A 54307-nucleotide genomic window follows, 5' to 3' on the forward strand; every position below is an offset into this window, starting at 1 on the left:
CCCGGGCTGCATTCCTTTACTGCGCGTGGGAACGATCAACACAGGTTTTGCGACTGCTGCGCAGTCGAGCGGGGATAAATCCCCTCGCCACAGGGGCTCAAACACATGCAATCAGAACTGCCAGTTCAGACTCAGGCCAACGCCATGCAGCTTCTCGCGGCTGGCGTTGCCTTGATCGTTCCCACGCTCTGCGTGGGAATGCCTCTAGGGACGCTCCGCGTTCCAATGGGACGCAGAGCGTCCCGGGCTGCATTCCTTTGCTGCGCGTGGGAACGATCAACACAGGTTTTGCGACTGCTGCGCAGTCGAGCGGGGATAAATCCCCTCGGCACAGTGGCCAAACCCATGCAATCAGAACTGCCAGTTCAGGCTCAGCCCTACGCCATGCAGCTTCTCGCGGCTGGCCAGTTGGCCGTTGTAATCGAGGTTGACCCGCACGTCCTTGCTCAAGGCCAGACTGGCCTGCACGCCGACCAGTGCGGCATCACGCACCAGCGCCGAGCTCTCCACGGAATACGGCGAGCCGCCGCTGGCAAAACGCAAATGCTGCTCTGATTCGATATCGCTGAGGCTGTGCTGCCAGCCGAGCCGCGCGCTGACGTCCAGCGCTTGCTGGCTGGAAAGGTTGAAGGTTTTGCTCGCCCGTACGCCCAAGGTGCTCAACACCGCATCGCGCTGATCGCCCGAGCTTTTCAGCGCAGCGGCATCGCCCTTCTCGGTAAAGCCTTCGGTGTCGAGATGCAGGTAGGTCAGGTTGGCGAACGGTTCCAGCGCCAACGCTTGCAACTGCAAGCGATACGCCGCCTCGGCGAAGACTTGGGTGGTGGTCGCGTCGAGTTTGGCTTTCTGCTTGGCGCTGACGCCGTCGTATTGCAGATCGCGCTTTACGTCGCCGCGATGCCAGCTGTACGCCGCACCGCTGCTCAAGCGCCACGCGCCGAGGTCGTGCCCGGCGTAAGCGCCAAGGTGGTAGCTGTCGACTTTCGCCGAGGAATGCGTGCCCGACCCCATGCTCAAGGAGCTGTCGCTGTAGCCAGTGACCAGACCGATGCGGGTCTGCTCATCGAGCACGCCGTCGACACCGGCCAGCAGGCCGCCGATCGAGGTGTTGTAGCCGGCCGTGTCGTGGCCCGAATCGGTGCTGCCCCAGGCGCCGAGGGCCTTGATCCAGCCGTTGCTGCGGGTCGCCGATTCATCGTGCAGCCGCTCGCCGAGCGCATCACGCAACTGGCGGCTGTCGTTGATCAGCATCGTCCCCAGTGCCGGATAAATCTCGCCGCTCAGTTGCTGGAAGGCTTGCTGCGCCGAGGCTTGAGTCGGTGCACGAAGCACACTTTCGTAAACCGAATTGCCAGCGCCCAGCCCTTCGACTGCCGCCGCCACCGAACGCTGGTTCGGCGTTTGCCCGACGCTGGCGAAGCTTGTGGCATTGCGCTGGATATTCAGCTGAATGCCGCTTGCGGCGTAGTCGAGGGCGCCGCCGATGAACAGGTAGTTCGGCACCACCGCAGCGAACTGCCCCTGCACGCCGCCGGCCGCTTGCAGGATGGTGTACTGGCGGCCGAGCAGGCTTTGCGCTTCGGCGCTGCTGAGCAAGGTCGGGCTGTTTTCCAGCGCCAGGCTGACGCTGGCGCCGCTGACGGTTGCCGTGCCGCCGGCGACGATGCGGTCACTGCTGGTGGGCGATAGCTCGACGGCGTAAGTCGAGCCTGGGGCGAGTGTCACATCACCGCCGACGTTCAAGGTGCCGATGGAATTGCCCGGTGCGACCCGGCCGCCGCTGTTGGCGGTCAATGCGCCGATGCGTCCGGAGCCGCCGAGGGTGCCGCTGTCGTTGACGGTGACCGCTGAAGTCAGCGAACCATTGACGGTCAGCAGACCGCCGTTGACGGTGGTCGGGCCGCGATAGGTGTTGTCGCCGCTGAGCAGCAACTGACCGGCGCCGGACTTGATCAGGCTGCCCTGATACACCCGGTTCGCCGCTGCCGCATCACGGAGCATGCCGACCGCGTAATCGGTCTGCTCCTGCTGACTGGCGCCGGCCGCAACGCCGTTCTGCCAGCCTTTGTCCTGCAGGGTTTGCTGCCAGGCGCTGTGCTCGGCGAGGTCTTCGTTTTGACGCTGGAGCAGTGCCTTGTCGGAGATGTCATTGCTCCAGACATCGCGCTGCCCTGCCCCCAGATTGGCATCGAACGCACCGAGCAATTGCCCCGGCCCGCGCATCGCCCGGTTGAGATTCGCGACACCCCAGCCGACGCGCTCGTTCGGTGCGTCAGTGACCGAGCCGTCGAGCTGGGTGGCGGTGGTCAGCAGCACCTCGAGCGCTTGCTGGTTGTTCATGTACGGATAGCGTTCCATCACCAGCGCTAGGGCGCCGGTTGCGTGCGGCGCCGCCATCGAGGTGCCGGACTTGATGCCGTAGCCGCCGCCGGGAATGGTGCTGTCGATCTTCGCCCCCGGCGTGGTGATGCACCAGTATTTGGCGATGCCGCACTGGTTGTACTTCTGTTGATTGCCCTGATCGAGCCCGGACACCGCCAGCCAGTGCCCTTCCAGATCCGGCTGAAAGTACGGCAGCGCTGAGCGCACGCTGGCGTTCGGGTAGCCGCTGTTGCCAGCGCTGAAGACGTTGATCACACCACGCCGGGAAACGTCGGCAGCGGCGTCGAGCCAGGTGCCTTTGTTCCAGTGTTGCGCGTAAGCGGCGTGCAGGTCGGCCAAAGTGCGATAGCTGACATCCGGCGGCTGACTGCCCCAGCTGTTATTGATCGCCCGCACGCCGGCGTCGGCGAGGCTGTCGTAGACCGCTTTGAAATAACGCGGATCAGGGCCGGGGCCGAAAAGGAAACTGTCGTTCTTGTTGGTGTTGCCGACGTAGATCTGCGCGTTGTACGCCACGCCGTGCATGCCGCTGCCATCACGGGCAGCGCCCATGGTCCCGACGACGTGGGTGCCGTGGGAATCATTGTTCGGGTTGAGCGTGCCGTCGACGTTGAACGCTGAGCCATCGACGTAGCTGCCGCTGGCCGTTACCGGGTGATAACGGTCGGCGGAGAATTCCGGGTGGGCGGCATCGAAACCGGAATCGAGCGCGCCGATCTTCACGCCCTTGCCGGTGATGCCGGCTGCGTAGGCCTGATCGGCCTGCATGCGTTGCAGACCCCAGTCACGCAAGAACTCGGCGCTGCGCCAACTGGATGGATCGCCGGGCTGGCCTGATTCCAGGTATTGGGCCTGCGTTGCCGAAGTCACCAGCAACAGCGTGCCGAGCGAAATCGGCTTTATGCGTACGTCCATGGTCATCACTCTCGTTTTTGTTGTTTTGTTCAGGGCTGAATTGCGGTGTCGCCTGTTCCCCTCACCCCAGCCCTCTCCCCGAGGAGAGGGAGCCGATTTGTGTTGATGTCAAAACCTGCGTCCAGCTCGGTGGTTCAGGTCGATGCAGCTATCGCAGGCCACTCGGTCAGTCCCCTGTCCCTGTGGGAGAGGGAGCCGATTTTTGTTGATGTCAAAACCTGCGTCCGGCTCGGTGGTTCAGGTCAATGCAGCTATCGCAGGCCACTCGGTCAGTCCCCTCTCCCTCTGGGAGAGGGTTAGGGTGAGGGCTGTTGCGCGACCACAAATGCTTCGTCCACCCGCGCCAGATCCTGCTCATTCAGCGTCCCGGCGTAGTAATGCAATTTGGTCCAGGCCATCAGGTAGTCGTAGCGTGCCTGGGCCAGGTCGCGGCGGGTGGTGAACAGTTGCTGCTCGGCGTTCAACGCGTCGAGGTTGGTGCGTTCGCCGCCCAGAATGCTTTGTCTGGTCGAGACCACCAGCGCTTCGGCCGACTTCAAGGCTTTCTGATAAGCGCGCAATTTGTTCACCCCGGACAGGCAGGCGCTGAACTGGCGGCGCAGTTCGATCAAGGTTTCGCGGGTTTTGCCATCCAGTTCGTATTCGGCCTGTTCCATGGTGCGGCTGGCCTGCCGTGTGGAGGCCGATACCCCGCCGCCGGCGTACAGCGGCACGCTGACTTCAAGGCCGATGGTGTTGGTTTCGTAGCGCTGGTTATAGGTGTTGCCGCTTTCGGACTCGTTGTCGCGCATAGAGGCATAAGCACTGACTTTCGGCAGATGCCCGGCGCGGTTGCGCTCGACTTCGTAGCGCGCCACTTCCACGGCCTGACGCTGCGAAGCGAGGTTCGGGTTGTTGCTGATCGCCAGTTCATGCCAGGTGTCGAAGTTGGCCGGTTGCAGGGTGAAGGTCTGAAATTGCTGACCAAGCGGCGCCAGATCGCCGATGTCCACCGCCGGCACGCCCACCAGCGCGCCCAGCTCGCGCAAGGCGGCATCCTGCTCGTTGCGCGCTTCGATCTCCTCGGCAGTCGCCAGCTCATAGCGCGACTCGGCTTCGAGAATATCGGTGCGCGTGCCCTCGCCCTGCTTGAACATGTGTTCGTTCTGCTGGAACTGCTGTTCGTAGGCCTTCTTCTTCGCCTGGGCGATGTCGATCTGGTCCTGGGCGAACAAGGCTTTGGTGTAGTTATCCAGCACGCGCACCAACAGTTCCTGACTCTTGCCGCGAAACGCTTCGTCGGCGAACAACGACTGCGCCACGCCTTTGCGATACACCGCGTAAGCCTCGTAATCGAGCAGCGGTTGCTGCACCGTGAGCGCCGAGCCGTAACTGTTGTAGTTGCGCTCATCAGTTCGATTGCGCGCACGATCATCCAGAGACGTCGCCTTGGACGAGTTGCGGCCCTTGTTGTAGGTGTAACCGATCCGTGGCAGCAGCCCGGCGCGACCAATCACGCGGTTTTCCAGGCCGGCATCGCGCTCCTTGATCGCCCCCAGGAACACCGGATCATTGCGCAATGCCTGTTCGTAAATCTCGAATGGCCCCATGGCCGCGACTGCCGAGTGACTCGCGAGCAGCGTCATTGCGGCCCCCAGCATGCAAAGCTTTTTCATACAGCCGAACATCCTTATTCCTCGGTCAACGCAGAACCGGCGCGATCCAGAAGCGGTTTGAACAGGTAGTTGAGGAGTGAACGCTCACCGGTGCGCACGAACATTTCCGCCGGCATGCCGGGCTTGATCACCAGACCGTTGAGCTTCTCCATCGCCTGATCGCTGACGCTGCTGCGCAACACGTAATACGGCACGCCGGTTTTCTCATCGACCATCTGGTCGGCGGAGATCAGGCTGACTTCGCCGGGCACGCGCGGGGTTTTGCTCTGGTTGAACGCGGTAAACAGAATGTCCACCGGCAAATGCGTGCCGACCTTGTCGATCAGGTTGATCGGCAAGTGCCCTTCGACTTCCAGGGTGGTGCCTTGCGGAACGATCTCCAGCAGGGTTTCGCCTTGGCGCACCACGGCGCCTTCGGTGTGCACACCGAGGTTGACCGCCACGCCATCGGCGGTGGCGAGGATCTCGCTGTGTTGCAGATCGAAACCGGCGGAGGTCAGCTGTTCGGACAGTGTCACGCTTTTCAACTGCGCATCGGCCAGTTGCGTACGCACTTCCTTCTGGTATTCCTCGCCGTGCTGCTGCAACTTCAGGCGCGATTCAAGGATGCCCTGCTCCACGCGCCCGCTTTCACCGGTGTTTTCCGCCAGCTGCTGCTGCACCTGCGACAGTTGCCGCTGGTAGTCCATCAAGCGGTTGCGCGGGATGTAGCCGTTGTCGGCCAGCGGTTGCAGGTTGCTCAATTGTTGCTGCAAGGAACTGGCCTGGGCATTGAGGTCGCTGCGGGCGCGGCGCATGCCGGCCAGTTGTGCGGTGGCGCCTTCGATGTTGGCGCGCAGTGCCGCTTGCTCCCGGGAGAAGGCTTCGCGGCGGCTGCTGAACAGTTGCCGCTGGCCTTCCAGCACCAGCGCCAGGCGCGGGTCCGGGTCGTTGCTCAGTTCGGCCGGAAAGGTCACTTGTTTGAGGTTGTCGCGCTCGGCCTGCCAGCGCGCAAGGCTGGCCCAGGCCATGCGGTACTGCGCCTGCAGCGATTGCACGTCGGCAGCCACTTGCGTCTGATCAAGGCGGAACAACGGCTGGCCCTGCTTCACGATCTCGCCTTCGCGCACCAGAATCCGGCTGACCACGCCACTGCTCATCGACTGCACAGCCTTGCGCTTGCCCGAGACCACCACCGTGCCCTGCACCGGAATGCCCTGATCCAGCGGCGCCAGTGCCGCCCAAGTGAAGAAACTGCCAGCGCCGACGATGGCCAGGATCCAGCCCATGCGCGCGAAGAATTTCGCATCGCGCTCCGGGCGCTCGGTGAGGTAGGCGTGTTCCATGTTCGCTTCGTTTTCAGTGTTCATGCTGGCGCTGCTCATACACCCGAATTCCTTGTCGAGGGCTGATACTGCCGGCTCATGCTGAGCCCGCCCGGTGTTTGTGCGGCTTTTTCGCGTTGCTGTTCGTGCTGGCCGGAAAGTGCCTTGAGCACATCCTGACTCGGGCCGAACGCCTGCAAGCGGCCATCGTTGAGCACGAGCAATTTGTCAGCCTGAGCCAGCACCGAAGAACGGTGCGTCACCAGAATCACCGTGGTGCCTTGCGCCTTGAGTTGCGCGATGGCGCTGGCCAGTGCGGCTTCGCCGACGGTATCGAGGTTGGAATTGGGTTCATCGAGCACCACCAGACTCGGCGTGCCGTACAGCGCGCGGGCCAGGGCCACGCGTTGCTTCTGGCCGCCGGACAAGCCGCTGCCGTCCTCGCCCAGTTGCGTGTCGTAACCTTGCGGCAAGCGCAGGATCATTTCGTGAACGCCGGCCTGTTGCGCGGCGGCTACGACTTTTTGCGGATCGGCTTCGCTGAAGCGCGCAATGTTCTCGGCGATGCTGCCGCTGAACAATTCGATGTCTTGCGGCAGGTAACCGATGTAAGGACCAAGCTGATCGCGGTTCCAGCGATGAATATCAGCGCCGTCGAGGCGCACGGTGCCGCCCAGCACCGGCCACACGCCGACCAGCACTCGAGCCAGCGTCGATTTGCCGGAACCGGAAGCGCCGAGCACACCCAGCACTTCACCAGCACTCAGATTGAAATTGACCATGTGCAAAGTGGCTGCACGCTGCCCGGGCGGGCCGGCGCTGACTTGTTCGAAGGTGATCTGGCCTTTCGGTGCCGGCAGTGCCATCGCCTCGTCGCTGGGCGGAAACGCCTGCAACAGCGCATCGAGACGGCGGTAAGCCAGCTTCGCCCCGCTCCACTGTTTCCAAACGGCGATCAGCTGATCAATCGGGCTCAGCACGCGGCCCATCAGGATCGAACCGGCGATCATCATCCCCGCCGTCATGTCGCCCTTGATCACCAGCAACGCGCCCAGGCCCAGCACCAGGGATTGCAGGCACAGGCGCAGGGTCTTGCTCAGTGAACTGATCACCGCGCCGGTGTCGCTGGCCTGGTTCTGCAAGCCGAGGAAGCGCGAATGCACCCCGAACCAGCGCTTGCGCAGCGGGCCGAGCATGCCCATCGCCTGAATGGTTTCGGCGTTGTGCAAGTGGCTGGTGGCCAACTGGCTGGACTGCTGGGAAAAACCGGCGGCCTCGCCGAGGGGCTTTTTGGTCATGTATTCGTTGAGGCAGGCCAGTGCGATCAGCAGCAACGCGCCCACCGTCGCCAACACGCCGAGCCAGACGTTGAACAGGTAGATGACAAACAGATAAACCGGGAACCACGGCGCATCGAAGAAGGCGAACAGCGCCGGGCCGGTGACGAACTGGCGAATGTGGGTCAGGTCGCCAAGCGACTGCCCGGCGTTACCCTCGCCCTTGAACAGGTTGCGCTCGAACGCGGCCTGATAGACGCGCAGATTGAAGCGACGCTCCAGCTGGCTGCCGATGCGGATGACGATAAAGCTGCGGATCACTTCCAGCAGGCCGATGAAGGCGAAGAAACCGACCACCATCAACGACAGCATTGCCAGGGTGGTTTCGTTCTGCGACGACAATACTCGATCGTAAACTTGCAGCATGTAGATCGACGGCACCAGCATCAGCACGTTGATCAGCGCGGTGAAACAACCGACGCTGATCAGAATGCTTTTATAGTCGCCCAATGCCTTGATTAACGGAGCGGTGGCAGGAGACTTCGCCATCTTCATTGATTCTTCCTGAATTCATGCCTCGTCATTACCGGACGAGCATTCCATTGATATTCCGCCTGCCTGCCAAAGATGACTTGCAAGTAGCGCTTACAATTTCATAACAACTTGACCCGATGTCGCGCTTATAACGCACGATCACTGGCTTATATCAACTTTCCTTCACCCGCCAACCATTGCCTACTGCGCTGCGCGCTCTAACGTAATAACCAGTTCGGCGCTCAAGGCCTTTGTATAAATGCCATCACGCTGGCGGCTGAAGAAGGCGATCCTCGAACCTTCCTTGCCGGTGATGGAAATGCCATCGGGCTCTGGAAACCAGCCGATTGGCGCTTCGCCCAACCACGCGGCCAGACATTCAGTGCCCTCGCCCAAGGTCTTGTTTGGCGCAAGATCGACAACGCATGTGTTCGACGGCTTGTCTTGCAGCAATCGCGTATCAGGCGTGTCGCTGTGACCGGTCAAAGTGGCCTGCCAGCGCCCGGCGAATGCCGAGGGTTCTTCGAGTCTGAGGCTGCTCGCCATGCTTGTCGCTCCGGTCATCATCAGCGTGACTGCCATCAGCCATGCCATCGTCGTGTCAGTTAAAACGTATCGAGTCATAGGAAACTTCACTTCCGCTCGTAGCCTTGCTCGGCGATCAGGCCGATGCAAGCGAAGAAAGCGACGCACAAGGCGCCGCTTTCCTTTCACATCACGCCACGATGTCGCTGGTCGCAGCCTGGCCCACGGTGCTGACGATAAAGTCAGCCACGCCATGCCCGGAGAAATCCACCGACAACAGGCTGTTGCCGCCCGACGAGGTCAGCACCGCATCGCCGGCCGAACCGGTGAAGCTGTTGACGAAGTGCAGGCCCGCGCCGTTGGTGATGCCGGTCAGGTCGATTTTGTCCAGACCGCTGACGAAATCGAGAATCTGATCGATCGCCCCCGGCTTGGAGTCCGAGCTGGCGGCGAACACGAAAGTGTCCGAACCAGAACCGCCCCACAGTTTGTCAGCACCACCAGCGCCGTAGAGGATGTCGTTGCCGGCACCGCCCTTCAATTCGTTGGCAACGCCGTTGCCGATCAACAGATCGCTGCCCGAACCACCAATCGCGTTCTCGATGACCGCGCCCTTGGCAATCGACACGTTGCCGACCATGCCGCCAACGTCGGAGAACGAAGCGCTACTGAGGTTGATCTTCTGGTTCTGGGTGAAACCGGAGAAATCCAGGGTATCCTTGCCACCGGCATCCCAGACCGAGAACACCACTTTGTCGCTCGACGACGAAGCGCTGAGGAAGTCGCGACCGGTATTGGAGTTGAAGCCGTAGGTGGTGTCGCCGGTGCGGGTCGTGGTGTTGGCGCCGTAAAGCTTCTGGATCGCGGCGATGTCATCCATCAGCGGGCCGGACGAATAGGCTTCGACGCCGCCCTTGCTGAAGTTCTGGTTGGTGTTGCTCTCGCTCCAGTAACTCATGACGCTGTAGCCACGGGTGTCCTGGCCATAAGTCGCATCGTTGTAGGTCGGGTTGCCATTGCCGGCGTTGTAGTCGCCGGGGTGCGCAAGGCCAAGGGTATGGCCGATTTCGTGGGTCAGGGTCTGACGACCGTAGTTGTTCAGATCCGGGTTCTTGTTCTGCGTGTAACCGCTGTTGATCAAGTACCACGAGGTGCCGTCATAACCAGCGCCGGTCCCCGGCAGATAGGCAAACGCCGCAGCGCCATCCTGGCCACCGCTGTAGTTACCGAAGGTCATGTGCCCGTCGCCGCCCGAGACTCTCTCGGTGAAGGTGACATTGGCCACGTCGGCCCAGGACTGCATGGCGAGCTTGGCCTGAGCCTGTTGCTGCGCGCTGAACTGACTGAATCCGCTGATCCCGTGCTTGTTCATCGTGCTGTTCGAGGCCGAGGTCAGGAACGTGTAGGTCAGTTCGATCTTGCCGCTGCCGTCCTTGTCCTGGTAGGCAGCGCCGTCACGCAGCAATTGCGTAGCCGCCTGGTCGACGGAGTACGAGGGTTTGCCATTGACCGTGAGGTTGCCGCCACGGTCGTACTGATGGCTGAAGCTATTGATCTGGTTGTACGCCGAGCTGAACGCGGCCAGCTGGAAAGCCTGTTCGGCGGAATCAACAGCATTGGTTTTAACTTTCGACATAAACACACTTCCTTGTTTAGCAATGGAACAGTTTTTGTCCGACAGGACGATCTTTGGCGAGATCGTCCTATCACTCGCCCAATGAAGGCGTAACGAACCTGACACAATTGGAAATCTGTCGTAAAGAGTTTTTTTGCGATCCAATTTGGTGATATCAGGAAACTGCCGTAAACAAAGCGTGCGGGGAGAAAAGATTGTTTTTAGTTGCGGCGAGGGTGGAAATTGTCTGACGATTTTCTATTTAAATATTAAATATCGCTAAGTTTGGATTTGTTGGGCAAGTCACACTTTCAGTCAGCGGTGCCAGTGCTTTGATATCAACTATCCTGATTCATTGAAACGAATGTGGGAGCGAGTCTGCTCGCGAAGACGCCAAGCCAGTCAACATAAGTGTCGAATGACAAACCGCTTCGCGAGCTGGCTCGCTCCCACAGGGGTCTTGTATGTTGGCCTGAAAAAACTCAGCTACCGGTACGAATCTTGTTCCAAACCCGCGTCCGGATCCGGTCGATATTCAGCGGCATCGCTTCCAGCGCAAACAGCTTGCCCATCATTTCCGCGCTCGGGTAAACCTTGGTGTCGTTCTTGATCGCCGGGTCGATCAGTTTGTCGGCTTGTTCGTTGCCATTGGCGTAATGCACGTAATTGGTGATGCCGGCCATGACGTCCGGGCGCAGCAGGTAATTCATGAAGGCATAGCCGGCCTTTTCGTCTGGTGCATCGGCGGGCATGGCGACCATGTCGAACCAGATCGCCGCGCCTTCCTTGGGAATCGCATAACCGATCTCGACGCCGTTCTTGGCTTCCTTGGCGCGGTTCTCCGCTTGCAGGATGTCGCCGGAAAAGCCCACCGCTACGCAGATGTCGCCGTTGGCCAGGTCACTGGTGTACTTCGAAGAATGGAAGTAGCTGACATAGGGCCGCACTTTCATCAGCAAAGCTTCGGCTTTTTTGTAGTCTTCGGGATTCTTGCTGTGGTGCGGCAGGCCCAGGTAGTTAAGTGCCGCCGGGAGCAGTTCCGGGCCGTTGTCGAGGATCGCCACGCCGCACTTCTGCAGTTTTTCCATGTATTCGGGTTTGAAGATCAGATCCCAGGAATCCACCGGCGCGTTGTCGCCCAGCACCGCTTTGACCTTGGCAATGTTGTAGCCGATACCAGTGCTGCCCCACAGATAAGGGAAACCGTGCTCGTTGTTCGGGTCGTTGGTCTGCAGGGCCTTAAGCAGCGCTGGATTGAGGTTCTTCCAGTTGGGCAACTGACTCTTGTCGAGTTTCTTCAGCGCCCCACCCTGAATCTGCCGCGCCATGAAGTGGTTCGACGGAAAAACCACGTCGTAACCGGATTTGCCGGTCATCAACTTGCCGTCGAGGGTTTCGTTGCTGTCGTAGACGTCATAAGTGACGCCGATGCCCATGTCTTTCTGGAAATTCTTTGTAGTGTCCGGGGCAATGTAGTCGGACCAGTTGTAGACCTTGACCGTCTCGGCTGCATGACTGACGGAAGCGGCCAGCAGCAGCGGCGCCAATGCGAGGGTTTTCTGGATCATGGGGCGATTCCTGTATGGGCTTTTTTTGTTGGCAGGCAATCAAAGGATCAAACAATCAGAAAATCAGCACGTAGCTCTTGCGCACGGTTTCCTGGATATCCCAGATCCCGAGCGTGTTGGCTGGCAACATCAGTGCGTCGCCGCCTTGTATGTGCAGGGTTTCGCCGCCACCGTCGGGGGTGAAGGTGCAGCGCCCGGAAATGAAATGGCAGAACTCCTGCGCGGTGATCTGCCGCCGCCAGCGGCCCGGGGTGCATTCCCAGACGCCGGTTTCGACACCGTCGTCGCGCTCGACACTGGTGGTCGAGGCAATTGCGACGGGTTCGCCGAGGGGCACGGCGACCGGGTTGGATTCTTCGAGCTCAAGCGTGGCGGTGTTCTTGAATTGGGTGATGCTCATGGCGTGACCTGTTTATTGAGGGAAACGGCGTTCAGTGCATGAAACCTTCCATGAACCCGGCGACCCGACTGGCGAGCTTGCGCCGCCAGGGCGCGGTCGCGGGATTGGCCAGGGTCTGGTCTTCGTGCACGAAACTTTTGATGATCGCGTTGTAGCCGAGCCAGCGGCATGGCTCTGGCTCCCAGGCACGCAGCGCATGAATGCCACCGTCGGGCAGGACCCACGGTTGTTGGGTCAGCTCGCTGTCGCGCTCAAGAATCAGATCGGCCAGCGTCCGGCCGCCGAGATTGCTGGCACCGACGCCCTCGCCGCCATAACCGCCAGACAACGCGATGCCGTTGGCGCGGTCGCAGAGCATGTGCGGCTTGAAATGCCGCGACATGCCAAGGTTGCCGCCCCAGGCGTGGGTGATCTGCACTTTTTTCAGCTGCGGGAACAGTTCGCCGAACAGATAGCGGCGCAACTCGACTTCATCGCGGGTGAGGTTGAAGTCATGGCGCAGCTTGCCGGCGAACTGATACCCGCCACGGGCGCCGAAGATCAGACGATTGTCGGCACTGCGCTGGCCGTAGGTGACCTGGCGGCTGAATTCACTGAAGGCCTGGCCGCGATTGAGGCCGATTTCGTCCCAGGTCGCAGCGGACAGCGGTTCCGTGGCGACAATCAGGCTTTGCACCGGCAATTGATAACGGCCAAGTGGCGGCAAGGTCACCGAATAACCTTCCACCGCCGGGACGATCCAACGGCTGCGCACGCTGGCCTTGGCGGTACGCAGACTGCCGGGTTGCCAGTGGGTGACCGGGCTGTTTTCGTAGATTTTCACGCCCATGTTCTGCACGGTCCGCGCCAGACCACGGACCAGTTTCGCGGGGTGAATGGTCGCGACATGGGGGGCGAAGATGCCGCCGTAGGGCTTGGCCACGCGGATCTGCTGGGCCAGCTGCTCGGGACTGAGCCAGCGGTAGTCGTTATCGGTAAGGCCTTGGGTGTGCAGCTTGCTCAGGTAATCGCGCAGAACGGTTTCCTGCTCTGGGTAGCGCGCCGCACAATAAAGCACCCCGCCCTTACGGTAATCGCAGTCGATGCCTTCGCGTTCGAGGACGATCTCCACTTCATCGGGGATGCTGTGCAGCAGATCAAACGAAGCCCTGCGCTGCTGCGGCGACAAGGCTGCAAGCAAGCGATCCTCACCCAGCAAGTTACCCATCAGCCAGCCGCCATTGCGTCCGGACGCACCGAACCCGGCGGTTTGCGCCTCGACGATGGCGATATCCAGGCCGGGCGCCTGTTTTTTCAGGTAGTACGCCGTCCACAGTCCGGTGTAACCGGCGCCGATGATCGCCACGTCGACGTCCAGGTCACGCTCCAACGCGGGCCGCGCCAATAGCGGCTCATCGAGCTGATCCATCCACAAACTGATCGTGCGCCACGCCGACATGCAAGACTCCGCCACTGAAAACCTTCGATGGCGTCGATCCTAGTGGCTGCCTTCAGTGGATGTCTTGCGCGCGTGCCCGCAGAGAAATTTGTTTGGCGTAGGCCTTGGGCGACTGGCCGGTGTGTTCGCGAAAGCATTTGTAGAACGCTGACAGCGAATTGAAGCCGGCGGCAAACGCCAGCTCGTCGACACGCAACGGCGGCGTGGCGCTGTCCAGCGCACGCAGCAAATGCTGCAGGCGCGCCTGATTGACGTAGCGATAGAAGCTTTGCCCGAGCACCTGATTGAGCAGATAGGAGATCTGATTACGGCTGTACCCGCACTCCTTCGCCACCCGTTGCAGGTCAAGCTCAGGGTCCAGATAGGGCTGCTGCTTTTCGAAATACTGCTGCAGGTCTTCGGCCATGAAACTCAGCTGCCGCGGTGACAGACCCAGCCGACTGACCGCCGGACGCTGACTCTGTGCCGAACTGCCGTCGGCTTGAGTACGCACCAGCGAGGCGTACTCGTTGACCCGCCAGATCAAGCCGTCCTTGACTGTGATCGCTTCGCTGGAGCGAAACGACACCAGGCCATCGCCGCCACGCAAAGTCACCTCGTACTGAATGAACGCGGTGTTGCCATCCACCCGGATTCGGTCGCAATGTTCGAGCAGTTCGTCGGATTCTCGAGGCATGCTCACGCGCACATATTCGCGCAACTCATCCAGACCGAGCACCCGGTTCTGAAAGAAATCGTTGTACTGGATCTCGGCGTGATAAAGCGCCATGACGCTGTCCAGATCCCGGTGTTTCCAGCTCAGGTGATAGCGCATGACCGTGGCGGCCGTGGTCTGGGTCTGTTCTGGGCCGTCGTCATCGGCGTGCATAAGAGGCTCGGCGAAAAAGAACCGAGCTTGCCCAACTTCCTCTGCCGCTTCAATGAAAAATCCATGGTGGCGTTTTGGCGATAATCGCAGAGCCAGTGACTTACATCAAAAAATGCGAATCAATCGCTAAACGGACTGAAAAAACTCACAGTTTTTTCACACACGGATGCTACTTTTAAAGCTCAAGCACTGGTTGAGCCAATGAAGGCTCTTCCCACCTAACATGAGCAAAAGGAAGCGCTCGATGAAGCAGGCGGGCAACACCATGAATAAAGGGTTCAGCAAAGTCACCTTTCCAAACGCTTGCCAGCTGATGCGCTGGCATTTTCATCCCATGGGTTTCGAGGCGACGATGGACGCGCCGGGCAGCATGATCGCCCGTCTTTTCGATCGGGCCAGCGGCGAAACCATGATCGCCATCGCCGGCATTCCCTGCGCAACGGTGATGAACGCGGCGGACGTCGAGCGCATGATCGAAGCCATCGAGGATGAGCTGGAAGCCTTCACTCCTCCGGAATCTCTCAAGAACTACGCATAAACACCTGATTTAAAACAAAAAGCCCGCAGCGATGCGGGCTTTTTATGGGTCAGGCGCTGGTCTTTTCCTTTTCGCGTCGATGGTCGACGAAGAAGGGTTTGCCCTTGGCGACTCGATCCGACGCCCTCGGCATGTTTACCGCCTGGCTGTCTTGCGGTTCGACGTACCAATAGCAATGGCTGACGGCGCGCGTGATACCGACGTAGGCAAGGCGCAGGATTTCGTCCTTTTGCGCAGTGTCATAAGGCTCGCTGTCGCCGCTTTTGCCCAATCCCGCCATGCGATAGACCTGATTCTTGTACGGAGAACTGGTCAGATGCTGGCAATCGCCAAGCAGAAATACCGCATCAGCCTGCAAGCCTTTGGCGCTGTGATAGGTCAGTTGCTTCAGCCGCCGCGCGTTGTAGGGCAAGCTCGAATCTACATTAAGTACAGGCTGAATATGCTGCTCTATCAATAAGTTATCGCTGCTTTTTCGATAAAGCATCAAGATTGAATCGCCGCGCCGATAATGCTCGGCCAGGCGCTGACCCAATGCTTCATCGTCCCGCTCAAGCACGTTGACCGGGTGAAGCGGCTTAGGCTCACCACTGGCCTTGGCCTTCTTGCCTGCGATTGCCGGCGCTGCACGGACAATGTGTTCGGCGGCGTCGATGATGTGCTGATGGCTGCGATAGTTGTCACTGAGCATTACTCTTGTGGTGCTCGGTGAAGGAAATTCCTTGTTGAACTCCATGAAGTAGCTCGGTGAGCTGCCGCGCCAACCGTAAATCGACTGCCAGTCATCGCCAACACACAACAGCGACGAACGCTGCGCCCCTCGCCCAACGTGCATGGCCGGGCCACGGCTGCGGATTTCATTGAGGCTGGCGCGAATCCACGAAACGATCTGCGGCGATACGTCCTGGAACTCATCGATCATCAAATGCGCCATAGGCCGCAGCAACTCATCGCTGAGCAGCTTGAGGTTTTCCGGCGAGTACTCGCTGAACAGCGCGAACATGCGGTTGTAGGTCATCACTGGCGGCTTCTGATCCAGCAAGTGATCTTCAAATGCGCGCCAGAACAGGCTCAGGGCTTCAAAGAAAAAGCGATCGGGATCGTCCTTGGCGAAGCTCATCCGACTGACCGCGTCTGGTACATCCAGGCCGAGGTTTTCGATAAAGCCTGCTGCGGCGACAAAACAATCCAGCAATGGCGCCGATGCCAGCTCGCCTTTGACCTTGTAATCAAAGCCGGGACCGGCGCTGGCATCTCCGGCCAACGTCGCAAGAACGCGCCTGGATGACTCGTAACTATCCAGCCATATCAATGGTTTACGGCAGAAAGCTTGAAACAGGGTGCGCTTGACCGCCCACTCTGCACGGACACTCAGCTTGGCGTTGGGTCGGGTCAGCTGGGCGTTTTCCCTGGGATCAAAGCCGAGCACCACCCAGGCATCGAGGCTGGGAATATAGCCGTGAGCGTGGAACTTCGAACCATTGATTTCGAAGGCCTGCCGATTCGGTTCGATGCCTTTGATCGGCCACGCCCCTGCGCGAAACCACAGATCCTCAATCACATCGCAGAGCTCTTCATCGCGCTTGGCCGCCAATTCGGTGACCGCCATGCGTTTCTGCACATCGGGGTGATCGCGTTCCAGTTCCTTTAATTGCAAACCCGCGCGGGATAGCGGCTGGATCAACTGGCGGAAACGCTCATCGTCGTTGAATAGGCGGTGATAACAAGCATTAAGTTGCTGGCGCTGCGCGTCATTGATACGCAGGTCAAACGGATTGCTGTCAACCTCCTCTGCGCCGCTTTGCGGGCGATCGCTGAGATTCTCGAAGGCCTGCAAACGCTCGAAACCCGGCAGGCTGCGCACCATCGGCAGGATGCGCGAGTGGAAGGTTCTGACCAGCTCGCGGGCCTGCTTCAAGTTCAGCGGCTGCCCCCACAGCGTGAAGATTTCGATCAGTTTGTTGATGAAGTCCTTGCGCGATTCACGGGTGAAGGTCACTACGGTCATCGAATCCAGCTCAAAACCCAGATAATGGGTGAGCAACAGAATGCGCAGCACCAGCGTGGTCGATTTGCCGGCGCCGGCACCGGCCACCACCGAGGTGGACGGCGTATCGCTGAAGATCATCTTCCACTGCGCAGCGCTGGGCTGGGCGTGGGCCGGAAGCAAACGGGCGACGTCAGCCTTGATGCGCTTCTTCAGTTCCGCCGTCAGCGGCAGGCGCCAGTCATCGAACAGGTGGTTATCGACGCTGGGCGGCCGATGCTCGGTGTTGCGGCTGTCGCGAATCAGCAGCACCTGGCGGCCTTCCTCCAAACCCTCAAGCTTGCCCTCCTTGAAACCGTATTCGACGCCAGCGGTGTGGCCACTGCGAAATCCGTCGGCTTGCCCGTGCAGCCACGACGCCCGGTGCTGGGCGCGCAGCTTGGTCAACCCGTGACCAAAGAATCGCGCGGCCAGACGTTTGAACCAGGGCATCTCGGCCAGTGGCCGAAGTTCAGGGGGAAGATCGGGGGTGTGTTGCGCCACGCTGACGGACTCCAGGGTGTGAGGCTGTGGCGGCTATGGTGTCTGGATTTGCTGATGAGTTCTAGCGAAATGCTTACAGGTCATTGGTTTAGGCGACGAATTGAAAGTCGGATGAGACGATTTCGAGGCGCATTCCCATCAAATAACCTGATCATGATGCGGCAGTTTTTGCGCTTTTTTTCGATGATTGCCTGATAGATGATCGTCGTCATCAACCACGGGGCCCGCCCCCCTGACGACCCTTATTAGGAGACGATCATGCTTGAACTCAGACCCTTCAGCTCGCTGGGCGGCGCCCATCATGGCTGGCTGGACGCGCATCACCACTTTTCCTTTGCCGAATACTACGATCCGCAGCGGATGAGCTGGGGCAACCTGCGCGTGTGGAACGACGACATCATCGCCGCAGGCACCGGTTTCCCGCAGCATCCGCACCGCGACATGGAAATCATCACCTACGTGCGGGAAGGTGCCATCACGCACCAAGACAACCTCGGCAACAAGGGCCGCACCGAAGCTGGCGACGTACAAGTGATGAGCGCTGGCACCGGCATTGCTCACAGCGAGTACAACCTGGAGGACAAGGAAACCAAGATCTTCCAGATCTGGATTCTGCCGACCGAAACCGGTGCGCCGCCGTCGTGGGGAGCCAAGCCGTTTCCCAAAGGCGAGCGCGAAGGTTTTGTGACGCTGGCCAGCGGCAAGGACGGCGACGATGAGAGCCTGCACATTCGTGCCAATGCGCGTCTGGTGGCGGCGAACATCAAGGCCGGTGAAACCGCTGAATACCGACTGGATGAAGGGCGTCGCGCCTATCTGGTTCCGGCCACCGGCGTGATCGAAGTCAATGGCTTGCGTGCCCAAGCGCGTGACGGCGTGGCGGTAGCCCATGAGCAAGTGCTGACGGTCACGGCGATCGAGGACAGCGAGATCGTACTGGTCGACCTGGCTTGATCTGCAGGCAATAAAAAAGGGCAACCATTACGGTTGCCCTTTTTCATGTGCGCATCACTTAGTGGAAATAGCGCCATCCACCAACGTTTGCGCTTCGGCCACCAGTTGCTTGAGGTGGTCGTCGCCGAGGAAGCTTTCGGCGTAGATCTTGTAGATGTCTTCAGTGCCCGAAGGACGCGCGGCGAACCAGCCGTTTTCGGTCATGACTTTCAGACCGCCAATGGCTTGATCGTTGCCCGGTGCATGGCTGAGGATGCTCTGGATCTTCTCGCCTGCCAGCTCGGTCGAGGTGACCTGTTCCGGCGCCAGCTTGCTCAGCAGTGCCTTTTGCTCAGGGTTGGCCTTGGCGTCGACGCGTACCGAGAACGGTTCGCCCAGTTCGTCGGTCAGGGCGCGGTAGGCCTGGCTTGGATCGCGCCCGGTGCGCGCCGTCATTTCGGCGGCGAGCAAGGCTGGAATCAGGCCGTCCTTGTCGGTGCTCCATACGCCGCCGTCCTTGCGCAGGAACGAGGCGCCAGCACTCTCTTCACCGCCAAAACCCAGCGAACCATCGAACAGACCGTCGGCGAACCATTTGAAACCCACCGGCACTTCGTACAGGCGACGGCCCAGGCGCTTGGCCACGCGGTCGATCAGACCGCTGCTGACCACGGTTTTGCCGACAGCGGCATCGGCGCGCCATTGCGGACGGTTCTGGAACAAATAGTCGATGGATACCGCCAGATAGTTGTTCGGCGCGAGCAAACCACCGGACGGCGTGACGATACCGTGGCGGTCATGATCCGGGTCGCAGGCAAACGCCACGTCGAAGCGCTCTTTCAGGCCAATCAGGCCCTGCATCGCGTGGCTGGACGATGGGTCCATACGGATTTGGCCGTCCCAATCGACGGTCATGAAACGGAACGTTGAATCGACCTGTTTATTCACCACTTCCAGGTCGAGACGGTAGTGTTCGGCGATGGCCGACCAGTAGCGCACCCCTGCTCCGCCCAACGGATCGACACCCAGGCGCAGCTTGGCGTCGCGGATGGCATCGAAGTCGATGACGTTGATCAGGTCGGCGACATAGGTGTTCAAGTAATCGTGACGATGGGTCGTGCTGGCCTTGAGCGCTTGCTCGTAGCTGATGCGTTTGACCCCGGCCAGTTTGTTCGCCAGCAGCTCGTTGGCCTTGGCTTCGATCCACTTGGTGATGTGGGTATCGGCCGGGCCACCGTTGGTTGGGTTGTATTTGTAGCCACCGCTCTGTGGCGGGTTATGCGACGGCGTGATGACGATACCGTCCGCCAGGCCAGAGGTACGGCCGCGGTTGTAGCAGAGAATGGCGTGGGAAACTGCCGGGGTCGGCGTGTACTCATCGCCTTCGGCGATCATCACGGTGACGCCGTTGGCGGCGAGGACTTCCAGCGCGCTGGCACCGGCCGGGGTCGACAATGCATGGGTGTCGATGCCGACGAACAGCGGGCCGGTGATGCCCTGGGCTTCGCGATACAGGCAGATCGCCTGGCTGATGGCCAGAACGTGCCATTCGTTGAAACTCAAATCGAACGAACTGCCGCGGTGGCCGGACGTGCCGAACGCCACTCGCTGGGTAGAAATCGATGCATCAGGCTGGCCGGTGTAATAGGCCGTAACCAGTCGCGGGATATCGACCAACAGTTCTGCCGGTGCCGGTTTGCCCGCAAAAGGACTGAGTGTCATGCAAAAACCTCTGAAATCGGAGTGGTTCAGGAAATGCAGCGCAGTTTACTGGCAGTTTGACCACTGTGCGACGGGATGTATCCGAAACTCGCCCGATGTTTTTTAACGTTATGCTCCAGACGACAGGCGCAAGGCATCACCGAGCAAGCCGATGACACTCGGCAGATCCCGCTCGCCGTGGTGCAACGCGCTTATCCGCAGATGATCCGCATGCAGACCTTGCAGGCTGAACAGCTCGCCGGGGGCCACGATGATCTGTTGCTTGAGCAGGCGACGGAACACATTCGCCATGTCGACCGGCCGTAACGAACGCACCCACACCGTCGCCCCGCCCTGCGGCTCGACTATCTGCAGCGTATCGCCCAAACGTTCGTGCAGAACCTGGATCAACACGGCTCGCCGCTCACCCAGCATTCGCCGCAGCACAGATAAATGCTGATCAAGCCGCCCGCCATTCAACAACCGGGCAATCGCCTTTTGGCGGATCGGCGACAAGCGAAATGCGCGCAGCAGAAAATGGCGTTGCAGCGCCTCACGCCAATGACGCGACAGGACAAAGCCGAATGGCGCTTCAGCGCCGATGAATTTCTCGAAAGTGGAAAACACCAGCAGACGCTCAGGATCAAGCCAACTGCGCAAACGCTGTGAATCATTGCGCTCGTCAAGCTCGCTGTAGCAGTCGTTTTCCAGTACCCAGACGCCATGTTGATTGAGCAACTGCGCGGCGGCCTGCTGACGCTCATGGGTGAAACCCTTGCCGTGGGGCATGCTCAGGACTGAAGACAAAAGAACCAGACGTACTGGCTCGTTCTCCAGCAGCGATTGCAGTACCGACAGATCAAGCACGCCTTCGGCCAGCAATGGCCATTCGATCACGCGCACCCCGCACGACTCGAGCAGACGCAATATCACCCAGTCGCACGGTGATTCGACAATTACGCTGGCGTGACGCAATTCGAGCACCGAAATCAGAATTTCCAGGACCCCGCGCAGATCAGCACCGATATAGATGTCATCGGCATGCCAGAAATGCTCTGTCGAACTCGTGTACCGCGCTGCCAGGGCAACCCGCAACTCCAGCTCTCCGCAAGGTTGCACGAATGTCTGTAGCTGACGCGGATATTGGCGCAGAAGCTCACGTTCCAACGTCAACAACGGACTGTCCAGCGGTTGCAGCGAGGCCGGTTCGTCGGCGCTCAACACACACATTCCGGGACGTCTGGCGTTGACGTACACGGTCTCCAGCAGATCATTGCCGTTGCCGGGCGCATCCATGCTGAACAGCGCTTGCGCGTAATACCCTGACTTGGCTATCGAATAGACTCGACCTTCCTTCTCCAGAAGCGAATAGGCGTACTGCACCGTTGAAATGGAGACATTCAGTCGATCCGCCAGTTGTCGCAAGGAAGGCATGCGTACCGCCGCACCACCTCCGGCGTCATCAATCAGCGTGGTCAGATATCGATAAACTGCCTGATAAACAAAGTCGTTGTCCCGCGCGCTTTTCACACCCTCATTTCCGTAGATATCGGTTCACAACCCAGGCTCCGGCTCACCGTCAGCGTTCCGTCGACCGCTCGAACGGCGCAGCCGAATGCGCCTCATCCGAACCCGAACTCTCCGAGGCCAATTGCGCGGGCGCATGAATCTGCACAGGGCCCGTTGCGTAGAGGCGGATCACCAACCTGACCGGCAACCCGCTCACTTCCGTTATCCACTTCAAAACCTGCTCCGGCGCGTGCAAGCCTTGCATGGCGCGGTGCAGGTCAGGCATGGCGACCAGCATGCCGGGATGACAGTTGCGCAGGAACCGCTCGAGACCTTTGCCGTTGTCGATGAAGGGTGCAAACAGCAGGCACACCAGCTGCGTTTCGCTCAATCCGAAACCATTGATGAGGTAATCCTCGGCAAGCGCCCGCAGCTGCTCTGGCCCGCCGGCATTGTCATAGCTGGCCAGCAAGTGCTCGCAGACAGATTCGGCGACCTGTTTTCGCCGCATGTCGGCCAGCGTGTGACGAACATAATCGTCGATACCCGCCTCATAGGCGCGCCCCTCGATGAAGCGTGCGTACAAACCTCGCACGTGCGCCGAGATCAGAGGGTCAGCGAATACCGCTTCGCCCTGGTACAGCGCCAGGTCGTCAGGTTCATAACCGAGAAATTCGCCCAGCAGCGGCCAGCGATCCTCGATCTTGCCGACCATCATGTCGTTGATGTCGATAAAACTGGTGCGCCGGCAGGCTTCGAACTCACCTTCCGGGCGCCACGCTATCCGGTCATCATCTGCGCGCAGCTCGCGGTAAAAATCATCACCGAGCCCGTCGAGCAGCGGAAAAAGCGCTTCGAATCCCGCACTGGCCAGTTCTGGACCGGTTATTGCCACTCGCTGCATTGCACGGTTCAGGCCTTCGAGGAAATGCTGCTGACTGCCTTTGGTTTCAGTGCTGATCATGGCGTCGACACCATTGTTCCAGCGGGCGATCTGGCTGTAGTACTCGGCCGTCGCCAGATAGGCGTCATCCCATAATTCAGGCGTTTCCAGCCAGGTGCGACAGTGCCCGACCAGCAGCAGATTGACGCGACTGGCCTCACGCCCTTCGTTGCTCACAGGCGTGCGATGGTCGAACGGCAGCACTTCGCGGTTATCGACCATCAGCACCTCGACCCGCGGATCGTCATAAAGAAACAGTGCGCTGTAGCTGCGATGCAGGTTTTGCAGGGCGAGCGGGCTGTCGCCACTCCAGCGCAGAGACGCCACGCGCAATTGGAAGGTCGCCGGAGCACGTCCGGCAATGGTCAACTGCGCAGCCCGGAGCAAGGCCAGGGTGTAGCAGCCGTCACGCAGGCCGGACTGAGGCACCAGCACCTTGAATTGCCCAATGTTTTCCATGCCGCCTGCGGCCACCACCAGGCGCTGTATCAACAACTGCAATGCCGTACGCTCGGCTCGGGAAAAGAAACTCAGCAGACGCTGCAATACTTGCTGATAGACATAGTTCATTGCCTGATCATGGATCGTGCTCATCGGTATTTACCCGGTATCAAAAGTTTCATGCCGCGCAGACATGACAATGGGCGCGCGGCAATTGGATCAATAAGTAATAGACGCTGAAATGCTAACACTTACAAAGTTGTAGTTATTTGAAACACTTCACCTGAATAAAGCCATCCAGATGCCAAGCGTCACGCTCAACCACCCGTATTCATTGGGCTTTCGCCATTCGAAAATGATCTGAGGAAACTTCCCACAACGTCCCACGACAAATCATTACAAGAAAAGGAGAAGCAACTTCCGAAACGCCCTACAGCAATTAAACAGAAATTGGCGAAGCCAGCCGAGCCAGCCATTTGATATTGCCTTGGACAAATTGAATGCACAGCCATAGCTCATTCCTTGAGATGAAAGTAATCATTCAATTATCAGTGCTTATAGTGTGATTAGAAGATACAGATCGAAGGCAAAAACCAGTTCAGTTGCTGAAGGGCCGATGCTTCGATATCGGGAAGGGTTTACTGACAGCGGAGGATCTAAACAGAAAAGAGTCCGTGGCGGCCACGGACTCTGATGAGCGGAGTTACGCAGTTTCCACTTGCAGGGCCACTCGCTCGCGGCATGGGCATTCGTCCATGTAGCGATGCGCTTCGACGAACTCGTTGAACGCGAATACACGAGTCTTGAGCGGCAGGAGCACGCGGTCAGCGGTCAACTGGTTGATGTCACGCAAAGCACGCTGCAGAGCGACGTGGTCCTGGACAATGCCCAGCTCCGGCTTGCCGGTGAAGTTGCCGATGCAATGCACGAAGAACTGGATGTTCTTCTGAAACGCCGCACACGCCGGGAACGGGGTCTGGTTACCACCTTGCAAGCCGTACAGCACCAGACTGCCGCGTGGCGCCAGCACATCGCCAAGCAACGACATCTGCGGGCCGCCAAGACCATCGAATACCACATCGACGCCGCGGTTGTCGGTGATCTTGTTGATGCGCATCAACAGATCTTCCTCTTCGGTGACGATGACCTTCTCCGCACCGAGGGACAGCAGGTACTCCCGCTCCTCCGCCGATTTGGTCGCGGCAATCACTCGCACACCCAGCGCTTTGCCCAATTGCACAAATGACGGGCCGGCGCAGTGGCTGGCGTCAGTCACCAGGGCAAATTGACCGGGTTTGACCCGTGCCAGATCGGCATAAGCGAAGTAGGCGATCAGCAGCGGCGTGTAATGCACGCTCGCTTCGATCGGGCTGAGCACATCGGGATAACGGGTCAGCGCGGTGCGCGGCAGGACGATCGACTCGCCGTACACCGGATAGTCGTTCGGGCTTTCTGCGGGAAAACTGGCCACTTTGTCGCCGACGGACAGGTCGTCGACATCAGCGCCCACCGCAGTGACCACACCAGCCATTTCATGACCGAGGCCCGAGGGAAGACGTGCCTGGGACGACGCCAGATTCTGGCGCCACAGGGTGTCGTACCAACTGATGCCGATTGCCTCGACACGCACCTGCACTTCGCCAGGACCTGGCTGAGCAGCCGCATGCTCTTCGCATTTGAGCACCTCGGCCGGACCAAACTTGTGAAAACGGATCGTGCGGGACATCGCAAACCTCGTCAAAGTAACCTCTAATGCCATGAACTCTATCTGGGCTTTGGACCCAAGACCATCAGTGGCTATTAATAGTCGACATGCCTGTCATTGATTCCGCATCAAGGGCGGCATTGGCAAAATCCATGAAAAAAGGCCTGCCACCGTCGCAGTAAAGCTGAATTTTCCGGTGCAGAGTACCAGCCTTTCCCCGTAAGATTCATGCCGGCCATTGTTCTCATATGGTCGCCCTCGTCAAGTTTGATGACTCTGCCAGGACTCCAGATGAATCGTAATGACCTGCGTCGTGTCGACCTGAACCTGCTGATCGTGTTCGAAACATTGATGCACGAACGCAGTGTGACTCGGGCCGCGGAAAAATTGTTCCTCGGCCAACCGGCTATCAGTGCGGCGCTGTCGCGTCTGCGCAGCCTGTTTGACGATCCCTTGTTTGTCCGCACCGGCCGCAGCATGGAGCCGTCCGCCCGCGCGGTGGAAATCTTCGCCCTGCTCTCGCCCGCCCTTGATTCGATCTCGACCGCCGTCAGTCGTGCCGCCGATTTCGATCCGGCGACCAGCACGTCGGTGTTCCGCATTGGATTATCCGACGACGTCGAATTCGCCCTGCTGCCCATGCTGCTCAAGCGCCTGCGCGCCGAAGCACCAGGCATCGTCCTCGTGGTGCGGCGGGTCAACTACATCTTGATGCCTGGCCTGCTGGCCTCCGGCGAGATTTCGATCGGCGTCAGCTACACCACCGACCTGCCGGCCAACGCCAAGCGCAAGGTCCTGCGCCGCAGCGCACCGAAGCTGCTGCGCGCCGACACCGTGCCGGGGCCGTTGAGCCTGGACGATTACTGCGCCCGACCGCACGCACTGGTGTCGTTCGCTGGCGACCTCAGTGGTTTTGTCGATGAAGAACTGGAAAAACTCGGACGCAAGCGGCACGTGGTGCTGGCAGTGCCACAGTTCAACGGACTCGGCACGCTGCTGGCGGGCACCGATATCGTCGCGACCGTGCCGGATTACACGGCTGAGGCACTGACGGCAGCCGGCGGTCTGCGGGCTGAAGATCCACCGCTGCCGACGCGGACCTTCGAATTGCACATGGCATGGCGTGGCTCGCAGGATAACGACCCGGGAGAGCGGTGGTTGAGGTCGCGGATTCAGATGTTTTTTGGCGATCCGGATAGTCTTTAGGTATCGTCGGCTAGGGTGCTTTATCGGAAGTACGGTAGAACGCACCCCGTCGGAATCAGATCCCGATTCAATATCCGGACGGGCAAATTGGCATAATATGCCAATGTTCGTAAGTACCGGTTTGGCCAGCACTGGAGATAATTATGGCGACCCGAAACGTAGTGCTCACTCCACACCAGGAACAGGTTATTCATGACCTTGTCCAGTCAGGCCGGTATCAGAATGCCAGTGAGGTAATGCGCGAAGGCTTGCGGCTGTTGGAGCAGCGCGTCGCCGAAGATACCGCAAAAATCGAGGCACTGCGTCAGGCGACCTCGATCGGCATCATGGATCTTGAGCGTGGGCGTTTTACTCAGGTGAACGAAGGGGATCTGGAACATTACCTTGAAGGCTTGAGCCAAGAGGCTTCCCTCCCCGCGCGCGAGAAACACTGAGGATGCCGCGATATCGGATTTCCAACCCCGCGCGCGCCGACATTGTCGACATACTCAGACTCTCCCATACCCAGTTCGGCGACCAGGCCCGCCAGCGCTACCAAGCGCTGATCCTTGCAGCGCTCCAAGCGCTGTCCGACAAGCCTTATCGCATTGGCAGCCATGACCGCGATGAGCTTGCACCAGGCCTCCGCAGCTATCACCTCATCTATTCGCGCCAGCAGGCGAAACCCACTCATGGAACGGTCAAGAGCCCGCGCCATATCGTGTTCTATCGCGTGGCAAATGACGACGTGATCGAGGTCGTCCGACTCCTTCATGACGCCATGGAATCGCATTTGCACTTGCCTGCGGCTGATCAACCACCTGACCCCATGACCTGACTGGCCAAGAACAGGAAGATCAGGCGCCCCCTGTGAATCTCGACCCTGAAAGCCCTTTAGCCTCTTTCCCGACCCGAATCACTTGCCGCCAGTCACATCCAGAAAAGTACCCGTGACAAAGGAGGCCTCCGCGCTGGCCAGCCACAAGATGGCCCGCGCCACCTCTTCCGGCTGACCGCCCCGCCCCATGGGGATAGTGTCCTTCACGCGATCCACCCGCCCCGGCTCGCCGCCGCTCGCGTGCATGTCGGTATAGATGTGCCCCGGGCGAATGCAGTTGACCCGAATCCCCTCGCGCGCGACTTCTTTGGCAAAGCCGATGGTGAAGGTTTCCAGCGCGCCTTTCGATGCTGCGTAATCAACGTATTCATTCGGGCTGCCCAAGCGCGCCGAGGCAGAAGAAACGTTGATCACTGCCCCACCTGTGCCGCCGTGCCGATAAGCCATGCGCTTCACCGCTTGCTGCGCGCACAGGATCGGTCCCAGAGCATTGACCGCGAAGATGCGCTGCATGCGTTCAAAGCTCAGGTCCTCCATGCGTGACTGTTTTGCCAGAACGCCAGCGTTATTGACCAGAACATCGATCCGTCCAAATGAGCGATCGAGGGCCGAGAACAGTTCAGCAACCTGCTCGGGGTCAGCACTGTCAGCACGCAGCGCGAGGCCCTTGCGCCCCAACGCTTCGATATCCGCCACCACCTCAAGAGCGGCGGACTCGTTGGCAACGTAGCTGATGGCAACGTCGTAGCCTTGCGCGGCAGCGAGTCGGGCGGTGGCGGCGCCGACTCCGCGACTGCCGCCGGTGATCAGAATCAGCGGGGCCTGCGAGACTTTATCCATGCGACGTTCTCCTGAGCAGTTGGCCTATGTCAGCCGATGATGATGGCGCCGCTGGCGATGACCACGCAGGCCAGCATCCTGCGGACGGTGAGCTTTTCACCGAGGAACAAATAGCCGAGCAATGCGGCAAACAACACGCTGGTTTCGCGCAAGGCCGACACCGCACCCAGTGGCGCTTCGTTCATGGCGTAGATAACGATTGCGTAGGCCAGCAACGAGACCAGTCCGCCGACCGCAGCGGTCAGCATTCCGGGCCGTACGGAAAACAGACTGCGAGCATCGCGCAGGCCGATATACACCAATGGCATCAACACACCCCACAGGGCGCTCATCCACACCGTGTACGCGAGCGGCGCACCGGAAAGCCTGGCGCCAATGCCATCGACGACGCTGTAGGCGGCGATGAAACAACCGGTGCCCAGCGCATACGGCAGGCTCGGCACCGACAGGCTGCGCCCGCGAAAGGCCAGGGAAATGATTCCGCCGGATACCAGACCGATGCCGAGCAGCTCAGCGGGAGTAATGGTTTCGCCGGCAAACAGCGCGGCGCCAAGGGTGATCAGCGCCGGTGACGAGCCGCGGGAAATCGGATAGATCTGCCCTAGATCGCCGACCCGATAGCTGCGCACCAGGAACAGGTTGTAGCCGACATGCAGCAGTGCCGAGAGCAGCGCATACCCCCAGCTCTCAGGTGCAGGCGCGGCCATGAAAAAGGTGGCAATGAGGCAGACGATGGCGATGGCCACGCACATTATTGTCATCGACCAGAGCCGATCGGCACCGCCGCGCAGCAGCGCGTTCCAGCTGGCGTGCAGGAGCGCGGCGAACAGAACGAGGAGTACGAGATGGATTGGCATGCGGCATTCTAGGCATCTCGGGCATTGGCATTACAGCGAAGTTTCCTCATTGCAGCATGAGCAAAAGCTCATGCTTCAGCGCTGGGGGTTCTGTACCTTCAATGCTTCACTGAGCAACCACTCGCGAAATCTGAGGATATGCGGCTGGGCTTCGATGCCTTTGGGGCAGACGAAATAGTAGGCCAAAGGCGAAGTGAACGGCACATCGAACAGCCTCACCAGACGGCCATCGGCGATTTCGTTTTCGACATGGCCGCTGCGCACCAGCGCCACACCCTGGCCGAGCAACGCAGCTTCCACCGTCATATTGGTATCACCAAACCTGACGCCTTCGCGCAGCGGTAAAAACTCCAGCCCGACGGACTGAAACCACACCTCCCATTTCGGCGCCAACTCGGCGCCGTCGCGAATCAGCAACGGCAACTGCAGCAAATCGGCGGGACTGCCCGGCCTGCCGACGCGCTGCAGCAGTTCGGGGCTGGCCACGGGAAACACCTGCTCACCGAACAGGAACTCCGAATACAGACCGGGATAATTGCCTTTGCCCAAGCGAATGGCGACATCGGCTTCGCCGCTGGCGAAATGGATGATCGTGTCCGTGGTATCCAGCGACACCAACAGCTCCGGGTGCAGGCGCGACAGGTTCGGCAAGCGTGGCAGCAGCCACTTCAAGGCAAACGAATAAGTGGTGCTGACCGACAGGCGAACCCTGTCCTTTTGCTCGCGCAGATCCTCCAGCGTTGCTTCAAGGCTCATGAAAAACTCGCGCACGATCGGCGCCAGCGTCGCCCCCGCTGTTGTAAGGCGTAACGCCTTGCCGCGCTCGAACAATTGCAAGCCCCAAAGTTCTTCCAGGTGCCGGAGCTGATGACTGACGGCGCTTTGGGTCACGTGCAGTTCTTGAGCGGCAGCCGTGAACGTCGGGTGCCGGGTGGCCACTTCGAAAGCCCGCAGGGTCGCGGTCGGGGGCAGGTCTCGCATAAAAATGATCCGGGGACGGTAAATATCAGAGCATGAGGTTACGCTCATGTTAGAGCGAAACTCCCTTGATTGCCCGTTCCGCGACATTGGCGTATTGCTCCGGCAAGTGGGCGAGGTGCTGATAACAGCGAGGCATTTAATCGCCGGATAATCCTCCGCGCGCAGCTTCGGTCGCAATCATTGCAGATCAAGCAACACAGAATTGCCTTCAAGCCGATTAATAGCCCCCTAACGAAAGGTGCATGCTAGAGGGCTGCCTCGGCGCTTATATCATTCCGAATGATAGTTACCTTTGCTTCATTCGATTCGTGCCATCACACCCGCGCCGAGCATCATCCGCCCATCTTCAATACTTCGGCGGATTGCATCCATGGAACAATCACTCAAACATTTGCGCTTCCCGTTGGCCATGCTGGCCGTACTGGTGATGAGCGCCTGCGGCAAAACTCCGGAGACTGCCGGCGCCCCGCCCGCTGCCAAGGTCAGCGTGGCCAAGGTGCTGGAACAACCGGTCAACGAGTGGGACGAATTTACCGGGCGTCTCGAGGCGCCGGAAACCGTTGAAATCCGCCCACGGGTTTCGGGCCAGATCGATCAGGTCGCGTTCACCGAAGGCGCGCTGGTCAAGAAAGGCGACCTGCTGTTCCAGATCGACCCGCGTCCGTTCCAGGCAGAGGTACGCCGCCTCGAAGCTCTGGTTGCTCAAGCCCGCGCCACCGCCACTCGCAGCGAAAACGAAGCCGCTCGCGGCGAACGCCTGCGTACCAGCAACGCCATTTCCGCTGAACTGGCCGACTCGCGCACCAGCGCTGCCCAAGAAGCTCGCGCCGCCGTTGGTGCCCTGCAGGCACAACTGGACCTGGCCAAACTGAACCTGAGCTTCACCCGCGTGACCGCACCGATCAGCGGCCGCGTCAGCCGCGCCGAAATCACTGCCGGCAACCTGGTGACCGCCGACACCACCGCGCTGACAAGCGTCGTCTCCACCGACAAGGTCTACGCCTACTTCGACGCCGACGAACGCGTCTTCCTCAAATACACCCAACTGGCCCGCAACGGTCAGCGCGGCGCCACCACGCCGGTGTACATGGGCCTGTCCAACGAAGACGGCAACCCGCACCTGGGCCAGATGAACTTCGTCGACAACCAGGTCAATCCGAAAACCGGCACCATCCGTGGTCGCGCAGTCTTCGACAACGCTGACGGCACCTACACCCCGGGCTTGTACGCGCGGCTGAAACTGGTCGGCAGCGGCACCTACAACGCCATGCTGATCAATGACGAAGCCGTGGGCACTGACCTGGGCAAGAAGTTCGTGCTGGTGATGGATGGCGACAACAAGACCGCCTACCGCGCCGTCGAACTCGGTCCGAAGATCGAAGGCCTGCGCATCGTCCGCAACGGCCTGAACAAGGACGACACGATCATCGTCAAGGGTCTGCAACGGGTTCGTCCTGGCTCACCGGTCACCCCTGAGGTGATTCCGATGGCCAGCGAGCAGACCCTCGCCGCCCTCGCTCAACAACGTCAAGCGCTGGAAGCCAGCAACCTGCCCAAAGTTGCCCCCGCCAAGGGTGCATCGGGTTCGGCTGCGAAGCTGGCTGCTACGACCCCACGCGGTTAAGGGACGACAACTCCGATGAATTTTTCCCAATTCTTCATTTCCCGGCCGATCTTCGCAGCGGTGCTGTCGCTGTTGATCCTGATCGCCGGTGCGATCTCGCTGTTCCAGTTGCCGATCAGCGAATACCCGGAAGTCGTGCCGCCGACCGTGGTCGTGCGCGCCAACTTCCCGGGCGCCAACCCCAAAGTCATCGGTGAAACCGTGGCCGCTCCGCTGGAGCAAGCCATCACCGGCGTCGAGAACATGCTGTACATGTCCTCGCAATCGACCGCTGACGGCAAGATCACCCTGACCATTACCTTCGCCCTGGGCACTGACCTGGACAACGCGCAGGTGCAGGTGCAAAACCGGGTGACCCGGACCGAGCCGAAGCTTCCCGAGGAAGTGACGCGTATCGGTATCACCGTCGACAAGGCTTCGCCAGACCTGACCATGGTTGTGCACTTGACCTCACCGGACAAGCGCTACGACATGCTCTACCTGTCCAACTACGCAATCCTCAACATCAAGGATGAGCTGGCTCGCCTGGGTGGTGTCGGTGACGTGCAGTTGTTTGGTATGGGCGACTACTCGCTGCGCGTCTGGCTTGATCCGAACAAGACCGCTTCGCGCAATCTGACCGCCACCGATGTGGTGACCGCGATTCGCGAGCAGAACCGTCAGGTCGCCGCCGGTCAACTGGGCGCGCCCCCTGCCCCGACCGCGCAAAGCTTCCAGCTGTCGGTCAACACTCAAGGCCGTCTGGTTTCCGAGGAAGAGTTCGAAAACATCGTCATTCGTGCAGGCGACGACGGTGAGATCACTCGCCTGAAGGACATTGCACGCATTGAACTGGGTTCCAGCCAATACGCCTTGCGCTCGCTGCTGAACAATCAGCCGGCGGTGGCGATCCCGATCTTCCAGCGTCCCGGTTCCAACGCCATCGACATTTCCAACGAAGTGCGCGGCAAGATGGAAGAGCTGAAGAAAGGCTTCCCGCAGGGCATGGACTACAGCATCGTGTATGACCCGACGATCTTCGTTCGTGGTTCGATCGAGGCGGTGGTGCACACCCTGTTCGAAGCGCTGATCCTCGTGGTGCTGGTGGTGATTCTGTTCCTGCAGACCTGGCGCGCCTCGATCATTCCGTTGGTGGCAGTGCCGGTATCGTTGATCGGTACGTTTGCGGTCATGCACCTGTTCGGCTTCTCGCTCAACGCCCTGTCGCTGTTCGGCTTGGTGCTGGCCATCGGTATCGTGGTGGACGACGCCATCGTCGTGGTGGAGAACGTCGAACGGAACATCGAACTCGGACTGACGCCGGTCGAAGCGACCAAGCGCGCCATGCGTGAAGTGACCGGGCCGATCGTGGCCACGGCACTGGTGCTGTGTGCCGTGTTCATTCCGGCGGCATTCATTTCCGGCCTCACCGGGCAGTTCTACAAACAGTTCGCACTGACCATCGCGATCTCGACAGTGATCTCGGCGTTCAACTCGCTGACCCTGTCGCCAGCGCTGGCTGCTGTGCTGCTGAAGAGTCACGACGCGCCGAAAGACCGCTTCTCGAAAGTGCTCGACAGAATCTTCGGTGGCTGGCTGTTCCGTCCGTTCAACCGTTTCTTCGACCGTGCCAGCCATGGCTACGTCGGCACCGTGCGCCGGGTCATCCGCAGCAGCGGCATAGCCCTGCTCGTGTATGCAGGCCTGATGGTGCTGACCTTCTTCGGTTTCTCCAGCACGCCGACCGGTTTCGTACCCGGCCAGGACAAGCAATACCTGGTGGCCTTCGCGCAATTGCCGGATGCCGCGAGCCTGGATCGCACCGAAGACGTGATCAAGCGCATGTCCGACCTCGCGCTGAAACAGCCGGGCGTGGAAAGCGCCGTAGCGTTCCCGGGCCTGTCGATCAATGGTTTCACCAACAGCCCGAACGCCGGCATCGTCTTCGTGACGCTGAAACCGTTCGACGAGCGTAAAGACCCGAGCATGTCCGCCGGTGCGATTGCCGGTGCCTTGAACGGCCAGTACGCGAACATTCAGGAAGCGTACATGGCGATCTTCCCGCCACCGCCGGTACAAGGCCTGGGCACCATTGGCGGTTTCCGCCTGCAGATCGAAGACCGGGGCAACCTCGGCTACGACGAGCTGTACAAAGAAACCATGAACATCATCAACAAAAGCCACAACGTGCCGGAACTGGCCGGCCTGTTCACCAGCTACACGGTGAACGTGCCGCAGGTCGATGCCGCCATCGACCGTGAAAAAGCCAAGACCCACGGCGTGGCCGTCAGCGACATCTTCGACACCCTGCAGATCTACTTGGGTTCGCTGTATGCCAACGACTTCAACCGCTTCGGGCGCACCTATCAGGTCAATGTTCAGGCCGAACAGCAGTTCCGCCTTGAATCCGATCAGATCGGTCAGCTGAAAGTACGCAACAACAAAGGCGAGATGATCCCGCTGGCGACCTTCATCAAGGTCAGCGACACCTCGGGACCGGATCGCGTGATGCACTACAACGGCTTCATCACCGCTGAAATCAACGGTGCCGCAGCCCCGGGCTACAGCTCTGGCCAGGCGGAAAAAGCCATCGAGAAACTGCTCAAGGAAGAACTTCCGAACGGCATGACCTACGAGTGGACCGACCTGACCTACCAGCAGATTCTGTCCGGCAACACCGCGCTGTTCGTGTTCCCGCTCTGCGTACTGCTGGCGTTCCTGGTGCTCGCCGCACAATACGAAAGCTGGAGCCTGCCACTGGCGGTGATCCTGATCGTACCGATGACCCTGCTGTCGGCCATTACCGGTGTGATCATCTCCGGCGGTGACAACAACATCTTCACCCAGATCGGCTTAATCGTACTGGTAGGACTTGCCTGTAAAAACGCGATTCTCATCGTCGAGTTCGCCAAGGATAAACAGGAAGAAGGCCTCGACCCGCTCGCAGCGGTGCTGGAAGCCTGCCGCCTGCGTCTGCGGCCGATCCTGATGACCTCCTTCGCGTTCATCATGGGTGTGGTGCCACTGGTGTTCTCCAGCGGTGCCGGTGCCGAGATGCGCCACGCCATGGGTGTGGCGGTGTTCTCCGGGATGCTCGGGGTGACCTTCTTCGGTCTGCTGCTGACGCCAGTGTTCTACGTACTGATCCGTAACTTTGTCGAACGCGGCGAGCAGCGCAAAGCAGCCAAAGCCCTGCAATTGGAGGCGCAACAATGAGTCTGAAAGTCTTCCTGCCGAGTCTGTTGGTGCTGGCCCTCAGCGCCTGCGCCGTCGGCCCCGACTACAAGACCCCAGCTACGGAGGCGGCCAATATCACCACCGCCACCGACGGCGCCGCCGGGCAAAAGAACTTCGACCGTTCGAAATTCGAAGGCATCTGGTGGCAGCAATTCGATGATCCGACCCTGAACCAGTTGGTGAGCCAGTCGCTGCAAGGCAACCGTGAACTGCGCGTGGCGTTCGCCCGCTGGAAAGCCGCCCGGGCAATCCGCGACGACGCCAGCAATGACGCGATGCCGACCATCACCAGCCGCGCCAGCAGTGACCTGGGCAAGGGCCAGATTCCCGGCCAGACCACCGACCGGGTCAATAGCGAACGTTATGATCTCGGTCTGGACATGGCCTGGGAGCTCGACCTGTTCGGCCGCATCCAGCGCAATCTGGAAGCCAGTGATGCCGACCAGCAAGCCGCCGAAGCCGATCTGTATCAGCTGCAAGTCACCATGATTGCCGAACTGGTCGACGCCTACGGTCAACTGCGCGGCGCCCAGCTGCGGGAAAAAATCGCCGTGGCCAACCTGAACAACCAGCAGGAGTCGCGCAAGATCACCATCAGCCTGCGTGACGCCGGTGTCGGTGATCAGCTTGATGTCGAGCGCGCCGATGCGCGTCTGGCCAACGTCGAAGCCACCGTGCCGCAGTTGCAGGCGGAACAGGTTCGGCAGAAAAACCGTATCGCCACCCTGCTCGGCGAACGCCCGGACAAACTGACCGTCGACCTCAGCCCGAAAGATCTGCCGGCCATCGCCAAGGCGCTGCCGATCGGTGATCCGGGTGAACTGCTGCAACGTCGTCCGGACATCCTCAGCGCCGAGCGGCAATTGGCTTCGGCCACTGCGCGCATCGGCGTGGCCAAAGCCGACCTGTTCCCCCGGGTCAGCCTCAGCGGCTTCCTCGGCTGGACCGCCGGGCGCGGTTCGCAGATCGGTTCTTCGGCGGCCAACGCCTGGGCGCTCGGCCCGAGCATCACCTGGGCGGCGTTTGACCTCGGCAGCGTCCGTGCCCGTTTGCGCGGCGCCGATGCTGACGCCGAAGGCGCGCTGGCCAACTACGAGCAACAAGTACTGCTGGCTCTGGAAGAATCGGAAAACGCCTTCAGCGATTACGGCAAGCGTCAGCAACGCCTGATCTCGCTGATCCGTCAGAGCGAATCGAGTCGCAAGGCTGCCGATCTGGCAGAAATCCGTTATCGCGAAGGCACCACCGATTTCCTCGTCCTGCTCGACGCCCAGCGTGAGCGCCTGAACGCCGAAGACACTCAGGCCCAGGCCGAAGTTGAGCTGTATCGCGGCATCGTCGCGATCTACAAGGCCCTCGGCGGTGGCTGGCAACCGGAGACAGTTGCCAGCAAGTAAAGATTGTTAAAGAGCTCCTTTGGTTGGCCGCAACCAACCAAATTTTTTGCCCCGCGTATCATTCGGTCGCGGGGTTTTTTTATGCCTGTTTGCAGCACTGGGATTTGATCGTTCCCACGCTCCGTGTGGGAATGCCTCAAGGGAAGCTCCGCGTCCAGTGACACGGAGCGTCACGGGCTGCATTCCCACGCGGAGCGTGGGAACGATCAACACAGCTCCAGGAGATCAGGGTTCCAGGACGGTGACGGTGGCGGTTGTACCGGCGCGCAGGCGATGCTTGCCGGCAAAGTCACCATCAATGCCAATGCGCACCGGCACCCGTTGCGCCAGTTTCACCCAGGTGTAACTCGGGTTGATGTTCGCCAGCAGACGACTGCCCGGCGCGTTTTCGCGGTCGGCGATGGCGAAGGCGATGCTTTCTACCGTGCCGCCGAAACGCTCACCGCTCATCAATTGAATGCGTACCCGATCACCCTCCTCGATTCGCGGCAACTTGGTTTCCTCGAAGTAACCACTGACATAGAACGAATCGCTGTCGACCAGCGCCAGCAGTGCCCCGCCCGCCTGTGCATAGTCACCCTGGCGGGTCAGCAGGTTGGTCACGTAACCGCTCACTGGCGATTCAACGCGGGTGCGCTGCAAGTCCAGTTCGGCTTGCGTCAGCGCGGCAATTGCCAGCTGCACATTGGCTTCGGCCAAGCCGAGGTTGGCCTGATTGCGCAACAGATCCGCCTGGGCAACCGCCACGTCGGTACTGGCCTTCTCCCATTCTTCACCGGAAATCGCGAAGCCCTGCTTCAGCGTACGGCGTCGGCGCTCCTCGCTCTGACGTTGTTTGAGCAACGCCTCACTGGCGACGATTGCCGCTTGCGATTGCCCCAGCGACGCCTTTGACACTTCCACCGAACGCCGGGCGTGCTCGACCGCCAGTTGATAGCGCGCCGGATCGATCTCCAGCAACAATTGGCCCTTGTCGACATGCTGGTTGTCCTGCACTGCCAGTTTGACGATTCGCCCCGAAACATCCGCCGACAGCGTCACCACATCCGCCCTCACCCGAGCATCCCGTGTCCACGGCGCGCGGGTGTAATACTCCCAGGCGAACCAGCCGAGGACGATCGCCAGGATCACCACTGCCACGGTCATCATTCGTGCAACTAGTGCTTTCAAGACATCAGGCTCCCATCAACAGAATCAGCGTGGCGCAGACACAGGCATACAGTGCGCCTTCGAACAGTGCTTCATGCCACACCAGGCGCAGCACGCCGAGGCGCCGCAGACACCAGTCCAGCAACATGAAAATCGGAATCGCCAGTAACAGTGCCTGGGCAATCGGCGGCAGATAAACCCCGCCAATTTCGAAATCAATGGGCAAGTTGCGGTTCTCCTTCCAGGCCTTGAGGTTGCAAATAGTCGCCGTGCCGCTCGAGGAACGACACCACAATCAGCAGCGCCACACGCATGCGAAACACCGACCATAGATGTTCATGACTGACGGCGTGCAGCTCGTCCAGCTCATCTCCGAGCTGGTGCAACGTGGCCAGCAGCGCCGCAAGCTGGACATCGTCGCGAACGGCAACCAAACGACCGGTCTTGCGCAACGCCGACGCCAGGCGTTGGCCGAACGCATCGGTGAGCAACCCATTGTTCTGCGCCTGCTGCCGCAGCTGATGCATCGCCACGCCCAAGGCCACGCATGCCAGGCTGATTTCATACAAGCGCTGCATAGCACGATCGTTCGCCGCTGGCAGCAGGCCGAGCATGCTGGTCAGGCGATCGGTCATCCGACTCTCGAAAGCAAATTGTTGTTCATCGGTCGCCGGCATTTTGCTCAGTTGGTACACCTGCTCCCGCGCTTCGCCGTACAGGCGGCGGATGCGCAAGGCCGGGCGGAACGGGAAGATCAGCGCATAAACGATCAGGGCCAGCATCGCTGCGCTGACGTAGGCGCCGGCGAATTCGAACCATTGGATTGCCGTATTCTGCCCAGTACCGGTGTTTTGCGGCCCGAGCATGAGAAAACTCGACAGCCCAAGGCCCATGCCTATGCCGGCGGTGGCCGGACTGGAAAGTCCCACGGCAATGGCATACAGCAGCGGCGCCAGCAGCAAGGCCAGCAGCTCGAAATCACTGATCGCCGGCACCAGCATGAACTGGTAGAACGCCGACACCACAAGCGCCAGGCCCAAGCCTCGCGCATAGCTTTGCGCAGCCATCAGCGGACGCGGAAAAGTCGCCATCAGCGAGCAGAGAATCCCCACCAGAATCATTCCGCCGCGCGCGCCATCCCAGGCCGTTTCGATCCAGATCAACCCGCTGACCAACAGCGCGGTAAAGGCGCGGATCGCATTCATCGAGGCCAGGGTGAAATCCAGATGCAACGGACTGCTCTGGCCGCGATACAGACAACTGGCCGGGCGCCCTTCCTGAATCGCGTCGCTCAGTTCGAGGATCTGCTCAAGTTGCTGCAACAGGCGCGCCTGCTCCCAACGCAGCGCCCAAGCCAATGAACGCAGGGTCGCGCTCATGTTCTCGGTCTGTTGCTCGGCCTTGTACGCCAACGCTTCGAACTGTTGCTGCAAGGTGACGAAACGCTGCCGATCGGCGCCAGACAGCGCGCGGCCCTGTTGCGCCAGCTGCTCAAGCAACGCCAGTTCCTCGGCACGCAGCTGCTGGACCTCCAGCGGCAGATCGCCCTCCCAGCGTTCGATGAGCAATTCACGCTGATGACGCAGCGCGGTCAGTCGCGACGTCAGCAGCATCAGTTGGTTGCCGAGCAGCAATACCAGGTTGTCGGCACTGCGCAAACGTGGGGCATCGAAATACAAATGACGTCGTAAACCTTCCAGTGCGCTGATCTCGCCGAGCAGCTGCATTTGCCTACGCTGGAAATCGGCTTCGCTTTCTTCCGTACGAAGCACCTCGGCAGCGTGGCTGGCGGCCAGTTTGATCACCTGGTCGATTTTGGCGAAATAGCCCTTGGTGACGGCCTCAGGCCGTGCCGTGAGCAAACTGACCACGCAGACACAGGCCACCGCCAACAAAGTTTCGGTGACACGGGTAACCGCTAGCATAAAGGTGCCGTCCTGATCCGGAATCGCTAGCAAGGCCACCACCACTGCGGTGTAACCACTGAGCACGAACGCCTGGGAACTGGTGTAGCGCAGCAAGGTGCCGCCCGCCGTGCACAGCGCCAGCCACAACGCCAATGTCGTGATGAACGGCAGCGGCGCCTGAGGGAAAATCGCCATGATCAGCACCGCCACCGCCGCACCCACGGTGGTGCCGATCACCTGGCCGAAACTGCGCGCCAGTGCCATCCCTGCCAGTGGCTGGCTGACGATCACCACGGCCATGATTGACCACTTCGGCTGTTCGAGATCGAAGATGAACGCCAGATAAAGGGCCAACAGCCCGGCGGCGATGGTCCGCAGGGCAAACAGCAGAACAGCCTGACCAGGATGGATCAAAGCCTTGAAATAGGTGTACAGCGCAGACATGGGCACTCTCTTTAAAACGACTTCTGCAAGCGTAGACATTGCAGCAAAAGCCTGACGGATTTCACAGTCGACACGTGTTGTAGGACGATTCGCTGGCAACGGTTTGACTCACGCGCCAAGCTGAACGAAGCTTGCCGCTCTGCTCAAGTTCGAAGCTTTCGGAAACCCGCATGACTCAGTCCCGCCGCAACCTGCTGATCGGCCTAGGCCTCGTACTGATCCTCGGCGTCGTCTGGCTGTCCTGGCGCAGCAGCACTCCGACCATCCCCGATGCTATCAAACATGGCTACAGCGAAGCGCTGAACGCCGCGCGCACCGGTGAACCCGGAGCGGCGCGCCAGTTGTACCAGCAATTGGGCCGCCCGGACATCTCGGTCAAGCGCCGGGTCTGGCTGCATGGCGAACTGCCCAATTACCCCAGTCCGCAGGCGTTGAAGCTGGCGGACATCGACTTGCATCACGAAGCGCCGCAAGTTCGCGTCGCAGCGATCAAAAGCATCGTCGGTCTGGTGCCCGGCGGGCAGCGCAGTCTGCTGCTAGGACCGTTGCTCGACGATGGAGAACAAACTGTCCGTTTCGCCGCGATCAATGCCCTGCTCGGCCTGGCCCCGGACGAGCTCGGCCTGTATTTCGCACCGCTACAGCAGGCCATCGACGGCTGGCAACAGACCCTGGAAAGCCAGCCGGAAAGCGCCGCCAACTATGCGCAACTGGCCCGTCTCCATATTCACAACGCCGAATACAAACAGGCCCAACAGGCTTTGGACAATACCTTGCGCCTGGAACCGGGCAACCTGCCGGCGCTGGTCATGCAGATCGATGTGCTCGACCGCCAGGGCCAGAGCGATGCCGCTCGCCAGTTGCTCGCCCGCCAACTCAAGGCGCAGCCTGATTCCGCCTATTTGCAACATGCCCTCGGTCTGTGGCTGCTGCACCATGGCCAGCGCGAATATGCCCTGCTCGGCCTGTCCAAAGCGGTCGAGCTGGAACCGGACAACAAGGATTATCGCTACGACCTCGCCACCACTCTGCACAGCGCGGAAGAACTGGAAGCGGCGCAGAAACAACTGCAGGAAATCGTTCAGCGCCACCCCGCCGACCGCAAGGCGCGGGTGTTGTTGATCAACTATTGGAAGGAAAGCGGCCAGTTGCAGAATGTGCAGATTCTGCTGGCGCAGCTGGAGCAGCTGAATCCGGACGACCCGGCCCTGCAACAGGGTCTTTAATCAAGGTAAAGCGGGTGCAATCAACCACCTGTCGAAAGAAAAAGCGGAACCGTGAACATGCCCTGAGGTCAAGTTATTCAGGCGGCTCACTTAAGCCAGCCGCCGGATTACCCTAGTCATAAGAGGGCGTTTTTTGACTACATCAAACGAGTTGATCAGTGCAAAGGCCGCCGTCGGCATTGTAGGTCTGGATGACATCCTTGCCGGTGGCCTGTCTCGCGGCCATGTGTTTTTGCTCGAGGGGGAACCCGGAACCGGCAAAACCACCGTGGCTTTGCATTTCCTCCGCGCCGGTGCGCTGGCCGGGGAACGCTGCCTGTACATCACTCTCTCGGAAACCGAGAAAGAACTGCGTCAAGGTGCGCTCTCCCACGGCTGGGAGCTGAACGAAAACATCAAGATCTTCGAGCTGACACCGCCGGAAAGCCTGCTCAATGCCGAACATCAGCAAAGCCTGCTGTATTCCTCGGACCTTGAACTGGGCGAGGCGACCAGGCAGATTTTCGAAGTGGTCGAACGCTTCAAGCCGACCCGCGTTGTGCTCGACAGCCTTTCGGAGATCCGTCTGCTGGCGCAGAGCTCCTTACGCTATCGTCGGCAGATTCTGGCGATCAAGCACTACTTTGTGCGCTACGACGCCACCGTCCTGCTGCTCGATGACCTGACCACAGAATCACTCGACAAGACCGTGCACAGTGTCGCCCACGGCGTGATCCGCCTTGAAGAGCTGACGCCTAGCTACGGCGCCGAGCGTCGTCGGGTACGAGTGGTCAAATATCGCGGGCAGAAATACCGTGGCGGTTTCCACGATTTCACCATCATGGGCGACGGCGTCCATGTTTTCCCACGCCTGGTAGCGGCGGAACATCGCGGCGACTACCCACGTCTGCAGCTGTCCAGCGGCATCCCGCAAATGGACGCCCTGCTCGGCGGCGGCATCGAGACCGGTTCCAGCACGCTGATTCTCGGCCCGGCCGGTACCGGCAAATCGATGATTTCGATGATCTTCGCCGCCGCAGCGGTGGCCCGAGGCGAAAAAGCCGCGCTGTTCATTTTCGATGAAGAGCTGGGCCTGCTGTTCGAACGCATGCGTCATCTCGGCATCGACCTCAAAGCCTTGCAGGCCACCGGTAATCTGCTGATCGAACAAGTAGACGCCGCCGAATTGTCTCCGGGTGAGTTGTCCCATCGCGTGCGCCGTTGCGTCGATGAGCTAGGTATCAAAACCGTGGTGATCGACAGCATTAACGGCTATCAAGCGGCGATGCCGGAAGAAAACGCGCTGGTGCTGCACATGCACGAGCTGCTGCTGTACCTTAACCGCAAAGGCGCAGCGACTTTCATGACGGTCGCCCAGCACGGTCTGGTGGGCGATATGCAGGCGCCGGTTGATATCACTTACCTGGCCGACACGGTGATTCTGTTGCGCTACTTCGAAGCCCTCGGCAAAGTCCGCCGGGCGATCTCGATTATCAAAAAACGTACCGGCAACCACGAGTCGACCATCCGTGAATACCGGATTTCCTCGCGTGGCATGACCATCGGCCAACCGCTGGAATCCTTCCAGGGCGTGCTGCGTGGCGTGCCGACCTACATGGGAGCGAGCAATCCATTGCTTGAGGATGAAAGCTTGTGACGGTCAACACGCCGTTGGCCGAGCGGGTGCTGGTGCTGGCGCCCATGGGTCGCGACAGCCAGATCGCGTTGATGATTCTCAACGAAGCCGGTTACGGCGGCATGGTGGCGCCGAATCTCGGCGCTCTGTGCACCGAACTGGAGGTCGGCGCCGGGTTGCTGCTGATTGCTGCTGAAGCGCTGCGCGGACCGGAACTGGAAGGGCTTATCGCCTACCTTGACCAGCAACCCGCGTGGTCGGACATGCCCATCGTGCTGCTGACTCATCATGGCGGCGATGAACAAGGTCCGCCGTCGCGTCTCAGCACCCTGCTCGGCAACGTGACTTTTCTCGAGCGCCCCTTCCATCCCGCGACGCTGGTCAGTCTGGTCTCCGCCGCCCTGCGCGGGCGGCGACGACAATATGAAGCGCGCGATCGGCTGATCGACCTGAGTGAAAGCGAACGCCGCCTGCAATCAACTCTGGAAACCCTCGAGCAACAGGTTGAAGAGCGCACCGCACAGCTTCGCCACAACGAAGAAGCGCTGCGCCAATCGCAGAAAATGGAAGCGGTCGGCCAACTGACTGGCGGCATCGCTCACGACTTCAACAATATGCTCACCGGCATCATCGGTAGCCTGGAACTGCTGCGCCGACGTCTGGCCCGGGGCCGGACCGAAGACCTCGACAGCCTGATCGATCTAGGCGTGACCTCCGCCAACCGCGCCGCCGGCCTGACTCACCGCTTGTTGGCGTTCTCCCGCCGGCAATCGCTCGACCCGAAAGCCGTGCAGATGAACACGCTGGTGCTGTCGATGGGCGAGCTGCTGCAACGCAGCCTCAATGAGAGCATTCATCTGGAAATGCGCCTGGACGACAACCTCTGGGTTGCCGAGGCCGATCCCAATCAACTCGAGAGCGCCCTGCTCAACCTGGTCATCAATGCCCGCGATGCGATGCCCGAGGGCGGCAAACTGGTGGTGGAAACCAGCAATCAGGTCCTGCATAGCGACTTCACTGCCGCTTACAGCAATCTGGAGCCGGGCGATTACGTGATGCTCAGCGTGACTGACAACGGTAGCGGCATGCCGCAGAGTGTGGTCAGCCGCGCGTTCGATCCGTTCTTTACGACCAAGCCGATCGGCCAGGGCACCGGCCTCGGACTGTCGATGATCTATGGCTTCAGCAAGCAGTCGCGCGGGCATGTGTCGATCGACAGTGAAGTCGATCAAGGCACCACGGTAAAACTCTACCTGCCGCGTTTCCGTGGTGAAGAAGTGGAAATTCCCGTCTCGGATTCGCAGCAGGCTCCGTATGCGATGGATGGCGAAACCGTACTCATCGTCGAAGACGATCCGGCTGTGCGCGTGTTGGTCAGCGCCGTGCTCAGTGAGTTGGGTTATGCGTTCGTGGAGGCCGGTGATGCCGACGGCGCCATGCCGATTCTAAATTCGACGCAGCGTATTGATTTGCTCATCAGCGACGTTGGCCTGCCGGGGATGAACGGTCGTCAACTGGCGGAGGTTGGTCGGCAATACCGGCCAGGTCTGAAAGTGTTGTTCATCACCGGTTATGCCGAGCACGCGGCGGTGCGCGGTGGCTTCCTCGACTCGGGAATGCAGATGATCACCAAGCCCTTCACCTTTGATCTGCTCACCGCCAAGGTGCGCGAGATGATCAATAGCTGATTCTCATGCAGGAGCTGCCGAAGGCTCGGCAGCTCCTGCATGACCATCAGGCCAGCAATTCCTGAATCTTTTCCTGCAACACATCCAGATCGAACGGTTTTTCCAGGATCGGTGCCTTGCTGGTGATCGGGCTGCCGGTTTCACGGATTTCCTGCGGGTAGCCGCTGATGAAAATCACTTTGAGGTCCGGTCGCAATTTCACCGCTGGCTCGGCAATCTGCACGCCGGAGATCCCGCCCGGCAGGCGGAAATCGGTAATCAGCATGTCCAGGTGAGGTTTGCTGGCGAGGATCTCGAAAGCCTGCTCGCCATTTTCCGCTTGCAACACGCGATAGCCCTGCCCTGACAGGTAATCCGTCAGGACCATCAAGATAACCGGTTCGTCTTCGACGACGAGTACTACATCTTGCGCATCTACGCTCATGGGAAGCCTTTGTTCGGTCAATAGCTGCTGATACGACCGTGTGGTCACTCAGAGGTTGCGTCGGATATGCCGTTTTCCTGGATCGGCAGACAAACGCGAAACAGGGCGCCTTCGTTGATTTCACTCTCGACGACGATGGAGCCGCCATGGGCGGCGACGATCTGCTCGGAAATGAACAGACCCAGCCCGAGCCCGGCCACCACCGTCTTGGCGGACACCCGTTCGAACTGCTGAAAAATACGCTTCTGGTTCTCGGCGCTGATGCCGATGCCGTGATCCTGGACCTCGACCCGAGCCTCATCAGCTTCGCGATAGACGCGCACCTGAATCGGGCTGCGACCGCCGTAACGCAAGGCGTTGGTCAGCAGATTGGACACCACTTGCTCGATGCGGAACTCGTCCCAGCAACCTTCGACCGGCTCGGACGCCTCAAAGGAAACGCTGGTTTCCGCCACTTCCATTTGCGGTGCAAAATTTTGCAGCAGATTGCTGACCAGTTGCACCAGATCGAAACGACTCGGGCGGATCGACAGTTTGCCGGTGCGGATTCGCGAGACATCGAGCATGTCTTCGATCAGGCGAATCAGACTTTTGATCTGCCGCTCATCGCGGTCGACCATCGCCTGCATCTTGTCGAGGGTGAACGCCGCGGCGTTGTCCCGCGCCAGGTGCATCTTGCGCAGCTGGGTTTCGAGGATCAGGCCATTGAGCGGTGTACGCACCTCGTGGGCAACGATGGACATGAAGTCATCGCGCATGCGCACCGCTTGTTCCAGCTCAAGCTGCGTGCTTTGCAACTGTTGCAGCAGCGCTTCCTGCTCACGGCGGGCCTGCTCGAGCGCCTCGACCTGCTGTTTCATGGCCTTGCTCTGGCGATACAGATCGACGAAAACGTTGACCTTGCTCTTCACCGCATGAATGTCCAGCGGCTTGTGCAGGAAGTCCACCGCACCGCTTTCATAGCCCTTGAACGCGTAGTTGAGTTCACGGCCAGCGGCGCTGACGAAAATGATCGGAATGTTCTTGGTCTTCTCGGTGCCGCGCATCAACTCGGCCAGTTCGAAGCCGTTCATGCCCGGCATCTGCACGTCGAGAATGGCCATGGCGAATTCGTGTTGCAGCAACAGCGACAGTGCTTCGTCCGCCGACAGAGCCTTGTAGACCGTGCGATCCTCGCGCTTGATCAGCGCTTCCAGCGCCAGCAGGTTTTCTGGCAGATCGTCAACGATCAACAGTTTGGCTTGGATATTACTCAGCATGCGATTCGTTCCAGCTCGACTAGCAGACGGCCGATGCCGTGAATGGGTAGGACATGATCCGGCTGCAGAACGTTCAGTGCAGCCTGGGGCATGGTGGCGACTTGTGCATCATCGGGGTCTTGAACAATGGTCAGGCCGCCGCAGCGCTTGACGCAGGCCAGCCCGCGCGCGCCATCCTGATTGGCGCCGGTCAGCAGCACGGCGGCGAGTGTCTCGCCGTAAACGTCAGCGGCCGATTCAAACAGGTAATCAATAGACGGCCGCGAATGATGTACGCGGTCCTCCAGGCTCAGCGACAGGCTGCGATCCGCTTCGACCGACAAGTGATAACCGGGCGTGGCGAAATACACCGTGCCGGCTTCAATGTCCTGCTTGTCTTCAGCTTCCTTGACCGGCATCGCCACACGGCGGGAGAACACTTCGGCCAGATGACTGCGGCGCTCTTCCGGCAGATGCAGAACGATGATGATCGGCAGCACATAGCCTTTGCGTAATGGCCCGAGCAGGGTCAGCAACGCCTCGACACCGCCTGCGGAGGCGCCGATCACGACGGCCTCGATGCGAGGCAGGCTCGGGGTGTCGTTCATGATTTGCGGTAGATCCGTTCTTGTTTGACCAACGCCTCGAACTGGTTCGAATAGTTGGAAAAATCCAGGGTTTCCTTGCTGCCCAGCACCAGAAAGCCGCGATGCGACAACGATTCATGGAACAGACCGAACGCCCGGTCCTGCAACTTCTTGTTGAAATAGATCAGCACGTTGCGGCAGGAAATCAACTGGGTTTCGGAGAACACGCTGTCGGTGGCCAGGCTGTGGTCGGCGAACGTCACGTTCTCGCACAGGCTCTTGTCGAAAATCGCGTAGCCATAGGCTGCCGTGTAGTAATCGGCAAACGAACGCTGACCGCCGGCCTGCTGATAGTTGGCAGTGTAGGCGCGGACGTTTTCCATGGAGAAAATCCCTTGCTTGGCCTTCTCCAGCGAGCGCGGGTTGATGTCGGTGGCGTAGATGATCGTGCGGTCGAGCAGGCCTTCTTCGCGCAGCAGGATCGCCATCGAATAGACCTCCTCGCCCGTGCTGCATCCGGCAATCCAGATCTTCAGCGACGGATAGGTACGCAGCAGCGGCACCACTTCGTTGCGGATCGCCAGGAAGTGCGACGGATCGCGGAACATCTCGCTGACCGGGATCGTCAGCAGTTGCAGCAGCTGCATGAACGCGGTCGGGTCGTGCAGGACTTTTTCTTGCAGGGCCGAGATGGTCGCGCACTCGAACTGACTCAGCGCGTGCTGCACCCGGCGCTTGATCGAAGCGCCGGAGTAGTCGCGAAAGTCATAGCTGTATTTCAGGTAAATCGCCTCGATCAACAAGCGTAATTCGATTTCGCTGTTGCGCTCGGCTGAACTGCTGCGTTCCACTAGATGCGTTCCATTTTCGGTAACCACACACGTATCAGCGAGAACAGACGATCAAGGTCGATGGGCTTGGCCAGGTAATCGTTGGCGCCCGCTTGCAGGCAGCGCTCCTGATCGTCCTTCATGGCCTTGGCCGTCACCGCGATGATCGGCAGCTTGCGCCAGCGCGGATCCTTGCGGATTTCCATGGTGGCTTCGAAGCCATCCATTTCCGGCATCATTACGTCCATCAGCACCAGGTCGATGTCCTCGACTTCATGAAGTTTCTCAATCGCTTCGCGGCCATTACGGCCGATCACCACGACTGCGCCTTTGTGTTCCAGCGCGCTGGTCAGGGCGAAGATGTTGCGCACATCGTCGTCCACCAGCAGCACTTTGCGACCTTCAAAGACCTTGTCGCGGCTGCGCGCGGTCTTGAGCATCTTCTGCCGTTCATGGGACAGCTGCGATTCGACTTTGTGCAGAAAGAGTGTGACCTCGTCGAGCAATCGCTCCGGGGAGCGTGCGCCCTTGATGATGATCGAGCGCGAATACTTGCGCAGTTCGGCCTCTTCGTCGCGGGTCAGGTTGCGTCCGGTATAAACGATGACCGGCGGGAACGAGCAGATGTCCTCGGTGGACATGCGCTTGAGCAGATCGTTGCCGAGCATGTCCGGCAGCTTGAGGTCGATGACCATGCAGTCGTAGATGGTCGTGCGCAGCAATTCCAGGGCGTCCTGGGCCAGGCCGACGGCAGTGATTTCGATGTCTTCGTCGCCAATCAGCCGCGCGATGCTTTCGCGTTGCAGATCGTCATCTTCGACCAGCAACACGCGTTTGACCTTCTGCGTCAGCTTGGCCTCGAGACGGGCGAACACATCCTTGAGCTCTTCGCGGGTGGTCGGCTTCACTGCGTAGCCGATCGCGCCCATGTGCATGGCCGCTTCGACGCGGTCTTCCACGGAAATCACGTGCACTGGAATGTGCCGGGTTTCGGCGCGTTCTTTCAGGCGTTGCAGCACGGTCAGACCGGAATGATCCGGCAGGCGCATGTCGAGCAGGATCGCATCCGGAACGAATTCGCGCGCCAGGTCGTAACCTTCGTCAGCGCCGTGGGCGACCAGACACATGTAGCCCAACTCATGGGCCAGGTCATAGAGGATACGGGCGAAGTTCGGTTCGTCCTCCACCACCAGAATGCAGCGGGTGGCGAACGGTGCCTTGTCGCGATCGTCGGCAAAGCGCGGGATAACTGCCGGAATCGCCGATACTACCGGCGCGGCAACCGCGACTGGCGCAGGTGTCGAAGGTGCCGGGTGGAAGGTCAGCGGCGCGGCCGGCGTCTCACCGAATTCGTGATACTGACGCGGCAACACCAGCGTAAACGTGCTGCCCTGCCCCGGCACGCTGTCGACGCTGATCGAACCGCCGAGCAACGTCGCCAGATCCCGCGAGATCGACAGGCCAAGACCGGTGCCGCCGTACTTGCGATTGGTGGTGCCATCCGCCTGACGGAACGCCTCGAAGATACTTTCCTGCTGATCGGCAGCGATACCGATCCCGGAATCCTTGACGCTGAAGGCGATGTGATCGTTCGGCTGCGCGGTGATGCTCAGGCTGACGGCGCCGTGTTCGGTGAACTTGATCGCGTTGGACAGCAGGTTCTTGATCACCTGCTCCAGACGCTGACGGTCAGTGAACAGCAAGCCCGGTGCGTCCGGCTGAACCTCGACGCTGAAGGCCAGTTTCTTGTCGGCCGCCAACGGTTCGAACATCGAGCGCAAGCCGTCGACCAGTCGATCGACACGGGTGTTTTCGGCGATCACTTCGAGTTTCCCGGCTTCAACTTTGGAAATGTCGAGAATGTCGTTGATCAGGTTGAGCAGATCGTTGCCGGCCGAATAGATCGATTCGGCAAACTTGACCTGTTCCGCCGACAGATTCTGCTGCGGGTTTTCCGCCAACAGTTTGGCCAGAATCAGCGAACTGTTGAGCGGCGTGCGCAGTTCGTGGGACATGTTGGCGAGGAATTCGGACTTGTACTTGCTCGAGCGTTGCAGCTCTTCGGCACGCTCTTCGAGTTGAATCTGCGCCTGATTCAGCTCGGTGTTTTTCTTGTCCATGGCATCGCGCTGTTCGGCGAGCTGCTCGTTGGTCTGCTCCAGCTCCACCTGCTGGGTTTCCAGATGCGCCTGGGATTCCTTGAGAATCCGCGACTGTTCTTCCAGCTCTTCGTTGGCAGTCTTCAGCTCTTCCTGCTGCACTTGCAGTTCTTCGTTGAGCTGCTGGGTTTCGGCGAGCACTTCCTGCAAACGTTGACGGTAACGCGCCGCTTCGATCGAGGTGCCGATGTTGCCGGCAATCAGTTCCAGCAGTTCGATGTCGCGCTCGGACAGCGGACGCAGGAAACCCAGCTCGATCACGCCATTGACCCGATCGTCATCGCTGGTCGGCACCACCAGCACACTGTGCGGCAGACCTGCACCGAGCCCGGAGCTGACTTTGAAATAGTCGCCCGGGACCGCGTCGAGACGGATCAGGCGTGCCTGTTCTGCCACTTGGCCGACGATGCCTTCGCCGCTGTAGATCGTTTGATTGAGCTCTTCCTGCTCGCGGGAGAAACCATAAGTCGCCACGCGCTTGAGGCCGCCATGTTCTTCGCGCACATAAAGCGCGGCGACGGCAGTGCCGAGGTATTGCGCGCAGAATTGCAGAATGTTGCGCCCCAGCAGGTTCAGCGTCAGTTGACCCAACACCTGCTCGGCCAGTTGCGTCTGGCCGTTGCGCAGCCACGCCTGTTTCTCGAGGCGTTCGGCGCTGGCCAGTTGGGCGGCGAGGTTGGCGCTGTAGTTGGTCGACAGGTTGAGCAGATCACGGCGGCCGATGTAGGCCAGCAAACCGCTGATGCCAACGATGAAGATCAGGTAAAGGGTGATGCTCCAGATCGTCGTGCGGCGCACATCCTCGTTGCGCGTGGCGCGCAGCACCTGCTCGGTCTCGATGACGTCCTCGAATTGCTTGCGGATTTCATCGGTCAGGCGCTTGCCCCGCCCGGCCTTGACCGCACCGCGATAGTCGCCACTGCTGCGCTGCAGATCGATCATCGACTGCGCGTAATTGGCCCACTCCACCTGCAAGGCTTGCAAACGGCGCAGGCGATCGGTCTGCACCGGATTATCGGCGGTCAGCTCCAGCAACGTATTGAGAGCGACCTCGATACGCGGCTTGGCAACTTCGTACGGGTCGAGAAAGTGCTCGTCACCGCTGAGCAGATAGCCGCGCATGCCGGTTTCCAGATCAACGGTGAGCTTCACCGCTTCATTGGCGTTATTGATCACCCGGTCGGTGTGCTCGACCCATTGGATGACCGACAGCAAATAAGTGATCAGCGAGACGAAGAACACGGCGCTGAGCACGCCAACGCCCAGCGGCAGGCTGACGTTGCGACTCAGAAGTTTGCGGAACCGTTGTTCATCAACCGAGGACGGAGAGGACATGGGGCAGCCTTGTCGAACTGTTGAAAACCCGAGAGTTTGCCCCAAAACCCCGCCATGGATCCATTTTTCTCACACAAATGATGGCATTTTCCTACGCACGCCTGCGCATTGGACGACGCCAACGGTTATCCTTGCCGCACCGCACTGACCTGTTCTTTTTTGTATCAGCTCGGGAACTTGTGGCTACGCGCCACTTACTCATGCAAGAGTCCGGCAAAATTCGCTTGCCCGGTATCCCCCGATTTCATTTTTCTGAGAGTCCTGCCATGTCTGCCAATGCCTCCACTATCCTTGTCGTAGAAGATGACGACATCGTGCGCATGCTCATCGTGGATGTGCTGGAGGAGCTGGAATTCACCGTGTTGGAGGCTGAAGACGGCGGCAAGGCGCTTGCGATTCTTGCGGATTCTGATAACGCCATCGATTTGATGATGACCGACTACGGCCTGCCTGGCATGGATGGCCGCGAACTCTCTCAAAAGGCCCGTCAGCTGCAACCTGCTCTGCCCATCCTGTTTGCCAGCGGTTATGCCGAGACTATCGAAGTACCCGGCGACATGCATGTCATCGGCAAACCGTTTTCGATTGACCAGTTACGCGACAAGGTCAAATACATACTGGAATAGTCCTGCGCATCTACCGGCATTGGCCGGAACCCGAGCAATCGTGATCAACCTGAACTGGCGATGAGCACACATCACTGTGGTTTAATTGCGCCCTTTTTTAGCGCCGAGAATCCAGTGATGTCCCACTCCGTTCCCACCAAAGTCCTGGTCATCGGCTACGTCTGGCCCGAGCCCCGCTCTTCGGCGGCCAGCGGGCATGTCATGCAGATTCTTGAAGCGTTCCTCGATCAGGGATGGGACATCACGTTCAGCAGCCCGGCCGGCCCGGGTGAACACAAGGCTGATCTGACGGCGCTGGGCGTTCGCGAAGTATCGATCGAGCTCAACAACAGCAGTTTCGACACGTTCATCAGCGAGTTGGCGCCGGATATCGTGCTGTTCGATCAGTTCATGATGGAAGAACAGTTTGGCTGGCGGGTGGAGAAACACTGCCCGGGCGCCCTGCGCATCCTGGAAACCTCCGACCTGCAAAGCCTGCGGCATGCGCGTCATCAGCGTCTGAAAGACCGGCTGAAAAGCGACGACGAGCAGACTGATTTCACCGAACTGTTCGCACCGGCATTGCACGAAGAATTCCAGCTGATGGCGAGCACCGATCTGGCCAAACGGGAAATCGCTGCGCTGTACCGGTGTGATTTGAACCTGATGATTTCCGAAGTCGAGATCGACCTGCTGGTGGAGGAATTCGGCCTGCCTCGGCAAATCCTGCATTGGTGTCCGTTGATGATTGATCTTCCGGACACCGCCGCGCCAGGTTTCGAAGAGCGCGCGCATTTCCTCAGCATTGGCAACTTCCGTCACGCGCCAAACTGGGATGCCGTGCTCTGGATGAAGACCACGCTCTGGCCGCTGATCCGCGCGCGCTTGCCTCGCGCGCAACTGCATATCTATGGCGCCTACACGCCGCCCAAAGCCACCGCATTGCACAACCCGGCCCAAGGCTTTCACATCATGGACTGGGCCGAAGATGCGCTTGAAGTGATGTCGGCAGCGCGGGTCTGCCTTGCGCCATTGCGCTTTGGCGCGGGAATCAAGGGCAAACTGGTCGACGCCATGCTCTGTGGCACGCCAAGCGTGACGACACCGATCGGCGCCGAAGCCATGCACGGCGACGCTCCGTGGCCGGGCGCCGTTGCCCTGGACGCAAACACCTTCGCCGAACAGGCCGTGCAACTGTACGAAGATCCAGCGCGCTGGCAGCAAGCGCAGATTCAGGCTTCGGCACTTTTGCAGCAACGTTATCAGCGCAGCGTACATGGCCCGCGTCTGATCAACCGGATAGCTGATTGCCGACAACACTTGGCACAACTTAGAAACGACAACTTCACCGGCGCCATGCTGCGACATCACACACTCAAAAGCACTCAATACATGGCTCAATGGATCGAAGCGAAAAACCAGTTGAATCCAACAGAGCGTTAATTACATGGCTTGCATTAAAAGCGAACTTTCGCAATAACACGAACATGCCTATAAACATCCTGCGCGCAACTAATCAACCACTTCGCAGGATATGCAACATGGAAAACTTCGACGATATACCAACCCATCAATGGATGGCTGATTCACCACAAATCGATAATCTTTCGTTATTCGAAATGACCCTGCCCGGCGCGCACAACGCCGGCTGTGACTGGGAAGCTTCTTATGCCCTGATTCCCGGGAAAAACTGGCTTGCCTGCCAGGACGTTTCCTTTTATTCGCAGTTGAATCGCGGCGCTCGCGCACTTGATGTACGCCTTGTTTACAACAGCAAGGCGAAACAACTGGCGAGATTCCGTTTCCAGCACAATGGATTCAACTCTTCGCGAACGCTTGAAGACCTGATCAGAGACCTCAAGGGGTTTTATGAAAGAAGCCCGAACGAGTTTATCGTTCTGGACTTTCATGAACTTTCCAACGCTACAGATCCATTCAACCATGAGGAATTCAGAACAGCTTTGCTGGAGCACCTTGGGGAACGGATCATTCCCACCGAAAATCTGCATCTGACAATTGGCCAACTCAAAGCCATCGATCCATTGCAGCGCATTATGGTAGCTGCGCCGATGACCTGGGAAACCCTGGACTTCCGCTTTTATAGCCAGATCAATCACAAGTGGATCGGCAAATCACAGGTCAGCACCTCGGATCTTTATGGCTATATAGACAACGTACTGAGCACACCTGTCAGTACGCGCCGCCCGTGGTCGCTGTCGGCAACCAGTTACACACTCGGCGGCCCACAGCGAATCCTCGACAGTCTTGACGAGTGGTTCGACCCGGAAAAATCCGATTGGGCGCGCAAGTGCAACATCATCAATTTCGACTTCATCAAGAATTCGAACATCGTGCGCTTCTGCCAAATGGCCAACTTGCAAAAGGCGCGCGACAAGCTCAGCTGAGCGGTCTCCAGGGACGGCCGGTCAGAAGTGGCACAAATGGCAAAAAACGAGGCATGATCGCGCAGCGATAATAAAAAAGTGCCTCGTCATGACCCGAACCGCTCGCGTGACCGACCCTTCCTACGAGTTGATGGACGACCATAACGGCTTGTCCATCATCTACCGCCAGCACGGCTTTCCCTGCCCGCTGGTGCGCTGGCATTTCCACAAGGAATACGAACTGCACCTGATCGTTGCCAGTTCCGGCAAGGTGTTCATCGGCGATTACATCGGCAACTTCTATCCGGAAACCCTGTTTCTGACCGGTCCCAACCTGCCGCACAACTGGATCAGCCAGGTCGCTGAAGATGAAGTGGTGGAGAAGCGCGACATGCTGGTCAACTTCACCGACGAATTGTTCGAGAGCGGGCATCAGGTGTTCGCTGAGCTGAAATCCCTGGCGCCACTGCTTGAGCGCGCGCAGTACGGCATCGAATTTCGCTGCAAGCGCACGATCCGTCAGGCCATGACACTTATGCAGCGGATCGCCGACAGCACCGGCATCACCCGCCTCGGGCATTTTTTCATCCTGATGGAATTGCTTGCGGCCAGTGATGATTACCAGTTGCTCTCCGGTGCCACCACGCCGCAACTGGCCGACGAACACAACATCGACCGCACCAACCGCGCGGTCGATTACATCTTCAGCCATTACGCCCGGGACATTTCACTGGAAGAAGTGGCCGAGCACCTGGGCATGACGCCAACTTACTTCAGCCGGGTATTCAAACAGGCCACCGGGCGCAACTTCATCGAATTCGTCAATCGCCTGCGCATCAGCAAATCCTGTGAACTGCTGGCCGACGGCGACAAACCGGTGACCGAGGTGTGCTTCGAGTCGGGCTTCAACAATATTTCCAACTTCAATCGACGCTTTCAGCAACTCAAGGGCATGACGCCGTCGCACTATCGACGGCTGGCAGTGCAGCGGCTGACT

The 54307-nt window shown here is 59.7% G+C and carries 41 protein-coding genes; 15 read left to right on the forward strand and 26 right to left on the reverse strand.

Going from position 1 to position 54307, the window contains the following annotated elements; all coding sequences use genetic code 11:
* Positions 1-351 precede the first annotated feature (351 nt).
* From OK411_RS15740 to OK411_RS15785, 10 genes are all read right to left on the reverse strand, one after another.
* On the reverse strand, positions 352-3297 hold the full coding sequence (locus OK411_RS15740) for an autotransporter serine protease (RefSeq protein ID WP_264365325.1): 2946 nt from the start codon (positions 3295-3297) through the stop codon (positions 352-354).
* A gap of 296 nt (positions 3298-3593) precedes the next feature.
* Positions 3594-4964 (reverse strand): TolC family outer membrane protein, encoded by a 1371-nt coding sequence (locus OK411_RS15745; protein ID WP_264365326.1) that lies wholly within the window; start codon positions 4962-4964, stop codon positions 3594-3596.
* 2 nt (positions 4965-4966) lie between these two features.
* Complete coding sequence (locus OK411_RS15750; protein ID WP_095180085.1) at positions 4967-6316, reverse strand: HlyD family type I secretion periplasmic adaptor subunit; 1350 nt, start codon at positions 6314-6316, stop codon at positions 4967-4969.
* Positions 6313-8088, reverse strand: coding sequence for a type I secretion system permease/ATPase (locus OK411_RS15755; RefSeq protein ID WP_264365327.1), 1776 nt, complete (start codon positions 8086-8088; stop codon positions 6313-6315). The genes OK411_RS15750 and OK411_RS15755 overlap by 4 nt, the downstream gene beginning before the upstream one ends.
* A 180-nt stretch (positions 8089-8268) precedes the next feature.
* Positions 8269-8691: a protease inhibitor Inh/omp19 family protein gene (locus OK411_RS15760; RefSeq protein WP_264365328.1), complete on the reverse strand. Its 423-nt coding sequence runs from the start codon at positions 8689-8691 to the stop codon at positions 8269-8271.
* A 91-nt stretch (positions 8692-8782) separates the two neighbouring features.
* Positions 8783-10228, reverse strand: coding sequence for a serralysin family metalloprotease (locus OK411_RS15765; protein WP_264365329.1), 1446 nt, complete (start codon positions 10226-10228; stop codon positions 8783-8785).
* Positions 10229-10689: 461 nt separating this feature from the next.
* Positions 10690-11775 carry a polyamine ABC transporter substrate-binding protein gene (locus OK411_RS15770; protein ID WP_264365330.1) on the reverse strand — a complete coding sequence of 362 codons (1086 nt, stop codon included), beginning with the start codon at positions 11773-11775 and terminating at the stop codon, positions 10690-10692.
* Between the two features lie 55 nt (positions 11776-11830).
* Positions 11831-12175 carry a cupin domain-containing protein gene (locus OK411_RS15775; RefSeq protein ID WP_024013066.1) on the reverse strand — a complete coding sequence of 115 codons (345 nt, stop codon included), beginning with the start codon at positions 12173-12175 and terminating at the stop codon, positions 11831-11833.
* Between the two features lie 31 nt (positions 12176-12206).
* Positions 12207-13613, reverse strand: a complete 1407-nt coding sequence (locus tag OK411_RS15780; protein ID WP_264365331.1) for an NAD(P)/FAD-dependent oxidoreductase — start codon at positions 13611-13613, stop codon at positions 12207-12209.
* 52 nt (positions 13614-13665) lie between these two features.
* A complete protein-coding gene (locus tag OK411_RS15785; protein ID WP_264365332.1) occupies positions 13666-14481 on the reverse strand; it encodes a helix-turn-helix domain-containing protein in 816 nt (271 codons plus the stop codon).
* Positions 14482-14746: 265 nt separating this feature from the next.
* Between OK411_RS15785 and OK411_RS15790 the strand changes: the two genes are divergently transcribed.
* Positions 14747-15019 carry a DUF1652 domain-containing protein gene (locus OK411_RS15790; protein WP_038862172.1) on the forward strand — a complete coding sequence of 91 codons (273 nt, stop codon included), beginning with the start codon at positions 14747-14749 and terminating at the stop codon, positions 15017-15019.
* Positions 15020-15068: 49 nt separating this feature from the next.
* Here OK411_RS15790 and OK411_RS15795 read toward each other — a convergent pair whose 3' ends face one another.
* Positions 15069-17549 carry a UvrD-helicase domain-containing protein gene (locus OK411_RS15795; RefSeq protein WP_264365333.1) on the reverse strand — a complete coding sequence of 827 codons (2481 nt, stop codon included), beginning with the start codon at positions 17547-17549 and terminating at the stop codon, positions 15069-15071.
* Positions 17550-17807: 258 nt separating this feature from the next.
* Between OK411_RS15795 and OK411_RS15800 the strand changes: the two genes are divergently transcribed.
* Positions 17808-18503 (forward strand): pirin family protein, encoded by a 696-nt coding sequence (locus OK411_RS15800; protein WP_016774845.1) that lies wholly within the window; start codon positions 17808-17810, stop codon positions 18501-18503.
* 54 nt (positions 18504-18557) lie between these two features.
* Here OK411_RS15800 and pgm read toward each other — a convergent pair whose 3' ends face one another.
* From pgm to OK411_RS15820, 4 genes are all read right to left on the reverse strand, one after another.
* Positions 18558-20204, reverse strand: a complete 1647-nt coding sequence (gene pgm, locus OK411_RS15805) for a phosphoglucomutase (alpha-D-glucose-1,6-bisphosphate-dependent) (protein ID WP_016774846.1) — start codon at positions 20202-20204, stop codon at positions 18558-18560.
* Between the two features lie 108 nt (positions 20205-20312).
* The gene (locus OK411_RS15810; RefSeq protein ID WP_264365334.1) at positions 20313-21713 is read right to left on the reverse strand and encodes a PLP-dependent aminotransferase family protein; all 1401 of its coding nucleotides are present in this window, start codon (positions 21711-21713) and stop codon (positions 20313-20315) included.
* 49 nt (positions 21714-21762) lie between these two features.
* Positions 21763-23229: a hypothetical protein gene (locus tag OK411_RS15815; RefSeq protein ID WP_217878265.1), complete on the reverse strand. Its 1467-nt coding sequence runs from the start codon at positions 23227-23229 to the stop codon at positions 21763-21765.
* A 550-nt stretch (positions 23230-23779) separates the two neighbouring features.
* The gene (locus OK411_RS15820) at positions 23780-24802 is read right to left on the reverse strand and encodes a zinc-dependent alcohol dehydrogenase family protein (protein WP_016774849.1); all 1023 of its coding nucleotides are present in this window, start codon (positions 24800-24802) and stop codon (positions 23780-23782) included.
* 270 nt (positions 24803-25072) lie between these two features.
* On the opposite strand from OK411_RS15820, the gene OK411_RS15825 reads away from it, so the two are divergent.
* The 3 genes from OK411_RS15825 to OK411_RS15835 all read left to right on the forward strand — a co-directional run bounded on the left by OK411_RS15825 (position 25073) and on the right by OK411_RS15835 (position 26804).
* Positions 25073-25987: a LysR family transcriptional regulator gene (locus OK411_RS15825; protein ID WP_016774850.1), complete on the forward strand. Its 915-nt coding sequence runs from the start codon at positions 25073-25075 to the stop codon at positions 25985-25987.
* 143 nt (positions 25988-26130) lie between these two features.
* Complete coding sequence (locus OK411_RS15830; protein ID WP_071172546.1) at positions 26131-26421, forward strand: type II toxin-antitoxin system ParD family antitoxin; 291 nt, start codon at positions 26131-26133, stop codon at positions 26419-26421.
* Between the two features lie 2 nt (positions 26422-26423).
* Entirely contained in the window at positions 26424-26804 is a 381-nt protein-coding gene (locus OK411_RS15835; RefSeq protein ID WP_264365335.1) for a type II toxin-antitoxin system RelE/ParE family toxin, read from the forward strand.
* 78 nt (positions 26805-26882) lie between these two features.
* Here the strand turns inward: OK411_RS15835 and OK411_RS15840 are convergent, their stop codons facing one another.
* The 3 genes from OK411_RS15840 to gcvA form a co-directional block, all read right to left on the reverse strand.
* Positions 26883-27644 (reverse strand): SDR family oxidoreductase, encoded by a 762-nt coding sequence (locus OK411_RS15840; protein WP_136492599.1) that lies wholly within the window; start codon positions 27642-27644, stop codon positions 26883-26885.
* 29 nt (positions 27645-27673) lie between these two features.
* A complete protein-coding gene (locus OK411_RS15845) occupies positions 27674-28501 on the reverse strand; it encodes a DMT family transporter (protein WP_122881640.1) in 828 nt (275 codons plus the stop codon).
* 75 nt (positions 28502-28576) lie between these two features.
* Positions 28577-29482: a transcriptional regulator GcvA gene (gene gcvA, locus OK411_RS15850; protein ID WP_136492598.1), complete on the reverse strand. Its 906-nt coding sequence runs from the start codon at positions 29480-29482 to the stop codon at positions 28577-28579.
* A 370-nt stretch (positions 29483-29852) separates the two neighbouring features.
* Here gcvA and mexE point away from each other — a divergent pair, with 370 nt between their 5' ends.
* The 3 genes from mexE to OK411_RS15865 are packed head-to-tail and all read left to right on the forward strand — an operon-like array spanning position 29853 to position 35719.
* Positions 29853-31106: a multidrug efflux RND transporter periplasmic adaptor subunit MexE gene (gene mexE, locus OK411_RS15855; protein ID WP_039761553.1), complete on the forward strand. Its 1254-nt coding sequence runs from the start codon at positions 29853-29855 to the stop codon at positions 31104-31106.
* 15 nt (positions 31107-31121) lie between these two features.
* Entirely contained in the window at positions 31122-34301 is a 3180-nt protein-coding gene (locus tag OK411_RS15860; protein WP_130909872.1) for an efflux RND transporter permease subunit, read from the forward strand.
* Positions 34298-35719 carry an efflux transporter outer membrane subunit gene (locus OK411_RS15865; protein ID WP_016774854.1) on the forward strand — a complete coding sequence of 474 codons (1422 nt, stop codon included), beginning with the start codon at positions 34298-34300 and terminating at the stop codon, positions 35717-35719. Before OK411_RS15860 ends, OK411_RS15865 begins: the two co-directional genes overlap by 4 nt.
* Before the next feature lie 225 nt (positions 35720-35944).
* Here OK411_RS15865 and OK411_RS15870 read toward each other — a convergent pair whose 3' ends face one another.
* Genes OK411_RS15870 through OK411_RS15880 form a run of 3 tightly spaced genes read right to left on the reverse strand, consistent with a single transcriptional unit; the run spans position 35945 to position 39219 of the window.
* Complete coding sequence (locus tag OK411_RS15870; protein ID WP_371699471.1) at positions 35945-36868, reverse strand: HlyD family secretion protein; 924 nt, start codon at positions 36866-36868, stop codon at positions 35945-35947.
* 25 nt (positions 36869-36893) lie between these two features.
* Entirely contained in the window at positions 36894-37094 is a 201-nt protein-coding gene (locus tag OK411_RS15875; protein WP_016774855.1) for a DUF1656 domain-containing protein, read from the reverse strand.
* Positions 37084-39219 (reverse strand): FUSC family protein, encoded by a 2136-nt coding sequence (locus OK411_RS15880; protein ID WP_264365336.1) that lies wholly within the window; start codon positions 39217-39219, stop codon positions 37084-37086. The genes OK411_RS15875 and OK411_RS15880 overlap by 11 nt, the downstream gene beginning before the upstream one ends.
* Before the next feature lie 170 nt (positions 39220-39389).
* On the opposite strand from OK411_RS15880, the gene OK411_RS15885 reads away from it, so the two are divergent.
* From OK411_RS15885 to OK411_RS15895, 3 genes are all read left to right on the forward strand, one after another.
* Positions 39390-40445, forward strand: a complete 1056-nt coding sequence (locus OK411_RS15885; RefSeq protein WP_136492596.1) for a tetratricopeptide repeat protein — start codon at positions 39390-39392, stop codon at positions 40443-40445.
* Positions 40446-40578: 133 nt separating this feature from the next.
* Entirely contained in the window at positions 40579-42081 is a 1503-nt protein-coding gene (locus OK411_RS15890) for an ATPase domain-containing protein (protein WP_024013082.1), read from the forward strand.
* Entirely contained in the window at positions 42078-43748 is a 1671-nt protein-coding gene (locus tag OK411_RS15895) for an ATP-binding protein (protein WP_016774859.1), read from the forward strand. Before OK411_RS15890 ends, OK411_RS15895 begins: the two co-directional genes overlap by 4 nt.
* A gap of 46 nt (positions 43749-43794) precedes the next feature.
* Here the strand turns inward: OK411_RS15895 and OK411_RS15900 are convergent, their stop codons facing one another.
* The 5 genes from OK411_RS15900 to OK411_RS15920 are packed head-to-tail and all read right to left on the reverse strand — an operon-like array spanning position 43795 to position 50321.
* A complete protein-coding gene (locus OK411_RS15900) occupies positions 43795-44172 on the reverse strand; it encodes a response regulator (RefSeq protein WP_016774860.1) in 378 nt (125 codons plus the stop codon).
* A gap of 44 nt (positions 44173-44216) precedes the next feature.
* Positions 44217-45431 (reverse strand): hybrid sensor histidine kinase/response regulator, encoded by a 1215-nt coding sequence (locus OK411_RS15905; RefSeq protein ID WP_217878274.1) that lies wholly within the window; start codon positions 45429-45431, stop codon positions 44217-44219.
* Positions 45425-46018, reverse strand: a complete 594-nt coding sequence (locus OK411_RS15910) for a chemotaxis protein CheB (RefSeq protein WP_206422098.1) — start codon at positions 46016-46018, stop codon at positions 45425-45427. Before OK411_RS15910 ends, OK411_RS15905 begins: the two co-directional genes overlap by 7 nt.
* The gene (locus tag OK411_RS15915) at positions 46015-46848 is read right to left on the reverse strand and encodes a CheR family methyltransferase (RefSeq protein ID WP_016774863.1); all 834 of its coding nucleotides are present in this window, start codon (positions 46846-46848) and stop codon (positions 46015-46017) included. The genes OK411_RS15910 and OK411_RS15915 overlap by 4 nt, the downstream gene beginning before the upstream one ends.
* A complete protein-coding gene (locus tag OK411_RS15920; protein ID WP_264365337.1) occupies positions 46848-50321 on the reverse strand; it encodes a response regulator in 3474 nt (1157 codons plus the stop codon). Before OK411_RS15920 ends, OK411_RS15915 begins: the two co-directional genes overlap by 1 nt.
* 266 nt (positions 50322-50587) lie before the next feature.
* Here OK411_RS15920 and OK411_RS15925 point away from each other — a divergent pair, with 266 nt between their 5' ends.
* The 4 genes from OK411_RS15925 to OK411_RS15940 all read left to right on the forward strand — a co-directional run.
* On the forward strand, positions 50588-50947 hold the full coding sequence (locus tag OK411_RS15925) for a response regulator (RefSeq protein WP_264365338.1): 360 nt from the start codon (positions 50588-50590) through the stop codon (positions 50945-50947).
* Between the two features lie 117 nt (positions 50948-51064).
* A complete protein-coding gene (locus tag OK411_RS15930) occupies positions 51065-52369 on the forward strand; it encodes a glycosyltransferase (protein ID WP_264365339.1) in 1305 nt (434 codons plus the stop codon).
* Positions 52370-52467: 98 nt separating this feature from the next.
* Entirely contained in the window at positions 52468-53331 is an 864-nt protein-coding gene (locus OK411_RS15935) for a phospholipase (RefSeq protein WP_110600427.1), read from the forward strand.
* Positions 53332-53419: 88 nt separating this feature from the next.
* On the forward strand, positions 53420-54307 hold an 888-nt coding region (locus tag OK411_RS15940), incomplete at its 3' end, for an AraC family transcriptional regulator (protein WP_264365340.1).

This window comes from Pseudomonas sp. RG1, assembly GCF_025910115.1.
Taxonomy (GTDB): Bacteria; Pseudomonadota; Gammaproteobacteria; order Pseudomonadales; family Pseudomonadaceae; genus Aquipseudomonas; species Aquipseudomonas atacamensis.

Coding starts and splice junctions, on each gene's coding strand:
- OK411_RS15740 (WP_264365325.1), bottom strand. CDS start 3,297: ATGGACGTACGCATAAAGCCGATTTCGCTCGGCACGCTGTTGCTGGTG.
- OK411_RS15745 (WP_264365326.1), bottom strand. CDS start 4,964: ATGTTCGGCTGTATGAAAAAGCTTTGCATGCTGGGGGCCGCAATGACG.
- OK411_RS15750 (WP_095180085.1), bottom strand. CDS start 6,316: ATGAGCAGCGCCAGCATGAACACTGAAAACGAAGCGAACATGGAACAC.
- OK411_RS15755 (WP_264365327.1), bottom strand. CDS start 8,088: ATGAAGATGGCGAAGTCTCCTGCCACCGCTCCGTTAATCAAGGCATTG.
- OK411_RS15760 (WP_264365328.1), bottom strand. CDS start 8,691: ATGACTCGATACGTTTTAACTGACACGACGATGGCATGGCTGATGGCA.
- OK411_RS15765 (WP_264365329.1), bottom strand. CDS start 10,228: ATGTCGAAAGTTAAAACCAATGCTGTTGATTCCGCCGAACAGGCTTTC.
- OK411_RS15770 (WP_264365330.1), bottom strand. CDS start 11,775: ATGATCCAGAAAACCCTCGCATTGGCGCCGCTGCTGCTGGCCGCTTCC.
- OK411_RS15775 (WP_024013066.1), bottom strand. CDS start 12,175: ATGAGCATCACCCAATTCAAGAACACCGCCACGCTTGAGCTCGAAGAA.
- OK411_RS15780 (WP_264365331.1), bottom strand. CDS start 13,613: ATGTCGGCGTGGCGCACGATCAGTTTGTGGATGGATCAGCTCGATGAG.
- OK411_RS15785 (WP_264365332.1), bottom strand. CDS start 14,481: ATGCACGCCGATGACGACGGCCCAGAACAGACCCAGACCACGGCCGCC.
- OK411_RS15790 (WP_038862172.1), top strand. CDS start 14,747: ATGAATAAAGGGTTCAGCAAAGTCACCTTTCCAAACGCTTGCCAGCTG.
- OK411_RS15800 (WP_016774845.1), top strand. CDS start 17,808: ATGCTTGAACTCAGACCCTTCAGCTCGCTGGGCGGCGCCCATCATGGC.
- pgm (WP_016774846.1), bottom strand. CDS start 20,204: ATGACACTCAGTCCTTTTGCGGGCAAACCGGCACCGGCAGAACTGTTG.
- OK411_RS15815 (WP_217878265.1), bottom strand. CDS start 23,229: ATGAGCACGATCCATGATCAGGCAATGAACTATGTCTATCAGCAAGTA.
- OK411_RS15820 (WP_016774849.1), bottom strand. CDS start 24,802: ATGTCCCGCACGATCCGTTTTCACAAGTTTGGTCCGGCCGAGGTGCTC.
- OK411_RS15825 (WP_016774850.1), top strand. CDS start 25,073: ATGAATCGTAATGACCTGCGTCGTGTCGACCTGAACCTGCTGATCGTG.
- OK411_RS15830 (WP_071172546.1), top strand. CDS start 26,131: ATGGCGACCCGAAACGTAGTGCTCACTCCACACCAGGAACAGGTTATT.
- OK411_RS15835 (WP_264365335.1), top strand. CDS start 26,424: ATGCCGCGATATCGGATTTCCAACCCCGCGCGCGCCGACATTGTCGAC.
- OK411_RS15840 (WP_136492599.1), bottom strand. CDS start 27,644: ATGGATAAAGTCTCGCAGGCCCCGCTGATTCTGATCACCGGCGGCAGT.
- OK411_RS15845 (WP_122881640.1), bottom strand. CDS start 28,501: ATGCCAATCCATCTCGTACTCCTCGTTCTGTTCGCCGCGCTCCTGCAC.
- gcvA (WP_136492598.1), bottom strand. CDS start 29,482: ATGCGAGACCTGCCCCCGACCGCGACCCTGCGGGCTTTCGAAGTGGCC.
- mexE (WP_039761553.1), top strand. CDS start 29,853: ATGGAACAATCACTCAAACATTTGCGCTTCCCGTTGGCCATGCTGGCC.
- OK411_RS15860 (WP_130909872.1), top strand. CDS start 31,122: ATGAATTTTTCCCAATTCTTCATTTCCCGGCCGATCTTCGCAGCGGTG.
- OK411_RS15865 (WP_016774854.1), top strand. CDS start 34,298: ATGAGTCTGAAAGTCTTCCTGCCGAGTCTGTTGGTGCTGGCCCTCAGC.
- OK411_RS15870 (WP_371699471.1), bottom strand. CDS start 36,868: ATGATGACCGTGGCAGTGGTGATCCTGGCGATCGTCCTCGGCTGGTTC.
- OK411_RS15880 (WP_264365336.1), bottom strand. CDS start 39,219: ATGTCTGCGCTGTACACCTATTTCAAGGCTTTGATCCATCCTGGTCAG.
- OK411_RS15885 (WP_136492596.1), top strand. CDS start 39,390: ATGACTCAGTCCCGCCGCAACCTGCTGATCGGCCTAGGCCTCGTACTG.
- OK411_RS15900 (WP_016774860.1), bottom strand. CDS start 44,172: ATGAGCGTAGATGCGCAAGATGTAGTACTCGTCGTCGAAGACGAACCG.
- OK411_RS15905 (WP_217878274.1), bottom strand. CDS start 45,431: ATGCTGAGTAATATCCAAGCCAAACTGTTGATCGTTGACGATCTGCCA.
- OK411_RS15910 (WP_206422098.1), bottom strand. CDS start 46,018: ATGAACGACACCCCGAGCCTGCCTCGCATCGAGGCCGTCGTGATCGGC.
- OK411_RS15920 (WP_264365337.1), bottom strand. CDS start 50,321: ATGTCCTCTCCGTCCTCGGTTGATGAACAACGGTTCCGCAAACTTCTG.
- OK411_RS15925 (WP_264365338.1), top strand. CDS start 50,588: ATGTCTGCCAATGCCTCCACTATCCTTGTCGTAGAAGATGACGACATC.
- OK411_RS15930 (WP_264365339.1), top strand. CDS start 51,065: ATGTCCCACTCCGTTCCCACCAAAGTCCTGGTCATCGGCTACGTCTGG.
- OK411_RS15935 (WP_110600427.1), top strand. CDS start 52,468: ATGGAAAACTTCGACGATATACCAACCCATCAATGGATGGCTGATTCA.